Source organism: Sphingobacteriaceae bacterium (assembly GCA_016715905.1).
Lineage (GTDB): Bacteria > Bacteroidota > Bacteroidia > B-17B0 > Aurantibacillaceae > Aurantibacillus.
Genome location: JADJXI010000005.1, coordinates 461,373 through 519,043, shown reverse-complemented (window position 1 = coordinate 519,043; position 57,671 = coordinate 461,373). Strand labels below are relative to the sequence as shown.

Genomic DNA, 57,671 nt, shown 5'->3' with positions numbered 1-57,671 from the left:
GTACTTTGTCCCAGATTTACATAATTACAACCTGCACCGGCAACATTCGGATTATTAATAACTCCTAATTGCTGAGTAGAAATTCTGGCCACATAAATTTTTCCATTTGGACCTGTTTGAAAAGAAAATACCTGATTTGGTAGTCCTGTTGCTACGGTAAACGCAGAACCTATAATAGCTGCAGAAGAACCCGCACACACATTCCATTGTGTTATTGAAGTTACGCCGCCTCCGTATTTTCCACCATACAATTTTGTTCCGTCAGGTGAAAACTCAACGCCATATGCCCAAACGTAAAGACCAGTACCCAGATCAATTAAATTGGATACTACACCGGTGTTGTTATCAAAATCACAAAGATGAAATGTATCGAATGGTGCATATTGCATTCCCAAACACAATTTTCTTCCGTTGGGAGAGGCTTTCATTTGTCCGATTGTGTTTCCGGTATTCGTAGAGTGAACCGGACCTAAAGTAGTAACAACAGTACTGGTAATACCGGCTGAAGTTAATAGCAAACTTCTGAAGTTTGCCGACAACCAATCATGTGTAACCACCCAAACATCCAAACCGTTACAATGCCTTACGGCTGTAATTTTTTCAGTACTTGGCGTGAAGATTAAAGCATTTTTAACCGTAACAGAACCGTTTCCACCGGCCAAATTCATATCCACAATGGAATACCGCAAACCGTTAGCTGCACCTTGAGCTGCAACCGTGAATATGTAATATATATTTGTGTTTCCGGGTTGCTTAACAATTACGCCTGATTGCGTAGACGAACTGTTACCGAATAATCCGGTACCGTTAGCCATCACAGCATGCGTTTGATTCCACACGGTGATTCCATCCGTATAAAATAACAGGGCCCCTGCTCCATTGGCAATACTGGCACAACCTTCCCACGGACTCATCATACCATTGGTCATAATGGTTGGTGGTCCCATAAAATCTAATCCGGCCTGAGCTCCAAAATACCATCTTGCCGTTGTGTTTTGCGCAAACAAAACACTGAGCTGACAAGATAATAGAAGGATATATATTTTTAATCTCATTAATATTTCTTATTCCTATTCATTAATTGGAATTATTTTAGCCTTAAGAACACCATTTGAATTGGATAAAATTTCGAATTCATTTTTACAATTGCCGTTGCCAAAATCAAGCAATATTTTAGATGGGCCAATTGGATTCCACGTACCCCCGTTTGCTGAATTGCCGGATGTAAACCATCTCCAATATTCTATTTTGAATTGATTTTGATTATAAAAATGAATTTGAGCAAACTCAAAAGCCGGATTATCTAATCCTAATACATGTTCATACTTGAATAATTTGAAACAAATTGTATCACCAAAACTCTCATGAGGATATTCATACCATTGAAGTTGCGCATTAACAATCTCATTTATTGGATTAGGTTTATTTATTTGAGCATGAAAAGATAAACCCGTAAAAAATAAGAGAAAAATTATTAATAGAATTTGTTTAAACATTTTAAGCCCAAAATGGCCAATTAAAATTACGCAAACAATTGATGACAACTTCGCATTTATAAAAGAATCTCCAAACACACTACTTCTATTACACGAACGGTATTCTAATAGGATTTAGACTCCTGTGATTTTATAATATATACCTACTAATGTAGTTCACAAGTTCGAGTGGTTATGGTATAATCGTCTTTTGCCGACATTTCATTCGCCCTACAATTAGTAAGTGCCTCATTCGGACTTGTAGCGTAAATGTCCAGTGATGCCGTAACTGAATCTTTACCGCAATGGTCAATGGCTTCTGTTTTGGTTTTACAAAAACAAGTGTATTTACTTTCTTCTACTTGAGCACCTGTTTGATTTTGTTTTTTGCAGGCCATGATTGAAATAGCCATGATTAAATAAATGTTGATTTTCATAATACTTTAATTTTTGATAAAAGTATTATAGATGGACGGTGATAAATAAAAGGAAATTGCAAAGGAGAAGTCTGGATTTTCAAAAATCAAAAATTTATACTTCTATGTTTGGAATGAATAGCAATGTTTTATTATTTTTTCTTATATAACATTAAGTGTTTTGTAGTTTTTGCAAAAAACAAAAAGAATTATTTGCGAAAAGGCACAAAAAAAAGGGACAGATAATTCTGTCCCATTTAATTTAAAGTTCTTTTTATTATTTGTACCCAAAGATTTTGTTTTTGGTTTTCTTTTTATGTTTCCATTCTACTTTCCAACCATAAGCACAAGTATTTGGAGCTACTTCAACCGGATTTCCGCTTTGATCAACAGCGAAAGTACATTTCAATTCAAATTCCTTTTCAGCCACTTTAATTGTAACTGCACCTGCAACAGGAGCCCACCATCCACAATCGGTATTCCAAGTAATTGGCGTTGTAACCTGACTAGTAAATGAATCTCCTTCACGCGTTTTTCCGTAATTCTCTAAACTGCTTATTCCATCAGAAGAACCAATTCCTTCAGCAACGCATTGGAAACGTAATCCGCTTAACCAAGAATAAGTTATTCTTCGGTTGATATAATATGTTGCTGTTTTACCATCATCAAACGATGCAGTAATTCCTCCATCTTCAACTACTTCAGAAACTATTGAAGAGTGTGCTTGCGTGAACAATAAATCCCACCAAGTTGTTCCTGATACGTTCTTGTATTTTTGTGCTCCGTTCAATTCAATAAACTTACCATCAGAAGCACGGGTAACTTTATAGTTTAAAAACTCAATTCTGGTAACTGCACCGGCATCTTTCCATTTCACACTTGGCCATCCCAATAAAGTTAAACGCACAGAACCTGTTCTTGTTCGATTATTACATGTTGTGCCGTTAAAATTAATTTGAATTACACCGTTACCCACGTTAGCGCTGTCCAAACTTGCACCGCATACATTCCCGGTAACACCTTTAGCATCATAAGAGTTAGCGCCTTTTCCTTTTAAACTGGAAGAAGCCATCACGTCGTTGATATCAGATAACGCCGCATCATTTTCAGTTTGCATGGTTCTGTTATCTTCTGAAGATTGACCGTCTTCATTTTTAAACGCTTTTTTCTTTTTACAACTTGTAAAGCTTAATGTACCCACAAGTAAAAGAGCAGATAAAGAATAAAAAATTGATTTTGTTTTCATTTTATATGTTTTAGGTTGTTTATTGAAGTTAAGACTACAGTTAAAATAAAAGGTTTAATTGAATAACTAAAAAAATTTAATTCATTCAAATATAGACAAAATAATAAAGTCATAATGTTAAATTTCAGGTAGTTAACAAGCCTGTGGGATATACTAGACATGCATTATATTTTAAGACTTAATTAATAGTATCTTTGCATACAGCCCTATTTATATGCAGTTTAAGCCTTTACGTTTTGTAGATCCTGATAAGGATCGAAGCGAGTTCTTCTCTGTTTTAAGAAAACGAGTGGATGAATATTTCAGAACCAATAATTTATCAAAACATTATGATTATACGATGGTGATTAAAACCATTGTATTATTGGCTGCTTATTATATTCCATTTATATGTTTATTAATATTCAATCCATCTACAGGTATCAGTATGGGATTGTGGACCATCATGGGTTTTGCCATGGCCGGTATAGGTATGAGCGTGATGCATGATGCCAATCACGGCGCTTATTCATCCAGCAGCAAAGTAAACTATTGGGTTGGACATAGTTTAAATTTATTAGGCGGTTCGGTATACAATTGGAAACAACAACACAATTTTTTACATCATACTTATACCAATATTGTGCACTTAGATGATGACATTGATGATAAACTCATTATGCGCTTTTCTCCGCACACTGAGGTAAAATGGTATCATAAATTTCAACCCGTTTATGCTTTTTTCTTCTATGGAATTATTACAATTTATTGGGCATTATTAAAAGACTTTGTGCAATTTGTAAAATACGACAAAGAGGGTGTAACTAAAGTTTCTAAAAAAGAGAAAAATATGATTTTACTTAAAATTATTTTGAGTAAAATATTTTATTTCACCTATATCCTTGTTATTCCATTGTTTGTTTTAAAAATGCCTGTGCTTACTTATATCTTAGGTTTTTTACTTATGCAATTTATTGCCGGCTTTGTTTTAACAGTTATATTTCAATTGGCGCACACGGTTGAAGAAACTAGCCATCCTTTACCCGATTCAAATTACACTATTGAAAACAGTTGGGCAATTCATCAATTAAACACTACGGTTAATTTTTCACCGAACAATAAACTTATTTCTTGGTATGTGGGCGGTTTGAACTATCAGGTTGAACACCACCTGTTCCCTACTATTTGTCATATTCATTATCCGGCAATTTCTCATATCGTTAAGAAAACAGCGGAAGAATACCATGTACCTTATCTTGTAAATGACACATTTGGTAAAGCTTTAAAGTCCCATGTAGGTGCCTTAGTTAAATTCGGAAGAATGCCCTCATTAAACGATGCAATGGGTTAAAGGAATTATCTGTAAAATTCAACAACAGTTTGCACATCTGAATTAATTTTGAATTTCTTTTCGATTGTATAAATACTTCCTTTTAATGACCTAGCTCGCCAAACAGCTACATAATTACCGGGTTGTAAATAATAGGTTTGGATTCCTGCCGTTCCCAAATTAGTTACCCACTCTAATCTTTCATCCCCCCTTTGCACAAGTATAGCTCCATCCCCGGCTTCAATGCATTTTATTTGAAGCATTCCTGCATTGGGAATGTCTACAACTTTATGCGCACTTTGTAAAATTTCGTTCCCGCTAATTAAGATTCTTGGCAAAGTAAGAATTTCAATATCGTATTTACCAACTATGTATTTATCGGTACTATTTATTTGTTGAACATTTATAGTTTCCATACTACCGTTTTTTCTTACTACCACTTTTACTTTCTCGTTATAATTGTATACACCGGCAGGTCGATTTACCGAAAAATATCCCTGAGGCGCATCAACCGGAATTATGGTATGCTTACCTGATGTTAATTTAGCCTCCTCACTTTGTACGGGTGGTATGGTATGAACCACAACTTTGTATGTAGGAAAATCGTCTAAGTAAAGTGTATCGGGTAATACTTTATAATTTAAAGTGTGCATATAATTATACTTATATTTCCCCGTCTTTACGTCATAAAAAGTCATGTTCACATCGGTTTCAGTGGGTAAAGATTTTGAATCCAGTAAATTTACTTGTGCCGACGTTTTATTTAATTTTTGCTGCTGTATTATTTTAGTAATGTCTCCAAAAGTTTCATCACTATCATAGTCAAAATAAGTACCCACACATTCAAAAGTTTTGATCTGATCAATACTCAATCCAATTCCAATAATAAATGGTTTAAAAATGATTCCTTTTTCCATTAATTTTTGGCGGGCCTTACAGGGGTCTCCACCACATTCTTCAATACCATCGGTAATGATAATCACAATATTATTGGCTTTGTTATCCGGAAAATCATTGGCAGCCTGAGTTAAGGAGTGTTCAATAGGAGTTATGCCGGTTGGTTTAGCCTCTTTTACTTTTTGTTTAATTAAATTAAGATTATTGGATGAAAATGGCACAACCAATTTACTATCGCCACAATTTCCGGGCGGGTATTTTACGGTATGGCCATACATTCTTAATGCAAACTGAAAACTTTTATCCTTCGCTAATGTATCCACAAACTTGAAAAATAATTGTTTGGCTCCTTCCATTCGTGTTAAGTTCTGATGCATGTTTTTCATACTGTTACTGGCATCAAACACAAATAAAATTCGGGTTGCCTTAACCGATTTTTTTTGTGCTAATGTTATGTAAGCAGAAAAAATAAAACAAATAATAATCAGAATGCGTATCACAATCTAAATGTAGGTAAATGGCTTAATTTAAATATTTATAAGCTTGAATAGTTTTAAACGTTACATCCTTTAAAAACTAAAATATAACAAAACCTAAAATGGTAAGAGCATTAATTATAGTGATGGCCCTTAAAGAATGTAAATGCATATTCATATTATAAGAAAATAAAATCAGCGAAAAAACACCTACAAAACAAGACAGAAAAACGACTCCTCCGGATGTATAGATTCGATAATTCCTACTTCCTCCTTCAAATCCGCCTTTTAATTCTTTTTGCAAAATAAAATCTTTACCTACATAAAATTTAGAAAACTTGGGTGGCGGTTTTATTTTTTCCTTAACCACAAACTCATACGATTTTTCATTTACCGAAGTAATAAAAACATTCACCAGTAAATCGCCGTTTCCTTTTTCGGTATTTCCATACTCCGCTTTTACATTTTTAGAATAATGATTCTGATAATGACAAGGGCCAAAGAAACAGAAAACTAATTCAACATAAATAAAAAAGCTAATCACATTAAAAATATTGCACACTTTATAAAATCGTGTGCGTTTAAATGATGCAACTTTTTTATACTCCTTTAGTTTTTTATACAAGTGCAGATTAGCTACTTCTTCCGGAGATTTAGGACTGCGCGGGATTCTTGTTTTTCCCTCTTCTTTCATTCCGTGATATTTAGAACCTCATCCTTTAAATAAGCATTCCGAACAGGACTGTTTCTGAGAATTAATTCGCCTAAAAAACCGGCCAAGAACATCATGCTGCCCAACATCATACAGGTAAGCGAAATATAAAAAGAAGGGCGTTCAGTTAACAAACGAGCCGAAATATGCATATAAGAACAATACAATTTATAAACACCTAAGTAAAATGCAAAGCCAAATCCTAAAATAAAAATTAATGTGCCTACCAAACCAAAAAAGTGCATAGGTCTTTTTCCGAATTTAGATAGAAATGTTATGGTTAGTAAATCCAAAAAACCATTAATAAAACGGTTCCAACCAAATTTGGAATAACCATATTTTCTGGCCTGATGTTTAACTACTTTCTCTCCTATTCTATCGAAACCCGCTGCTTTGGCCATTACCGGAATGAAGCGATGCATTTCTCCATAAACCTCAATACTTTTTATTACTTTATTTCTATAGGCCTTTAGTCCGCAATTCATATCATGCAGCTTTATTCCACTAATTTTTCGGTTTGTCCAATTATATAATTTAGAAGGTAAATTTTTAGTAAATGCATTATCATATCGTTTCTTTTTCCATCCACTTACCAAATCATATTTTTCTTGAACAATCATGTTGTACAAACCGGGTATTTCATCCGGACTATCCTGCAAGTCGGCATCCATAGTTATTACAACATCACCCTGTGCAGCTTCAAATCCAACTTGAAGAGCAGGCGATTTGCCATAATTACGACTGAATTTTATTCCTTTAACCTGTTTATTTTTATCTGACAAATTCCGAATAACCTCCCATGATTCATCTTTACTTCCATCATCAATAAAAATAATCTCATAAGAATAAGAATTTTCATGCATTACCCTTACTATCCATTCATACAACTCCGGCAAAGATTCTTTTTCATTAAATAAGGGGATAACTATGGATAGATTCATATCGTTTTACAAATATCAGGAGTGAAGTAATGCAATTTATTTTATTTTTCCCTTAAAATTAAAATTATTGTTAATTTTGCCTCGGGTAAGTCTCTCACGACCAGCTCCTGCTGAATCCCCCAGGACGGGAACGTAGCAAGGGTAAGTGGTTGTAGCGGTGCGATGAGAGTAGCTTACCCTTTTTTTATGCCCAATAATTTGTAATTGGCTATTATTAAGTAGTTTTTGACTCATTAAACTCATCATTTCACTCAAAACAAGGCCAAAATTAACATTTCAATTTCAATACTTAAGCAAAATGGTCTATATTTGCTTAAACAATCTAAAAATCATTTTTATAGAATAGACTTTTACTAGCAATCTCCGCACTATTAATTTAAAAGCAAGTAAAAAAATATGTCTATTCAGTTATTGAATGATACAGAGTTGGTTCAACTCTACATCTCAGGAAAAGAAGAATCGTTAGCCGTTTTGTTGGAAAGACACAAAACTAAAATCTTTACATCCATTATTTGCGTGACTAAAGACCGAGAATTAGCTAATGATGTTTTTCAAGAAACTTTTTTTAAAGTAATACAAACCCTTAAAAGGGGGCAATACAATGAGGAAGGTAAATTTTTACCTTGGGTATTACGAATTGCCCGAAATTTAATTATTGACCATTATCGTGCTTTAAAGAAAATGCCACCGGCTCCGGTTTACGTGAATGAAGAAGGCGAAGAAATAACTGCTTTTCACTCCATTTCATCGGAGGAAACGGCCGACATGCTTGTACAGCAAGATGAAAAAACGAAATATAATGTAAGGGCCTTAATTCAAAAACTACCTCTTGATCAAAGGGAAGTTGTTTTAATGCGTACCTATTATGATATGAGTTTTAAAGAAATTGCAGAGTTTAGCGGCGTTTCTATTAATACAGCATTAGGCAGAATGCGATACGCATTATTAAATTTAAAAAAAATGATAGAAGAACAAAATATAGCAATCACCAGCTAAATATTTTATCTTTCTTTTATTGTAAATTTTTTCCGGCATTTTTTTATTCATACGTTATTAACTATAAGCTATTTTAGGCTAAAAAGCGTTTTATTAGCTCAATAAAATTGCTATTTTTGCATTCCTAATTTTTTAACAAATGAAGATACTTGTAGCCATCAGCAATGTGCCTGATACAACCACAAAAATTCAATTTACCGATGGTGACACTAAATTTAATAGTGCCGGTGTTACTTTTGTAATCAATCCATACGATGAATGGTATGCCTTGGTTAAAGCATTAGAATTAAAGGAAGCCAATGTGGCCGAAAAAGTTACTTTAATTCACGTTGGATTAGCAGATAGTGAAGCTACTATTCGTAAAGGTTTGGCATTAGGTGCAGATAATGCGGTAAGAATTGATGCTGAAAGTCCGGATGCCTTATTTGTAGCTCAGAATATTGCTGCTTACGCAAAATCGAATGCATATGATTTGATTTTGGTTGGTAAAGAAACCATAAATTATAATGGATCTTCTGTAGGCGGGATGATAGCCGGAGAAATGGATTTACCTTTTGTTTCATTAGCAACAAAATTAGACATGAATGGTTCTACCTGCACCTTGGAACAAGATGTAGAAGGTGGCACACAAATTGTTGAGTGTTCCACGCCATTAGTGGTTAGTTGTGCTAAAGGAATGGCCGAACAACGTATTCCAAATATGAGAGGAATTATGGCAGCACGTACTAAACCTTTGGAAGTGATTCCTGCAATTGCAAGCAACGCTACAACTAGTATAAAGTCATTTACATTAAGTCAAGGCCGTACTACTTGTAAAATGATAACTGAAGATAACATTGATGAATTAGTTCAATTATTACACACCGAGGCAAAAGTGATTTAATAAAAATTAAGCGAAGGAAATTATGATTTTAGTATTAGCAGAAATAAATAAAGGAAGAGTGAAAAAGGCGTCACTCGAGTGTATTAATTACGCCAATAAAATTGCCGTATTAACAGGCAGCAGTGTTACAGCTTTTGTAAATAATGCCGATGCTGCGCAATTGGAAGAAATTGGTAAAGCGGGTGCTTCAAAAATACTTAGTGTAAAAAATGATATTTTAAATAGCGATTCTATTGCTTTAAGTTTAGCTATTGAACAAGCCGCCAAAGCTGAAAACGCAAAGGCTTTAATATTCGCTTTTGATTTAACGGGAAAAGCTGTTGCTCCCAGATTATCTGCAAAATTAAAGGCAGGTTTAGTAGCCGGCGCTGTTGACGTGCCTGTAGTAAACGGCAACACATTTGAAGTGAAAAAAAATGTATTCTCCGGAAAGGCAGTGGCAACCTATGTAATCAATAGCGATGTGAAAATTATTTCTTTATTACCAAATAGTTTTCCGGTTACCGCAAGCGAAAATAAAGCAACCGTGAGTGAATTCACCCCTGACTTAAGTAACTACACAGCAAAAATAAAAATCAAAGAAGTTAAAGCTATTCAATCAGGAGGAATGATTCCGCTTCCGGAAGCCGAACTGGTAGTAAGCGCAGGAAGAGGATTAAAAGGACCTGAACATTGGGGAATAGTAGAAGAATTAGCGGGCGCCTTAGGTGCTACTACGGCTTGTTCGCGCCCTGTAGCCGATATGCATTGGAGACCACATCATGAACACGTGGGACAAACCGGCGTAGCAATCAGACCCAATTTATATATTGCCGTTGGTATTTCGGGTGCTATTCAGCATTTAGCCGGAGTAAATGGTAGCAAAACCATTGTAGTAATTAATAACGATAAGGAAGCACCTTTCTTTAAATCTGCCGATTATGGAATAGTTGGTGATGCTTTTAGCATTTTACCTAAACTTACTGAATCAATCAAAAAATTTAAGGCCAGCCAAAATTAATTTTATTTATTCTTATCTTTAATATTGAAAATGAAAAAGGTTAGGTTGGAAATTGTAGGGCTGTCGTATAGTCAAACGCAAAGTGGAGCCTATGCGCTCGTTTTGGGTGAGAGTGCGGGTAGCAGACGATTACCAATTATAATAGGTGGGTTTGAAGCGCAGGCTATTGCCATTGAATTAGAAAAAATGAGCCCTAGCCGACCACTAACCCACGATCTATTTAAATCATTTGCTGAAACTTTCAATATTCAGGTAACGGAGGTATTAATATACAATTTAGTGGAAGGAATATTTTATGCCAAATTGATGTGTAATGACGGAACAAAAGATGTTGAAATTGATGCAAGAACCAGTGATGCTATTGCCTTGGCTGTTCGTTTTAATTGTCCGATTTTTACACACGAGTTTATTTTAAAGAATGCCGGAATTGTGTTAGATGATGAATCTACCCCTCCATTGAGTGATGAAGAAATTAGTGAAAAAACAACTGAAGGCGAAGTTTCTTTATCAGGTACAGATTCTTACAAAGATAAAAGTACAGAAGAATTGAAAAACATGCTAAAAACAGCATTGGATGAAGAACAATATGAAATGGCTTCTAAAATTCGCGACGAATTAAATCAACGCAAAAAATCTTGATGCATACTGTTTCTCTGAATGATGTCCTTTTTCAGTATCATAAATTTCATTTTAAGCGAATTTCATCAAAGAAGAGTTATTACCATAAATTTAATTTCTTGAAATTCTATCCATGCAATTTAATTTCTTAAAGTTAATCATAATCGTATTTTACTTGGTTTTTTCAAGCCAATTCGTTTTTTGTCAAAATGAAGATTCTTTAATTAAGATATTGAAAGCTTCTTCTCAAGATAGTATCAAAATGAAATTGCTATTATTAATCTCAGATACCGATACTACATTCGTACAAGCCAAAAATAATATTTTGAGCGCCAAAAATATCGCTCTCCAATTGAAAGAAAACAATGTTTCTAGTATATCCAAAAATGCAAAAATTGGATTAGCTGCTGCTGAATACCGATTAGGCGTTTTATCTAAAAAAATGGGCGAATTGGAAAAAACCGAAAAATATTTTCAAAATACCTGCAAATTAATGTCACAGGCAGAGAATCCTGACGGATTAGCAAATACACTTCTACAGCTAGCTTATGTTGGTGAAGAAGAAGGGAAATCAGAAGAAGTTCTTCATTATTATCAAAAAGTGATACGTATAAGTAAACTTACGGGCAATAAAAAAATATTATCAACGGCTTTTGCGAATATCGGCTTTCATGAAGGTAATAAAAGTAATTATGACGCGGCAATTAAGTATTTTCAAGAAGCTTGCATTTATTCCATTGATTGCGGCGACATAAATTTTCACATTGAAAACATAATGAATCTGGCTTATCTTCAATTTCAAAAAGGTAATATACCGGAGGCATTAGCCAATTGGCATAAATGTTTGAAACATTATGAGAAAATTGAAAATAAAAACCTAATTGCAACGGTATTGAATAATATAGCGCACCTCTATCAAACCACAAATGATGAAAAAGCAATTGAGTACTTTCAAAAAGCACTAATTGTAGCTAAGGAAATAAATAGCGAACGAATAATAGCCTATATCTATAATAATATTGCGTTAGAATATGATAAAAAAGGGGATAATAATACAGCACTATATTATCACAGAAAAAGCCTCGCCTTAAAAGAAAAATTAAAGGATAATTATGGAATTGCTGGATCTTATGTTAACATAGCATCAATATTAACCGACATCGAAAATTATTCTGAATCAAATGAATTATTTAATATGGCCCTACAAAAGTATCGTAACCTTGGAGATAAGGGTCAAATTTCAAATTGCATGTCTAAATTAAGTTTGCTGTATATAAAAAAATATCTACATAATAGAAAAAACGTATTAAATATTAAGTTGGCTAAAGCTTATGCTGATAGTTCTTTGCAAATTGCTTTAAATCTTATGGCTCCTTCATTAATTGTTTCCTCCACTACAAACAAGTACAAAATTGATTCGATATTGGGCGACTTTAAATCATCAATGGAAAATTATAGATTAGGATTAACTTATAGTAGCATAATTAATAATGAAAAGAATAATAAACTTTTAATTCGGAGTCAAATTAATTACGAATTTGAAAAAAAAGAGGCTTTATTGTTGAAAGAACAAGAAAAAGAACGATTATTATCTGAAGAAAAAAATAGAGTTCAAAAAATAATAATATTCGCTATTGCCTTTGGCTTATTACTTGTTATAATTGTTTCTTTTTATATTTTCCGAACTCTAAAAGTGACAAAAAAACAAAAAGAGATAATAGAAGAAAAGCAATGTGAGATTTTAGATAGTATTCATTACGCAAAAAGAATTCAAAATTCTTTATTGCCAACACATCAGTATATTGAGAAAATTTTATCGGAAAAAAATAAAATTATACATTAATTATCCGATTACTAGTTATTACATTAACAAAAAAGCCCGAATAAAAATTCGGGCTTTTTTTATTCCTATTAAAAATTATTTCGGATTGCCTGTGGCAGCCTTATCTTCCTTAGTGGTATTTTTTGAACTGGCCGGCGTTCCTTTTTGGTTGATGGCCATTCTTGATTTTTTAGTAGTTGGCGTTGTTTCTTCTTTTTTTACTTCAGTTGCAGTTTCCGTTACTAAAGTTCCGTCAGCATTTACTGCCGGAGCAGCTGCATCTGTTGATACGGGAGCCTTTTCAGTTTTAGGTTTAGAATCTTTTTTAGTCTTACTGTCTTGGGCATTAGCAGCAATTGCAAATAACGACACAAAAGCTATGGTAAATAATGTTTTTTTCATGTTTTAAATTTTTATTTATATAAAGATAGTTTTATTTATTTTTTAGAGTATAAAAATGGTGTTAAAATTCGCAAATCGGTGCAAAAACAGGCAATTAACCGGCTATTTTGAGATATTTTGTTGTGTTCGCAGGGTCTACCGTCATGAGCACATCTCTGGCCTTTTCTTTTTCATCGGGTTGTGCGCCCTTGAAAATATTTACCAATTCATCGGTTTTTGCATTAAAAAATAATTGCATATTAAATGAGGCAGGACGAGCTTGATATACAGGCTTTAATAAATCCAATGCTTTTAAAATATTTGCTCTTCCTTCTTCTGTTTTTTCATGCATGATATCCAAACCTAAATAACAATATTGAAACATGCAATCTCGTATACCTTGAAAAACAGGTTGCAAAGTATTTTCAATTAACCAATACCGATTTTTATTTCCATCATTACTTCTCCATCCTTTTTCATTCGCTGATTGTGCATTGTTTACAATGGTTTGTGCTTTTTGCCAATAGGGTGTTCCTCCAAGGGAAGAAAAAGTATCATAATCAACTGCTAAAATCACGTAGGCATAAAAAGCCAATACCTGCGTTAAATTATTTTGAAAACTATTAATATTAAAATCAAGGGTTGTAAACTGCTGAAAACGAAATTCAAAATTTTCGTCTTCCATATTAAAAACCGGTGTACGGTATGAACTTTTAAATACCGGCCGGGTACTTTGAACCTGTATAGATGCAGAATAATCTTCGTTACTTACTTTTTGTTTTATAATAATTAAAATTGAACAATCAATTTTTTCTTGTGCGGTAAAAATATCACTAGTCCATTTAGTGTTATTCATAAATTCAAATACAGATTTTCTTAATTGTTCAAAAATTTGTTTTTCAGCCGTACCTTGAATCTGATCGGTGTTTATGGTAATGTTACAATTTAATTCCTGTGCCTGAATACAAACAGCAAATAACATTACTAGAATTATGACAATTACTTTTTTCAAATTAGATTTTTAATTAGGTAGTCTAATATATCACTGGCTACTTGCTGTTTTGACTTTAACTCAAAATTAGTGATTTTATTGTGTTTATCAATGATGCTAACCTGATTCAAATCAGACCCAAATCCTCCTTCACCACCGGCTTCATTAGCTACAATAAAATCTAGATTTTTTTCCTTTAATTTCTTCTTTGCATTAACATGCAAATTTTCGGTTTCTAATGCAAATCCAACCAAAATCTGTTTTTTGTTTTTTATATCCCCTAAGGCTTTAATAACGTCAACAGTTTGGTTAAGTTTCAATTCGATATTTTTCCCCGATTTTTTTATTTTTTTGTTTTCAATTTTTGCAGGTTTGTAATCTGAAACAGCGGCAGTGCAAATGGCGATATCGCAATTTTTAAAAGCTTTAACGCAATGTAAATGCATTTGCTCTGAATTTTCGATTTCCTGAACTTGGATGGAAGAGTTTACAGGACGATGAGGTGAAGGCCCTATTACCAAAGTAACCTGTGCACCAAGTTTCGCACATTCTTCGGCAATAGCTATACCCATTTTACCACTACTTCTGTTCCCTATAAAACGAACCGGATCAATAGCCTCATAAGTGGGACCTGCATTTATTAAAATATTTTTTTTATGCAAAGGAAGTCCCTTATTAAAAAAATATATAATTGAATTCACGATATTTTCAGGTTCTGCCATTCTCCCTTCACCACTTAATCCGCTGGCTAACGCTCCGCTTTCTGCCGGTATAATATCCACATGATAAACCGATAATTTTTTTAAGTTTTCGATTGTAGTTGGGTGTTTGTACATTTCTAAATCCATAGCCGGTGCAACCATGCATTTATTTCGACAAGATAAATAAGTAGCTAATAAAACATTATCACATTGGCCATTTGCCATTTTAGCAAGGGAATTTGCAGTTAAAGGAGCTATTAATAATAAATCAGCCCATTCTGCCAAAGCCACGTGATTGTTCCAAACATTAATAGAGCTGTAAAAATCAGATATAACTTCATGGCCACTTAAAACGGAAAGTGTTTTGGCGGTTACAAAATCAGAAGCGCTTTTAGTGATAATCACTCTAACCTCTGCATTTTGTTTTTTAAGCAATCGAACAAGGTGAGCGCATTTGTATGCGGCAATTCCACCGGTTACCCCTAATAATATTTTTTTACCCGTTAACATCTTTAAACGAAAAAGGCAGTAAAGCCAAAGCCCACTGCCCTATTCAAAGAGGATTAATTTTTATTCCGTTTCTTTAGTTGGGTTCCGATAATAAATCTTCTCTTCCAAAAACTCCTGAATTGAAATAAGTGAAGGTTTTGGCAATTTCTCATAATGCTTTGAAATTTCAATTTGTTCTCTATTTTCAAAAACCTCCTCTAAATTATCAGTATGACTGCTAAATTCCTGTAATTTTCCGGAAAGTTCTTCTTTTATTTCTGAACTAATTTGATTGGCTCTCTTGCTCATAATAGCAACCGCTTCATAAACATTCCCGGTTTGACCATCAAATCTTCTGATATCGCGAGTTGCGATACTCTGTTCTGCATTAGTTTTCTTAAAATCCATATTAATTAATTTTATCTCTCAATTTTCTGCAATCTGCATAAATTGATTCGGCGCGACTAAGATACGAACTTTTGGGGAAAAGATCTGCAAATTTCAGATAATTTTCTATAGCTCCATCCAATCTTTCTGCCTTTTTCTGAGGAATACTCTTCTGAGCCAGCAAAAAGTATGAATTTATCATCATAAAATACATTTCTTCGGTATATTTTCCGCTAGGATATTCTTTTATAAATCCCTGAGTAGAAACTATGGCCGCTTTCCATTCATCCAATTTGTAGTACTGCTTAACAATTTCATAATCTTTTCGCTCTAATTTTTCCCTCAGTTTATCAATCAAAATATTACTGGTATCTATCCGAGCACTTTCCGGGTAAGCATCAATGAATGATTGATATTCCTTAATTGCATTTTTGGTAGTTGTTTGATCGAGTTTGTAATTAGCTGAGGTTAAATAGTAACAATAGGCATTCATGTAATAACACTCCTCTGCCTTAGTGCTAGCGGGAAACTGCCGAGTGAAATTCTTAAAATGATATTGACTGATTAAATAATCGCCTAAATAATACTCGCTCCAGGTGTAATAATAATAAACTTCCTCTGCTCGCTCAGTACCTTTTACTACCGGAATTAGTTCTTCATACAATTGGGATGACTTTATATAAGAGCCCTTATCATAGTACTCTTTAGCTTTAGTTAACTTTAACTCGTAATCGGTACTTTTTAGAAGCTTGTTATACCTGTCGCAACCGGTAAAAGCAAATAGAATTAATAATATGATAATTATGTGTTTCAGAAAAGGCAAAAATAGCAAAATGCACGTGCCCGTTGTGGTTAAATTAACCTAAATTAAAAAATAAAGCGTGGGAGCTAAACCCACGCTTTACACACAAACAATTTACACTAGTACAGATATTATGGTTCAAAATATGGGCAATTCACACAATTTACCCAATGCCGTTATTCAATTTATTTAACCACTCTTCCCTTATATTAAACGTTCATAAAGAAAAGTGACTAAACAAAGGTACTCATTTACAGCATTATATGTTTAAAAGTGACAAGTTAATTAGTAAATAACATACATGAATGAGTGAAAGAAAGGTCCTAACGTTTAAAGATTTTAGCCTGTTCATAGTTTTTGCCTTTTTGATTTTTAATTTGAGCTAATTTTAAGGCTCTTTATGTCGCATTATCTGGATGAATTAAACCCTGCCCAAAGAGCTGCTGCCATGGCAAGTGACGGACCTGTAATGATTATAGCCGGAGCAGGCTCAGGTAAAACTCGAGTATTAACTTATCGAATAGCATACCTTTTGGAAAAAGGGGTTGATCCATTCAATATACTAGCTTTAACTTTTACGAATAAGGCTGCACGCGAAATGAAGAATAGAATTGCAAAAATTGTTGGTCAATCTGAAGCCAAAAATTTATGGATGGGTACCTTTCATAGCATATTTGCTAAAATGCTACGCATAGAGTCTTCAAAAATAGGCTATCCGGCAAATTTCACTATTTATGATACCGACGATTGTAAAAGTGTAATTAAGGCTATTCTAAAGCAAATGAATTTAGATGAGAAAATTTACAAACCTTCTTTGGTTTTACATCGGATAAGTGATGCTAAAAATAAATTAATATCAGCACATCAATATGCTAACAACCCAATCACTCAAGCTGAAGATGTGAGTAGCCGAAAACCCTTTTTAGGAAAAGTGTTTATTGAATACCAAAAGCGAAATTTTAAATCGGCAGCCATGGATTTTGATGATTTACTGTATCAAACCAATATTTTGTTGCGAGATTTTCCGGATGTGCTATTAAAATATCAAAATAAGTTTAGATATATTTTGTTGGATGAGTATCAGGATACGAATTTCTCACAATATGTAATTATAAAACAATTAGCTGCTCGGTTTCAAAATATTTGTGTGGTTGGCGATGACGCACAAAGTATTTATGCTTTCAGAGGAGCTAATATTCAAAATATTTTGAACTTCGAAAAAGACTATCCGGATTTAAAAACATTTAAACTCGAACAAAATTACCGCAGCACAAAAACAATAGTTGAAGCTGCTAATAAAATAATTTCGAATAATAAAGATCAATTCGAAAAAAAAGTGTTTACGGAAAATGAAGAGGGTACAAAAATTCTGGTGGTAAAAGCACAAACCGATAATGAAGAAGGACAAAAAATTGCCAGACTAATTGCGTCTACAAAAACTGAAAATAAAGCCAATAATAAAGACTTTGCCATTTTATATCGTACCAATGCCCAATCACGTTCGTTTGAAGAATCGTTGAGAAGACTCAATATTGCCTATCGGATTTATGGGGGAACCAGCTTTTATCAACGTAAAGAAATTAAAGATGTTTTAGCTTATTATAATTTAGCTTTAAATAATAAAAACGATGAAAGTTTAAGGCGAATAATTAATTATCCTGCCAGAGGAATAGGTAACTCCACATTAGATAAAGTAAGTGTTGCCGCGTCTGAAAATAATCTGAGTATGTTTGAGGTATTAACTCAAATACGTGATTTTAACTTAGGTATTAATGCCGGAATATTAGCTAAGATCGGAGATTTTGTAGCACAAATAAAATCGTACTCGCTTGCTATTCCTGTTAAAGATGCATTCGAAATTGCTAATCACATTGCCGTAAACAGTGGAATTATCAGAGAATTATATGCCGATAAAACGCCCGAAGGGACTAGTAGGTATGAAAACGTACAGGAATTATTAAATGGAATTAAGGATTTTACACAACAAGAACGAACTCCACAGGACGAAGAAGTTAAAAAAGAAACGGATTTAGAATTCCCCGAAAAGGAGGAAACCATGTTGTTTAACGATAAAAAGGTGGAATCTAACATTCGTACTTTAAATGAATTTATGCAGGAAATTAGTTTATTAACGGATGCCGATAAAAACGCTGACGATGATTCTAATACAGACCGAGTTAGTTTAATGACCGTGCATGCCGCTAAAGGTTTGGAATTTAAATTTGTTTACATTGTTGGATTGGAAGAAAATTTATTTCCTTCTCAATTATCTATTAATAACCGAGTTGACTTAGAAGAAGAGAGGCGACTTTTTTATGTAGCGCTCACACGAGCTGAGAAACAAGCAACCATCAGTTATGCCGGCACGAGATACCGCTTCGGAAATTTAATTTATTGCGAACCCAGCCGTTTCATTGAAGAAATTGATGGCGCATTTTTAGAATATGAAGAAATTGAAACACCACATTCCTTCAATAATGACCTTTTTGAATCCTTTCGCAAAAATTATCAAAAAAACGACTTAAACGATTTATCTAAAAATGAAAATTTAAACCACAATAAAATTAAATTTATCTCAGGACCTAAGAAAAATCTAAAAAAAATATCCAGTCAATCTGCTATAAAAGCTGATTCTTCTTCCAACAAACTGCTTCAGGTAAACGATTTAGTGCAGCATGAAAAATTCGGAACAGGAACAATTAAATCTTTGGAAGGTGTATGGCCGGAAACAAAAGCCATTATTCAGTTTGATCAAACCGGAATAAAAAGTCTGCTTCTTAAATTTGCCAAATTAGCTAAAGTCAACAATTAACGCAAAACATTGATTAAGTGACATTTAGACGTGTCTTATGCATTTGACTTTTAAAATACTGGTACTTTATTGAAATAATTTACCATAATACGATTATTACCAACTTATTTAGTTTGAACAACGTACTAGTGATTAAATGTTGCAACATAATGAGTAGATTGTGACTTTAATAACGCTTTTTAAATTAAATTTGCTAAAAACCAATAACCTATGAATAAATTAAATTTACTTTTAATATTCTGTCTTTTATCGCTTTTTTCAATTTCACAAAATGTTGAACCAAAATATAGCGAAGAACCTGTTTGTGGTACTAAAATTCCATCAGCTGAATACGACGCATGGTTTAATGCCGAAGTAGAAAAATTCAAAACCAAAATGTATCAGGGAAAGGCACAAATGGTGAATTACACCATCCCTGTAATTGTACACATTTTGCATGCCGGTGAAGCGGTTGGAACTTATCCGAATATTTCTCAAGCGCAAGTTGCTTCTCAAATTACCGCACTTAACAATGCTTTCAATGGTACCGGTAATACAAATGTCAATGTTACTTTTTCAAGCATTCCTGCTCCATTCCAACCTTTAGTTTCAAATACAGGTGTTCAGTTTTGTTTAGCTGTTAGCGATCCTACCGGGACTCCTTTAACAGAACCGGGCATTGAAAGAATAGACGTGAATGGCAATAGTTGGACCGATCCTGCAACATTAGGATCTTCCAATGCAATTATGAATTTTATCAATAATACTGTAAAGCCTGCTACTATTTGGGACCCTACAAAATATTTCAATATTTGGATTTCCGCTAAAGCAACTGACACGGGATTATTAGGCTACGCTACTTTTCCATCAGGAACAAGTTTAACCGGAATCCCCGGTGGATTTGTTGGTACTAATACTTCAGATGGTGTTTGGTGTTATGCTAAAATTTTCGGAAATCAAACCGGTACGCTTTGGGCAACCTATGATAAAGGAAGTGTAATGGCGCATGAAGCCGGACACTGGTTAGGTTTACGCCACATGTGGGGCGATGGAAATTGTTTAACTGATTTTTGTAATGACACACCTTGGCATAAATCACCTACAAGCAGCGGGGCTTGTAAAACTTATCCTTATTTGGTGAATGAATGTGGTGCCGGTCAAAGTCCCAATGGTAGAATGTTTATGAATTACATGGATTATTCCGATGACGATTGTATGTACATGTTTACACCTGATCAAACAGCTCGTATTCAAACAGCCATGAGTCAGGGTACACACCGTAATTTATTAGGAACTCACGGTCTGTGCACTACCGGAGGTACGGTAGCTCCAGGCCCTGCGGTAGCTCAATTTACAATCAATAAGCAACCCTGTGTAGGGTCAATATTTAGCCCAAGCAATACTTCTATAGGTGGACCTGTTCCCAATTATACTTGGACTATTTTCCCGGGAGGTTCTTTTAGCCCAAATCAAAATGCGCCAAGTCCGGCCATCACATTACCAGGTCCGGGAAATTATACTTTAACTTTAGTCGCAACAAATACTGCCGGTACTTCCAGTTACACTATGGCAATCAGTAATGTAACCACTTGTCCTAAACAGCCGGTTTGTTTAGATACTTTAGGTGGTTTAAGAAATATTGACACATTAACAACTTATGCTGCACCAAGTAGCAGTTTCGTTACTGCATGTCAGGTTCCAAACTATACCGGATTTTTAAGTGGAACAAATTGTTTTGGAGATCGTGAATTTGCTCAATTTTATCCTCAAAACACATATAGCGACACCCCTTTACCACAAGTGAATAGTTTATTGGTATTATTTGATAGTTTAGCAACAAAATCTACTCCGACAACATCTAATACACAAATATTCTTTAGAGTTTATGGAGGTACACCACAAAATGGTCCAGGTGCAATGTTAGGTCAATACAGCGATAGTTTAGGAGCCATTGCTGCATCAGCAAGTAAAACTAATCAAGTACAATATGCAGGTAATCCTAATGTTATTTATGCAAATAGCAGAATAATTCCTTGGAGCGTTAATTTTACGGCACCAGTAATTGTTCCAACCAGTGGATTTTTTGGTTCAGTGCAAACTCCTTGGACAAGTCCCGGAGATTCAATCCGTATTTTCACAAACACTAAAACCACAAGCGCAAATGACTCAAGCGCATGGGTATTATTGGCCGCGAATAACTGGAGAACGATGAGATACTATCGCAATGCCAAAGTTCAACTGGCCATTTTTGCACAAATCACCTGCCGACCTATTGTTGGAGTTAAAGAAGAATCAACCTTTGCTACTAATATAACGGCTATGCCAAATCCAACGGAAGGGAAGATGAGTTTGGTATTCACTTTACCAAAGCCTCAAAATATTAAAATTAGAGTGATGAATTATTTAGGTCAAGAGATTTCTTATGCCGCTTATAATGATGTTCTTAATCAAGTATTTGATATCGATTTAAGTACAAAATCAGATGGCGTATATTTTGTTGAAATATCGAATGGACAAAATGAAAAAATCACTAAAAAGATTATCAAATCACATTAAGTGAAAAGCTTTTAAACAAAACCCGCTTTGTTATCAAAGCGGGTTTTTTATTTTTATAAAATTTGGTTTCTTTGTAAACAATTTTTCAGAATGAAATTACACGCAGTTAATGCCGGACACTTTAAATTAGACGGAGGCGCAATGTTTGGCGTTGTACCAAAAAGTATTTGGAACAAATTAAATCCAGCCGATGAAAACAATATGTGCAGTTGGGCCACTCGTTGTTTATTAATAGAAGATGGTAAACGATTAATTTTAGTGGATAACGGTATGGGAAATAAGCAAGATGATAAATTTTTTAATTATTACTATTTGCATGGTGATGACTCCTTAGAAAAATCATTAAAGTCAAAAGGATATAGTTATGATGATGTAACAGATGTAATACTTACTCATTTACATTTTGATCACTGTGGAGGAAGTATTCAGTACAACGCCGACAGAAGTAAATTAGAATTGGCTTTTAAAAACGCTACTTATTACTCCAATGAAAAACACTGGAACTGGGCAATACATCCAAATTTAAGAGAAAAAGCAAGTTTTCTGAAGGAGAACATATTACCTATTCAAGAAAGCGGTCATCTGAAGTTTATTGATTCTACTACTGAATTAATTCCGGGATTAAAATTTATTGAAGTGAATGGTCATACAGAAGCCATGATGTTACCTTTAATTACAACTAACGGTAACTCCATGTTGTACATGGCTGATTTGATTCCTAGTGTTGGACATTTACCTTTACCTTATGTGATGGCCTATGATATGAGACCATTAGAAACATTGAAAGAAAAACAAGAAATTTTAAATACAGCAGTAAACAATAATTGGTTTTTATTTTTTGAACACGATCCAACAATAGAATGCGCATCACTTGAAAAAACTGAAAGAGGTGTACGCAAAAAAGAAACATTCACCTTAAACGAAATTTTTAAATAATATGACAGACTTTAGCAATAAAAAATTTGGCACCAAAGCTATTCATGCCGGTGCCGACCCTGACCCTTCTACCGGAGCTATCATGACACCAATTTTTCAAACAAGTACCTACGTGCAGGAATCTCCAGGAAAAAACAAAGGATATGGATACGCACGTGGAAAAAACCCTACCCGAGAAGCATTACAAAAAAATATTGCTGCCCTTGAAAACGGCAAGCACTGCATCTGCTTTAGCAGTGGCATGGGCGCTACCGACGCTGTAATGAAATTGCTGCGTCCCGGTGATGAGGTGATAACAGGCGATGATTTATACGGAGGCTCTTACCGTATGTTTACCAAAATATTTGAGAATTATGGTATAAAATTTCATTTTATCAACTTAACCGACGCAAATAATATTAATAAATACATCAATAAAAATACCAAATTAATTTGGGCGGAAACGCCAACCAATCCAACCATGCAAATTATTGATATTGCAGCCTGTGCAAAAATTGCAAAAGCCAATAACTTAATTTTAGCGGTTGATAATACTTTTGCTTCGCCATACTTGCAAAATCCGTTGGCACTAGGCGCTGATATAGTAATGCATTCCGTTACCAAATATTTAGGCGGACATAGTGATGTAGTGATGGGTGCATTAATCACCAACGATGATAAATTACACGAGCAATTGTATTTTATTTTAAACAGCTGTGGCGCTAATCCCGGACCTATGGATTGCTTCTTAGTGATGCGTGGAATTAAAACTTTACATCTTCGAATGGAAAGACATTGTTTTAATGGAAAAAAAATTGCAGAATATTTAAAATCACACCCAAAAATTGAAAAAATTTACTGGCCCGGTTTTACCGATCATCCTAATCACGATATTGCTAAAAAACAAATGAAGGATTTTGGAGGAATGATTTCTATTGTGTTAAAAAATGCAAGTTTAGAAGACACTTTTAAAATTGCTTCCTCATTCAAAGTATTTTCATTAGCAGAGAGTTTAGGTGGAGTTGAATCTTTAATCAATCATCCTGCAACCATGACACATGCTGCCATTCCAAAAGCAGAAAGAGAAAAAGCTGGAGTGGTAGATAATCTATTACGACTAAGTGTTGGTGTTGAAGACATTGAAGACCTTTTAGAAGACCTGAAGTTTGTATTAGGTTAATTAGAATCGGAATTTTAATCCAGCATTCATCTGTCTGAATCCTCCGGGCATAATGCCTGAAGATAATCGGTGGAGACGGGATGCCTTATAAACTTCATTGGTTATGTTTTTTCCTGCAATAAATAAAGTAAATCCTTTGAGATATTTATTTTTGCTTCCTTCAAACGAATAGGCCAGATTTGCGTCAATTGTTTTAAATGAATCTAAACTTCCTATGGCTCCTTCGGCTGTTTCATTATTGAAATTTAAATAATCAGTAAATTGTTTGGCAACAAAGTTCACGTTAGCTCCAATGCTGATTCCTTTAAAGCCATATGAAAAACCTACGTTAAGGATGTAAGGTGGGAGATAAGGGATTGAATTGTTCGCGATCTTTCCATCACCAAAATCAATATCAAGTCTTTTGATCTTTGAAAAATCAGATACCGAAAGAGATCCATTCACTAAACTGTCTTTACCTCCTAAACCGGCAAAATACACATGGTATCCTTCTCGCTCTGCATTTATTTTACTGATCAATTCTTCTTTTGTTTGAGATGTGTGCTTGGCCTTCAATACATCAGAATCACTCAATTTTCCGCTTAGTACCTTTCCTTGCATATAAGTACCGCTGAAACTAAGTACCAGACTGTGTTTTTCGGTATTCAATAATTTGTGTAGATTCAATAATACAGTTGATTCAATTCCTGAAATATTCACAGCACCTAAAGTTTGAAACGCTTCGTTCCTACCGGCTGAGTAAAAATTCTGAATATTGTTATTAAAATAAGTTAGCTGAGTTCCCAACAGGCTTTTGTAAATTTCACCACGTAATCCTATTTCATAATTAATACTTGTTTCAGGAGTACGATTGGCAGGTTTGTTGGCCGTTACTGCAGATACCTTTCCATCTTCTACATTTAAAAAACCAACTTCAGCCGTTGGAGCTGTGTATCCTTTATAAATACCGGTATAAAGTGACAAGTCATTCTTTTCATTTTTCATGAAATTAAACACTACAGAGGCGCCCGGGATCAAACTGCTGTAGTTGGTATATAAACTTCCGTAATTTCTATCACCATTATTTGCCGGCATCTTTGAAATAGCTAGCTTATCAAACGAACGCATTTCAACGGTTTCATATCGCAAATACGGAGTAAAATACACTCTTCCGTACGAAAATTTATCTTTAATGACACCGGAATAAGAATACAATTCAAAGTACTGATCCTTCACAATAGTACCACTTCGGGCAAAACGAGAGGAATCATTCTTGATCTCCATATTATTGAAGCCTTCAGCATGGATCTTTGCAACCACTTCCAGATTCATTTTAAATGAATTTTTTTCAATGTTGTATTTAAATGTCTCTTGTACACCACCGAATTTAAATATACGATTGCGTGCAAGCGCACTTTCCTTTCCATTGGCGATCTTACCTACACGAATATAATCGTCGGGACCAAAAGTAGCGCCATTCAGATAAGTAAAGCGATTACTAATGATATCTTCTTTCAGATAATTAGTAGCTAATGAGGCTGAGATAACCGTGTTTTCCTGCCTCCACCAATCGCGCTGAAACTGTGAAGCATATACTTTTGATGATAAAATCATGTTATCTGAGATTTGATAATTATGAATAAGATCAACGGCATATCTTTTTGTTAAAAGATCATCAGCATCAAATGGATTTTGACGAGGGTCTTTCTTATAAGAAAAAGGTGTAAGCGCACTATAACTGGCCTTTGAATTCTCCTGATGATAATTCAGTTTCACGTAAAAGGAAGACTTCTTTGAAAGCTCGGAGTAAAGCTTCAAACTGGTATTAAAGATATCGGAAGATGAATTATCCTGAAACCCGTCAATACTTTTATTCAGAACCTGTAGTTCAGCTCCTAATTTATTCCAGGTTCCACCATAGGTAAGATATTCAGAATGGTACCCATTTTCTCCGGCAGTAATATTTAAACCTAATGTTGGTTTTACCGGAGGCTTTTTTGTGATGTAATTAATTGCACCATACATAGTATTTGAGCCGTACATTAAAATATCAGCTCCCTTCAAAATTTCAATACCATCAAGTCTGTCACTTGGAGGATTATAATAAGCTTCCGGCCCTAAATAAGGCGCAGGAGCAATTGGGGTTCCGTCTTCCATTAAAAGAATATTTGCAGCTCTTCTTGGATAAGATCCGCGTATCCCAACGTTCAATCTGTTTGAAATTCCCATATCACCTGAAACATTCACACCCGATACTTTTTTTAACACTTCTTCCGTTCCTATGGGTTTAGTTAATTCAATTTCTTTGGAGCTCACCACAATATTAGAGCCTTCGAATTTTGAAGAATAACTTGTGTTGGGAATATTTACTATAACCTCAGCAATTTGAATAGAACTTGGAAGTAATTGTATTACCGGCAGGGTCACCAACTCACTGTCTGTTTGTATATTAATCTCTTGTTCAAATTTATCGTAACCTAATATCTGAAAAACAAGATTGTGTTTGCCTGCAGGTAATTTCGTGAAAGTATAATTCCCTTTCGAATCTGTGTAGATCATTTGTTTTTCATTTAATACAACAGCCACAAAAGGCATTTCCCCATTGTTCTCTTTGCTAGAAACTTTTCCCTTTAAGATAGCATTTTGGGAAATCATTGTAAGAGAAATTGAAAAAGACAAAAAGAATAAGACACGATTCATATGTAAAGACTGTAAGTTAACATTACAAAATTGAAGATATTTGTCTTTTTTATCAATACCGTAAAAAGGGGAGGTGTAAACGATCGTTTTACGCTTATTCGCAAATAGTTACACTCTTAAGTATTGAGGTTTCATCATAAGTGCCTCACTTAAAGTGAGAGTCAATCAGGAACAAATCACTAATGATTAAGGGAAACAAAAAAAAATCCCACTCTTTCAAGTGGGATTTTTTAAAACCAATCAGAAACAATTTACTCTTTTATTAATTTGAGTGTTTTCACACTATTATCTTGTTTGAGTTGAACAAAATAAATTCCATTTGCAAAATCGGATAAATCTATTTTATAACTTCCTTCTTGTAAGAAGTTTGTATAAATTACTTTACCGGTGATTTCATAAATATCAACATTAGTATTTGCAGCCAATTCTAAAACAAAACTTCCTACAGTTGGATTAGGATACAATTTAGTTTCCGCATTTTTTGCTCCAATTTGATTGATGGAAGTACATAAATTTACGGTAAGACTTAATGTGTTCGAGTTTGTGCAACCCGTAGTATTTGTTCCAATCACGGTATAAACAACAGTGGCGGTTGGGTTCACAACCACACTTGAAGAAGTTGCGCCGGTATTCCATGAATAAGTATTAGCACCGTTAGCTGTTAATGTTGAACTCTCGCCCACACAAATTGCAGTAGGACTAGCCATTGAAGTTACTGTAGGATTTGGAGCAACTGTAATTGTAATCATTGACAAATTTGATAAACAACCTACGCTATTAGTACCTGATACAGAATAAGTAGTGGTAACCGTTGGGCTAACAGCATAACTAGCTGTGGTTGGGCCAGCAACCCAAGTATAAGTAGTTACGTTACCTGAAGCCGTTAGTGTTGATGAGCCTCCACCTGTACCGCAAAACAAGGATTGACCTGATATAGCTAAAGGTAAAAATACAGGAGAATTTGATCCACTTACAACGCCGCCCGGAGAAATCCAGTTTGACACTGTTCCTGTTAAGGCTATATTCGTGAAAGTAGCCGGACTATTAAATCCTGAAGCATCTATAGTCGTAGAAAAAGTAGTATTATTTCCTCCGGAGAAACTCTCATTAAATTTATAATATCCAATTAAGTTTGTTTGAGGCATTTGAAGCTCAGCATTCATATTATTTTGAATCTCTTCAGCGCATAATGCTCTGTTCCAAATTCGAACTTCATCAATAGATCCATTAAATTCTTCATTAAATCCATTTTGTCCAAACCATACTTGTTTACCACTTGCCGCTACACTAGCGGAATTGTACGCGTTAGTTCCTACTTGAACTCCATTAACATACAACCTTAGCATTGTGCCATCATAAGTACCTGCTACATGCTGCCATGTATTTAAGGTGGCCGTTCCGGCACTTACATAACCATTTCCAACCAATCCATAAACTGCAAAGTCAAAACTTGCATTGTTAGTTCTTATCCAAAATTGAGTTGAACCACTGCCAGTAGTTCCGTGATTTCCACCAACAGCTTTCACTCCAGTTAATGAAGTAGGATAAACCCAAGCTTCAAAAGTTAATTTATTACTTGCAGCTAAAGTACTGGTAATTGCAGTGCCAGCGTTTACATAATCATTTACTCCGCCAACTGCAATAGCGTTTGCAGAAACTGATACTGTACTAATTGCAGTGTTTATACAACCACCAATATCACTATACACACCATAATTAGTTTGAACCATTGGAGAAACTGTTGCACTACCTGAACTGTATGTATAATTCACACCTCCTGTAGGATTCATGGTAAAGGTTTGTCCCGGATTGATACTTCCACTATTTACAGTTACTGTTCCATATCCTGTCGATAAACTGCCGCTTGTTACACCACCCGGTGCAACCCAATTTGATATTAATCCAGTTAATGCGAAACCCGTCAATGCTCCATTTGCAGTTGAATTAACCACATTAGTTAAGGTTGTAACACCACCATTAGTACCCCCCGCAATGCCTTGATTAAATTGATAATTAGCTAACAAATTTAATTGGGGCCCAACTAATTCATAATTCATATTGGCTGCAATTTCTGCCGGACATAAAACACGACCCCATACTCTAACTTCATCGATGTCACCAGTGAAATTTTCATTTATTGAATTATTACCTATCCAAACTTGATTTGTGGATACACCCATTGATGTATAGGATATAGTTGCAGATGCTGAAAACACACCATTAACATAAACAGATGCTACAGTTCCATCCCAAGTGCCAGCTACGTGTTGCCATGTATTAATTGTTGGTACCGCCACAGAATTAACTTGCAGAAAATTCCCTATATTTCCATTACCAATAAAGAATTGGTATTCAGTTGCCCCACCTCTTCTTATTAAGAATTGCATTCCAGTTCCACCGGTACCATAACTACCGATTACACAGCCTAAACCCGTTAAGTTTGTTGGTCTAACCCAAGCTTCAACACTTAACTTATTTGTATTCGAAATTGATGTAGTGATGGCTGTACCAAGATTAACTCGATCATCAGCTCCGTCAAAACGTAAAGCAGCACCTGCTTGAGCCTTTATTCCAACAGAATTAAACGCAAACAAAGTTAATGCTAAGCCACTTACCGTGTTTTTAATTGTTTTAAAAGTAAACTTTAGTTTCATATTTTTTATATTATAATTTAATGCAAATATCACTTTTCAATGATAATAATTAAAACAACAATTGTCACATTTTAATGTGATTATTACCTTAGTTTATTTTAAATACTTAGAGATTAGCTCGCCTTTGCTATTTATTTGGAGCTTGCGATAAATACGTGTAATGTGCGTACGCACGGTATCAATTGAAACGCTATTTCTTTCGGCTATCATTTTATAGCTTAAACCGTCTAAAATTCCTTGTACAATTTCAATTTCCTTTGGAGATAATTCTTCTTCAAATTTTTTGGAAGGATTAAAATAATTAATTACGTGCCGAGCAATTGAAGGTGACATAGGAGAACCGCCATTCATTACCGACGCTAAAGCTTCTTTTATTTTCTCAAGGCTATATCCTTTTTCAATATAACCAAGTGCTCCATTACAAATGGCTTTAAAAACATGCTCGCTATCTTGCAAAACACTATTCATTAGAACTTTGGTATCCGGCAAATACTTACGATAAATAATTATTGCTTCAAGACCGCTAATACCCGGTAATTGGATATCTTGCAATATCAATATCGGTTTATAGTTATTTAATTTAATTTCTTTAATAATATCTTCTGCACTTTCAAATAAACGGATATCAGTAAATAAAGTGTTATCAATTAACAAATAATCACGAAGTGATTTACTCATTTCGATATCATCTTCAACAATTGCTAAACTAATCACTCTACAAATCTAAAATTCTTATAACTTGTTTGTATCACATTTTCATGTGATTTATGGGCAATATTACGTCAATTACAACGCCATCCTCCGTTTCCACAATTAAATTAGCTTTAATTGCTGCTGCTCTCATTTTCATATTCCGCATTCCTTGTCCGGAGGAAATAATTTCAGATTTTAGCGGATTAGAACTTTTAACTCTTAATGCTAGTTGATTTTGCTTTCTTGAAAAAGAAATTTCCACTTTACTTCCTGCTGCATGCTTCACAATATTATTTATAGACTCCCTATAAATCATATTTAAATTTTGTCTCACTTCATGAGTTAATTCCAAATCTTCCAAATTACTGAACTTAATTTGATAGTCAAATTCATCCCCTAACATTTTCATGGCAAATTCTTTCATTCTTTCAATTAAACTTTCAGTATTATCATTTCTAGGATCCAAATTCCACAGTATGTCGCGCATACTATTTAGCGCTTCTCTACTATTGACAGAAATACGATTTAATTGCGGATCTTTCATTTGATTTTTAGAATTTACCAATTCGGCCTGTAAGGCTGTTTTATTTATTAATCCACCAACTTGATCGTGTAGTTCACTAGCTATTTTTAATCGGAGATTAGCTAATTTATTAAGGTTTTTTACTTTATTTCTATAATATAAAAATACGCCTATTAATAATATCGCGATAAATAATACTGAAAATGAGAATATAAATAAAGGGGTTTTGTAAAATATTTGTTTAGCGGAAATTACAATTTCCAAATCCTTCCCAACTTGCATATTTTTACCATCCCAAGCTCTTATAACTAAATGATATTCTCCCGGTGAAAGTGAATTAAAGGTAATAGAATTTGAATTCTCCAAGTTTATCCATCTATCATCTATGTTTTTTATCTTATAAGCAAACTTATTATTTTTATCGCAATTACTAACTGCAAAATAAATTTGAATAAATCTTTTTTGATATGGCAAATCAATACTTTTTAAATTATCTAAATCGCCATAAATAATGCTATCGGATAAAAAATTATCTCCTAACATTACAATTTTACTAATGAAATAATTGGTGTTTGAACTATCCTGATAAATTAAATTCGGGTTTATTCTTGTCACACCATTTACACCTCCCATTAAAACATCTCCATTACGCAATATTAAATTTGAGTTCGTGTTAAATTCGTTTCCAGCCAATCCATCCTCTTTATAAAAATTAAATATTTTATCAGTTTTTTTATTGAATACCGCTAATCCATTCTTGGTCCCAATTAGCAATTTATCTTTTGTGTCAACTAATGAGTATATTGTATTATCAGGCAGACCATTTTTTATATTATAGTGTTTAATAACATTAAAATCATGATTTAATTTATATAACCCTAATGAATTTGTTCCAATCCAAAAATACTTTTCGTCTTTAGTCACGCAAATTATTAATCCCTTTAATGATGGTCCAATAAATTCAGGCTTAAATCTCTTTTTAATTCTTAATAAAGAATCGAATATAATCACCTCATTCGGATTAACTACGATTAACTCTTCTTCATTATGATTGATAATACTAATCGTGTTTCGCGAATCAAAAAGTTTATTCATTTTAAAATTTTGATCAATTTCTAATAAGCGTGATTTGTAATTTAAACGAGCAATAAAGCCATATTCACCAAAATATATCCAGTCTTTAAATTTGGTAGCCGTCCGTATTAAACCGTATTTTTCAAACTCCGCTTTACTTGGATTATTAAGCTTACTCTTTAAGAATTTCCATTTACTTAACGAAAATAATTTAATTCCCACTCCTTCGCAGGCTATCCATACGCTATCATTTATTACACTCAAAGCGTACATATGTAAATTATCAGATTCTTCTTTTGAAATTAATCTACGAACCGTATTGGTAATCGGGTTGTATGTTGCAAAATAATGATAGCCACAAAGCAACACACAGGTATCATTATATTGAAACATACCTCTTGAACTTAAGTCACCGGAATTAAATTTACCAGATTCCGAAGATTCTGAAATTATTTTATTTAATCCCGAATTGGTTTTTTTAAGTTTTATTAGCCCGTTAGATGTCGCTATCCAAAAGTTATTATTATCTATTATAATTTGAAACACGTTTTTATAGTTAGATAAATCTGTTTCACTAAATTCAAATACTAAATTTGGCGTTGAGCCTACTTGATATTTATATAATTTAGATCTGTTAGCTATCACATAGAGATTGCCCGTTCTATCTTTCTGAACCAAATTAATCTCTGCGCGCAAAACAACTTTTTTTAAGTTTGTTTTATTTTTATTTATTAAACCATGATATGTACCAAAAATAAAAATTGAATCTCTGCAACTTACATATGTAACCCCTCTTAATGAATCTTCTATACAAATTTTGGTTTTCCTCAATTTGTTAAATGAGTATACTTTTAGATTCTTAGTATATACCAGAATTTCGGATTTATTACAATCACTTTTGAAAATATTTAAATAAGCATCCTTTGAATTTTCATCAATTTTAAGGAAATCTATTTTCGTTTTTCCTCCATTAATTTGTAATGAGAAAATATTACCATTTGCAATTCCAAAAAATTCGTCTCCACCTACATAAATTAGCTTTTCACAATTCTTAATTGACAAACCGTTTTTCACGCTAGAGCCCAAAGTAAAGTAAACTTTCATACTTTTAGCATCGAGCCAGGTTATACAATTTTTTGTGCCAAAAACCAGTATAGATGAATCTTTATTAGTCGCAACACATTGCACATAATTATTACTGATTAATTGCGCTTCTCCTTCATTTCGAAAACTTATTATTTGATAACCGTCATAACAATATACTCCATCATTTGTTCCACACCATATTCTGTTTTTATAATCTTTTGTAATACAGTTAATCTGTTTTTTTTTCAGAACAACTTCTTCAATCGCAATATTTAAATTAGATTGAGCTTTAATTAAAAGCGTAAATAGAAAAAGGAAATAGGAAACTATTAATCTTGATTGCACGTTTTAAAAACTACAGGAAATTTAAATAGATCTAAGTGATTTACTTAATACATCAAGTTGAGAAGCACTAAAATCCATATGCGTTACCATTCGAATAATTTGCTTTCCGAATTGAACAACTTTTATATTTTTAGAATCTAACTTTTTCACAAACTCTTCGCCAGTCATGTATTTTTCATCGATAGTGAAAATTAAAATATTAGTATATACAGGTAACACTGAAGTAATGAAGTTTATTTTTTTAAGTTCAACTTCAATTAACTTAGCATTAGCATGATCAAATTTTAGGTTGGGGATATTATTTTTCAGAGCGAATAAACCTGCAGCTGCAAGAATCCCTGCCTGCCGCATTCCTCCTCCAAAAACTTTCCGTACTCTTCTGGCATTTGAAATGAAATCTTTCGAACCGAGTAACAATGAACCTACGGGCGCTCCTAAACCTTTGGACAAGCAAATGGATATTGAATCGAAATTTTCACCAATTTGTTTGGGTTTTTCTTTTGTTTCAATTAAGGCGTTAAATATTCTGGCGCCATCCAAATGCAATTTTAATTTTTTCTCATTACATAATTTACGGATTGGTTTTATTAGCTCAAGAGTGTAATAACTACCTCCGGCTCTATTTACTGTATTCTCCAAAGAAACTAATGAAGTTCTGGTCAGCCAATCAAATCTACCATTAATAACGTTTTCAATTTGCGAAGCGTTTAATCTACCTTCCATTCCTTCCAATAATTTGGCTTGCACACCCGAATTAAAAGATATTCCACCACCTTCATAGTTATAAATATGGGAGTTTACGTCACAAATTAATTCATCACCGGGTTGCGTATGAACTTTAATGGCAATTTGGTTTGTCATGGTACCACTAGGACAAAAAAGTGCAGCTTCCTTGGAAAACAAATCAGCGCTATATTCTTCTAATTTATTTACGGTTGGATCTTCATTAAAAACATCATCGCCTAATTCAGCACTCATCATTTCTTCCATCATAGCTTGGCTAGGTTTAGTTACAGTATCACTGCGTAAATCAATTATCATATTGGGCAAATTAATAAAACTTTTAAATAAAAAAAAAGCCTTCACGATAAATCGCGAAGGCTTTTTAAAATTGGCATCGACATACTCTCCCGGGCTTTAGACCAAGTACCATCTGCGCTGGCGGGCTTAACTTCTCTGTTCGGGATGGGAAGAGGTGATCCCCGCCGCAATAGACGCCATAAAGGGATCAGAAATAAGAAACACAAGGTTTACTTAAATCTTAATTTCAATAAAATTAACATATGAAAAGACACGAGACCTTCGATTTAGGATTTCAGAATAAACTGAAACCCTAAACCAAATTTTGTTTTCGAAAGCTTACGGACAATTAGTATTACTCGACTTTGACATTACTGCCTTTACATCTGTAACCTATCAACGTGGTAGTCTTCCACGATCCTTATAAAGAAAACTTATCTTGAGGTGAGTTTCGCACTTAGATGCTTTCAGCGCTTATCTCATCCAAACATAGCTACCCTGCGGTGCAGCTGGCGCCACAACAGGTACACTAGCGGTTTGTCCGACTCGGTCCTCTCGTACTAGAGTCAGGGCCCCTCAATTTTCTAACGCCCACAACAGATAGGGACCGAACTGTCTCACGACGTTCTGAACCCAGCTCGCGTGCCACTTTAATCGGCGAACAGCCGAACCCTTGGGACCTTCTCCAGCCCCAGGATGTGACGAGCCGACATCGAGGTGCCAAACCCCCCCGTCGATATGAGCTCTTGGGAGGGATCAGCCTGTTATCCCCAGCGTACCTTTTATCCTATGAGCGATGGCCCTTCCATGCGGAACCACCGGATCACTTTATCCTACTTTCGTACCTGCTTGGCTTGTCGGCCTCACAGTCAAGCTCGCTTATGCTAATGCACTCTACGTACGGTTACCAAGCGTACTGAGCGAACCTTTGAAAGCCTCCGATACACTTTCGGAGGCGACCACCCCAGTCAAACTACCCATCAAACAATGTCCTCCTCGCGGAGTTAGACTCCAGATAAGTAAAGGGTGGTATTTCACATTTTGGCTCCACAATGGCTGGCGCCACTGCTTCAAAGCCTCCCACCTATTCTACACATCACTTACCCGAAATCAATGTTAAACTATAGTAAAGGTGCATGGGGTCTTTCCGTCCCGTTGCGGGTAATCAGTGTCTTCACTGATACCTCAATTTCACCGAGCTCGTGGCTGAGACAGAGCGGAGATCGTTACACCATTCGTGCAGGTCGGAACTTACCCGACAAGGAATTTCGCTACCTTAGGACCGTTATAGTTACGGCCGCCGTTTACTGGGGCTTCGATTCAAAGCTTCGTCTTGCGACTAACCTCTCCTCTTAACCTTCCAGCACCGGGCAGGTGTCAGGCCTTATACTTCAACTTTCGTTTTCGCAAAGCCCTGTGTTTTTGTTAAACAGTCGCCACCGCCATTTCTCTGCGTCCCTCATTGCTGAGGGAACCCCTTCTCCCGAAGTTACGGGGTCAATTTGCCTAGTTCCTTAGCCACGGATCACTCGAGCGCCTTAGTATATTCTACTTGTCTACCTGTGTCGGTTTGCGGTACGGGTAACACTCACCTGAAGCTTAGAAGTTTTTCTCGGAAACATACTTGGACGCTTATCTCATTGTCTGACGACGCTGAGTACTTTCACCTTTCAGACCTCTGGCGGATTTGCCAACCAAAGGTAACCCTACGGGCTTAAACCATCTATTCCGTAAGATGGCCGCGTTTACGTTTTTTCGTCTCTCCATCGCAGTGGTGTTAGTACTGGAATATTAACCAGTTGTCCATCGATTACGCCGTTCGGCTTCACCTTAGGACCCGACTAACCCTGAACCGATTATCGTTGTTCAGGAAACCTTAGACTATCGGCGAACAGGTTTCTCGCCTGTTTTATCGTTACTTATGCCTACATTTGCTTTTCTAACCACTCCAGTAGCGCTTACGCAACTCCTTCAACGTTGTTAGAATGCTCCCCTACCACTCATATTGCTATGAGTCCAAAGCTTCGGTACTATTCTTGATGCCCGAGTATCATCCACGCCCAATCGCTCGACCAGTGAGCTGTTACGCACTCTTTAAATGAATGGCTGCTTCCAAGCAAACATCCTGGCTGTCAATGCAATCGGACCACGTTATATCAACTTAGAATAGATTTTGGGACCTTAGCTGTTGGTCTGAGTTCTCCCTCTCTCGTCCATGGGCCTTAGCACCCATGGGCTCACTGCAGAGTATATCTTATAGCATTCGGAGTTTGTCAGGAATTGGTAGGAATCGCTTCCCCCGCATCCAATCAGTAGCTCTACCTCTATAAGACTCAACCTCTACGCTGCCCCTAAAGGCATTTCGGGGAGTACGAGCTATTTCCCAGTTTGATTAGCCTTTCACCCCTACCCACAGTTCATCCGGAAGCTTTTCAACGCTTATCAGTTCGGACCTCCATTGGCGGTTAAACCAACTTCATCCTGACCATGGGTAGATCACAAGGTTTCGCGTCTGTCTCTACTGACTATGCGCCCTATTCAGACTCGCTTTCGCTTCGGTTAACGGACCTTAAGCCCTTAACCTTGCCAGTAAAGTACAACTCGTAGGCTCATTATGCAAAAGGCACGCCGTCACCCCACTTGAGGGCTCCGACCGCTTGTAAGCACATGGTTTCAGGTTCTATTTCACTCCGCTGTTCGCGGTTCTTTTCACCTTTCCTTCACAGTACTAGTTCACTATCGGTGTCTTAGGAGTATTTAGCCTTACCAGATGGTGCTGGCAGATTCCTACAGGGCGTCTCCGACCCCGCAGTACTCAGGATACTACTAGGTATATATTTGATTTCGTGTACGGGATTATCACCCTCTATGATCGGCCTTTCCAAGCCTGTTCCACTATCAAACATAAGTCCACATTGTAGTCCTACAACCCCAACCTGACCGTAATCAGATTGGTTTGGGCTAATGCGCGTTCGCTCGCCACTACTTGCGCAATCACTAAATTGTTTTCTTCTCCTCTGGTTACTTAGATGTTTCAGTTCACCAGGTTTGCTTCCCTTTCGGGATATATAGGGTTGCCCCATTCGGAAATCACCGGGATCAAATTGTATTTGCCAATCCCCCGGGCTTATCGCAGCTTATCACGTCCTTCATCGCCTCTAAGACCCAAGGCATCCTCCATGTGCCCTTACTTACTTTCTTTTTTTTCTCCAACTTGCGTTGGAGATGAGAATACAGCTTTTGCTCCGTATTCAAGATCTTGGTTTTTTTTAAAATTGTTGTCTCAATTTTTATAGATTTAGTTTCTCAACTAAAGTCTATCTGTTGTCAATGTTTTTACATAGTAAAAACTATTGAGTCTCGTGTCTTATTCAATATGTCAAAGAACTGAATCCGAAATCGGATTTGCTGAATTTACGGACTTGAACCGATTCGATTGTATTAACAAGCGGCCCCCGCCGGGCGTAATTCAAAATTAGTAAAGAACAAATGTTCACTTTTAATAGGTGAACTTCTGTGGAGAATATCGGAGTCGAACCGATGACCCCCAGCTTGCAAAGCTGGTGCTCTAGCCAGCTGAGCTAATCCCCCATAACTTTAGATTTGTAGTCCCGCGCGGATTTGAACCGCGGACCCCCACATTATCAGTGTGGTACTCTAACCAACTGAGCTACGAGACTATATTTAGTAAGTCAAAAGTTTAAAGTGAAAAGCCGAAATCTTGTATTGATCATCTTTTGCTTTTTGGCTTTTGCCTTTTGACTTTCAAGTCCTTTTGCTTGTTGTTTAGCCATGGGTAATGTTCAGGCTAATTTTCAGTTTTAAAAACCGATAGATTAAATGATAGCAGTGTAGGTTTATTTATCATAAGACAAATAAAAATAGTAAAGAGTACCACACACCTTCTCACCCTATAGTGAGGGATGGCTCCAGAAAGGAGGTGTTCCAGCCGCACCTTCCGGTACGGCTACCTTGTTACGACTTAACACCAGTTATTAGTTTTACCCTAGGCGGCGCCTTGCGGCAACCGACTTTAGATACCCCCAACTTCCATTGTTTGACGGGCGGTGTGTACAAGGCCCGGGAACGTATTCACCGCGCCATTGCTGATGCGCGATTACTAGCGAATCCAGCTTCATGGGGTCGAGTTGCAGACCCCAATCCGAACTGAGACCACTTTTGAAGATTTGCATCCTGTTGCCAGGTAGCAGCCCTCTGTAGTGGCCATTGTAGCACGTGTGTAGCCCAGGACGTAAGGGCCGTGATGACTTGACGTCATCCCCACCTTCCTCACCGCTTGCGCGGGCAGTTCCATTAGAGTCCCCATCATAACATGCTGGCAACTAATGGTAGGGGTTGCGCTCGTTGCGGGACTTAACCCAACACCTCACGGCACGAGCTGACGACAGCCATGCAGCACCTAGTTTCAGGTCATTGCTGACTGACTTCTTTCAAAATCATTCCTTAACTTTCAAGCCCTGGTAAGGTTCCTCGCGTATCATCGAATTAAACCACATGCTCCTCCGCTTGTGCGGGCCCCCGTCAATTCCTTTGAGTTTCACCGTTGCCGGCGTACTCCCCAGGTGGATTACTTATCGCTTTCGCTAAGCCACTGAAAGTTACCTCCCAGCAGCGAGTAATCATCGTTTACAGTGCGGACTACCAGGGTATCTAATCCTGTTTGATCCCCGCACTTTCGAGCCTCAGCGTCAGTTACAGCTTCGTTAGCTGCCTTCGCAATCGGTGTTCTATGACATCTCTATGTATTTCACCACTACATGTCATATTCCGCCAACGGCAACTGTACTCAAGCTCAACAGTATCAATGGCAGTTTTCTCGTTAAGCGAGAAGATTTCACCACTGACTTATTAAGCCGCCTACGCTCCCTTTAAACCCAATGAATCCGGATAACGCTTGCATCCTTCGTCTTACCGCGGCTGCTGGCACGAAGTTAGCCGATGCTTATTCTTACAATACTATCAGCCCCTTACACGTAAGGGGGTTTTCTCTTGTACAAAAGCAGTTTACGACCCATAGGGCCTTCTTCCTGCACGCGGCATGGCTGGATCACCCTTGCGGGCATTGTCCAATATTCCTTACTGCTGCCTCCCGTAGGAGTCTGGTCCGTGTCTCAGTACCAGTGTGGGGGGTAGTCCTCTCAGATCCCCTACTGATCGTTGCCTTGGTGAGCCGTTACCTCACCAACAAGCTAATCAGCCGCATACTCATCTCTTACCGCCGGAGCTTTCAAGTCCCTACGATGCCGTAGAAACTGTTATGGGGTATTAATCCGGATTTCTCCGAGCTATTCCCCAGTAAGAGGCAGATTATATACGTGTTACGCACCCGTGCGCCGGTCGCCGGCAAGTATTGCTACTCCCGCTGCCCCTCGACTTGCATGTATTAAGCCTGCCGCTAGCGTTCATCCTGAGCCAGGATCAAACTCTCCGTTGTAAAAAAAAGTTTGATTCCTTCCATATGGAGATCGAATTCATGTACTTTGAAAACTGATCTTGCTTCCATACTGGCTGATTCTTTTCTATTTATAGAATTAATCTTATAGGAATCGTTAAATGTCTGTTAACGCATCCCTCAGGGTACTTTATAAAGTTAATTAAAACCTTAAAAGCGTGTGTGATTCTCTTTAATACTACTTTAGTTCGATATCGCATCGCTAAAGTCCTTATCACTTGCTATCATTTAATCTATCAGTATTTCAATGAACGTTTTATTTTATATTCCCTTTCGGGCATTAAAAACTCAACATTTCAACCGTTTTTCTCTCTGTAAATCCCTTCAAAATCTCAACCCTACATTCAAAACGGGGTGCAAAATTACATACTCTTTTTCTTATATCCTAATTTTATTCAAAAAATTGTTGAAAACTTTTCGTCTCCTCAGTAATTCTTTTAGCACACCTCTTCAAAAAACGGAGTGCAAAATTACTGCTTTTTTCTCCACCCACAAAAATAATTTAGTTTTACTACGCAAAAGGCTGATAATGAATGTTAATTTTTAATGAATACACCCTTTTATTTAGAAGACTTTAATCATTATTATTGTAGAAAGTATATATGGCAGGAATTAATAAGGTAATACTCTTAGGCTTTTTAGGCAAAGATCCTGAATTAAAGTATTTTGAAAACAATGTCGCCAAATCCACTTTTTCATTGGCAACTTCTGAATATTACAGGGATAAAAACGGCCAAAAAATTGAACAAACCGAATGGCACAATATTGTAATGTGGCGGACCGTTGCTGAAAACGCTTCTAAATACCTCAAAAAGGGTTCTCAAATTTATTTAGAAGGGAAAATTCAAACCAGAGTTTGGAATGATAAAGACGGTATTCGAAAAAATATTACCGAAATTGTAGCTGACTCATTTACAATTATTCAAAATAAAACTGAAGATTCTTCCGGTACCGGATCTCTTCCCTACTAGTCTATGATAGTGCCATCCAAAAAAATATCAATCCTAATTTTTGTATTAAGCCTAATTGTAAATGGCTGTAAGAATGATGATGAAATAGTCTATTCACCTAAACCAAAAGGGTATCCGCGAATTTTTTTTCCGGAAAAAAATTACCGCTCGTTTGATTCACTATGTCCATTCCGATTTGATATTCCTGATTATAGTGCAATAACAAACGACAAACACAATAATGCTGAGCCGTGCTGGTACAACTTAAATTTTCCAAACTTCAATGCAACATTGCATATCAGTTACAAAGAAATAAATAATAATGTTTTAGATTACATTGAAGACTCGCACAACTTTGCAAACAGGCATCAGATTAAAGCCACCGGGTTGGATGAAACTGTAATTATGAGAGATAGCGCCAAGGTGTATGGTTTGTTATTTGATATTGCCGGAAATACAGCTTCTTCCGTACAATTTTACGTTACCGATAGCAGTAAACATTTTTTAAGAGGAGCTCTTTATTTTAATTCAGTGCCTAATACAGATTCCTTAAAAATTGTTGTGGATTATTTAAGAAAAGATGTGCTTCAATTAATAAATACAGTAGCCTGGAAAAAATAAAGGCAGTTATTAGTTTCTAATTCTTAACACATTACCATCGAAACTTGTTGAATAACGCCTCAAGTTCCATGTTGCTGGTCCTTGAATCAAATTCCCGTCTACTATTTGCCATTGTGAACCGCTAATAGAATCCAAACAAGTAAAATTATCTGGTAGTACTTTTACTTTAGCATCGGGATTATTAGGCAATTCAGGAGAGCATCTTTCAAGTGCAGTGAATTCCTGTTCTGATTTTCTATAAATAATAATACCATATACACCGCCATTTAAATATTGCCAGCCCCCAATACCTTGTAATTTAAAATTTAACGGATCGTTGGGATATAGAACCATATCTACAGGAACAGAAGGTACAGGATGATCTACCAATTTCTGATCTTCCTTTTTATTTTTTTTACATGATGTTAATACGAACACAAATGTTATAATAAACAAAAACCCAATAATACGATGGATTAACTTGTTGTATTTAATTACATTTGCAGAATACATTTAAACAAATTTACAAAAATAAACGTGGACTCTCACTTTCAAAAGGACAATCAACCCAAATTCAATCCCTTTTTACCTTTCTATTTTGCAGTGGTATTAGCTATTGGAATTGGCGCTGGATATTATTTGACTTTTGGATCGGATTCGAATTTAATTGCCAGCAAGCACCCGGTAAAAAATGGAGGAAAAATAAATAACCTATTGGATTATATCACCATGCAGTATGTAGACACGGTAAACAAAATCCAATTGGAAAACAGTACTATCACTTCTATGCTTAAAAGTTTAGATCCGCATAGCGATTATATTCCGGCATCCGAATTTGAAGCTGTTAATGAACCCTTGGAAGGAAATTTTGACGGCATTGGAGTAGAATTTAATATTTATAACGATACTATACGTGTAATTAATCCGATTGAAGGCGGACCTTCGGAAAAACTAGGCATAAAAGCAGGCGATAAAATTATTCGTGTAAATAATAAAATTGTAGCCGGAGTAAAAATTTCCAATAAAGAAGTATTTGATAAACTACGTGGACCCAGCGGAACCGACGTGAAAGTTTCTATATTAAGAAGTGGCAGTAAAAAATTAATTGATTTTAATATTACTCGAGGCAAAATACCGCTATTCAGTTTAGATGTATCGTATATGGTTACACCGAATATTGGTTATATTAAAATCAGCAAATTTGCCAGCACCACGTATGAAGAATATTTAAAGGCATTTAATACCTTAAGTAAACGAGGAATGCAAAAACTCATTTTGGATTTGAGAGGAAACGGCGGGGGTTTTTTAAAAACCGCAGTTGAATTAGCCGATGAATTTTTAACTAACGGTTTGCAAATTGTATATACCGAGGGGAGAGCCCACCCGAAAAAAGTTTACACAGCAAGTACCCGAGGCGGATTTGAATTTAAAGAACTGGCCGTACTCATTGATGAAGGCAGTGCCAGTGCCAGTGAAATAGTTGCCGGTGCTTTGCAAGATAACGACCGAGCCACCATTATAGGCCGAAGAAGTTTTGGAAAAGGTTTGGTTCAAGATCAAATTGATTTGCCAGACGGTTCAGCTTTTCGATTAACCATTGCGCGTTATTATACCCCAACAGGCAGATGTATTCAAAAACCTTATAACAAGGGATTAAACGCTTATTTATATGAGGAATTTGATAGATATACGCATGGCGAATTATATAATATTGATAGTATTAAATTGGATAAATCACAGCAATTTAAAACGCCGGGAGGCAAAATTGTTTATGGCGGAGGTGGTATTATTCCCGATGTTTTTGTACCTCTGGACTCTTCCAAATACTCACACGTAGTGAATAAACTTTTTAATTACGGAATAATAAACGGCTATTGTTTTGAGTATACCGACAGAAACAGAAATTCATTTTTGAAAAAATACAGTTCAGCAGCAGAGTTCATTAAAAAATTCAAATGCGGAGCTTCGGAATTTGAAAGTTTGAATAACTACCTGGTTAAAAACAAAAACGATTTGCGCATTAACGGGAATGAAAAAGGATTGAACCATATTATTAAAGCCCTGATAGGAAGAAATTTATTTGATGATGAAGCTTATTATCCCATCTTAAATCAAAACGACAATTGCATTAATAAAGCGGTTGAAGTTTTGGAAAAGAAGAAATAAATCACCTTAACACCTCAACAAAGCCTTTCATTTTGTGAGTCACCTGCTGATTATCTTTCATGTTTATATACCACAGGTATTGTCCGCTTTCAATTCCTGAACCTTTAAATTTTCCATCCCACCCTATATTTATATCCTGTGTTCTGAATAAACGTACTCCCCATCGATTATATACTTCAAATAAATAATCGTTTTCCGAAAATCCGGTTCCCTGCCATTTAAATTCATCATTCAAACCATCACCGTTCGGTGTAAATGAAGAGGGTATCCAAACATTAAAAGCTTCTACCACACAAATATTTTTCATTAAGGTGTCGGCACAATTTTGATCACTCAAGGCCATTAGTTTAAATGAAACGCAACCTGTATCCAAAAATGTATATTTTATATCTTGTGTAATGCCATAATCAAGTCCACTTACTTCCCATTTAAAAGTTTTTCCACCTAAGGTGGTATTGATTATTTCTACATCTGAGCTGTTATTTAAAGTGATGATTTCCGGATTGGTTATAAACCCAACCACCGGTTTCGCAAAAACCTGAACTATATTACTGTAGGTAAAAGCGCTTTTGCAATTATTTGAATCGTTCACCGTTAATCGAACATTATAGGTGCCACTTTTCTCGTAACAATAATTGGTTGTTGCACCCATTTGTTCAAATGGCTTATCTCCATAGTTCCATATCACGTTTGAAGACTTAGGTGTTGTATTGATAAATGTGGTACAAAAGGCTCACATCCTTGTGAGGCACTAAGAGAAAAAGCCGGTGTTGTTACTGGGAAAATATTGATGGTTATAATTTTAACAGCTGGAATAGAACCACAAACATCCGTTACGGTAAGCGTATAAACAGGAACGGAAGCATTTTCAATATAAATAGATGATCCGGTAAATCCTCCGGGAACCCAATTGTATAGATAGTTTCCATCTCCTCCGGTAATTGTTGGTGAAATTTGTGCGGTTGTTCCAGGACAAATACCGGAATTGGATGAATTTAATCCAATACTTAATGGCGGGTTAACGCTAACCGTTACCAAAAAAGGAGCCAAAGTACAATTATTTGCATCAAAAACATTCAGACTGTAAATGGTAGTGGCAGTAGCAGTTTGAATAATATTTTGTCCGGATAAATTACCCGGATTCCATACATAGCTATAATTTCCGGCTCCGCCAGTAGCATTGGCACTCAAAGTAAAAGTTTTCCCAACGCAAATAGCCGGAACATTGGCCACAGAATAAGCAAAAACAGGCGGACTTGTGAAATTTAAAGTTGTGGTGGCAGGACAACCCGCAGCATCAATAACCTTAAAAGTAATTAAGCCTGCGCAAAGATTGGTAATGATATTACTTGTAGTTGATGGAGTACCCGTTGCACTAAAGGTATAAGGCGCAATACCACTCAAAACATTTAATTGAACAGAGCCGGTACATTGACTAAAGCACTGAATAGTATTAGAATTTACAATAGTTAAACTAACGGTACTCAGGTTTCCGACTATTGTTTTTATTGTATCAACACAACCCACATTGTCAGTTACAATTGTTGTATAAACACCACTACTTAAGCCGTTTAAGAAATTAGCAGAATGTGAACCTACAGAAATTGTTGAAAATGTGTATGGAGCTGCCCCGCCGGTTGGATTTAAAGTAAATGCCCCATCCATAGCGGTACAATTTTCGGGATTAGTTGAATTGCTAACAGACATGGAACTAACAGCAACTACATTTATTACACTTTTTGTAGAACAGGCGCTTGCATCTTTCACGGTAAGCGTATAAATGCCTTGCGGAATAGCATTCAACCCCGAAGTATTATTTCCGCCCGGTTGCCAAGTGTATGAATAACCCGGTGGTGCGTTACTTACATTGGAAGAAACCGCGCCGTTGGTTGAATTAGCGCAAGATGGTTGTGTTACTGAAAAAGCTATTATTGCGGAAGGAGGAGCAAAAACCTGCACTGTTTTACTTAATGTGCAACTATTAGAGCCAGCTGCAATGATTGTGTAAATTCCGGCTGACAAATTATTAATTACATTACTATTTGAACCGGTTGACCAGGTATAAGTATGAGGAGGGGTTAATCCATTTCCGGAAATAAAGGCTGTTGCACTTCCTGTGGCTGATTGAGAACAAGCCGCACTAGCAATTACAGATAAGTTGGAGGGAGAAATACCTGAAGTTACATTGAAAGAGCTTACATTAAAGGTACAACCCGGGGCTGAAGTTATGCCGTAAACGCTATAGTTTCCTACCGGCACTGGAGGTATAGTTCCGGTGTTGGTTGGCAAAACTGTGGTATATAAAGTGGCTCCGGTAATGGTATTAACTATGGTAATAGTATGAGGAGCTATACTGCCGCTAATGGTATAATCACCGACCGCTGTATTAGTTAAACAATTAAAAACTCCGCTACTGAAAAATGGAAAAGCGCATTGTGCATTGGATTTTTTATCCAACAAAAATGTAAAGATAAATACAATTATAAATGCGACTTTTTTCACCGATTAATCCATCCTAAATATACAAAATGAAGGAACTAGAAATATGCTTACTTCATAAGTGGTTTTTAGTAAGTCATAAGTGGTTGGAAAAGAATCCCGAAAATCTAAATTTGATAGGTGAAGCTGAAAATACTGGAATTTCCCGGGAAAGCCATTTTTGTAAATGAATAGGCAAAACCCATTTTTTTAATCCGGAAACCAAATCCCAAACTTAAACCATTTACTCCTCGCCTTTCCGGTAAAATCATTTCGCGTTGGCGGCGGTGATTATAAGCAATACGTACCATAAAATTTTTAGTAATTACTATTTCTGTTCCAATAGTAATATGACGTAAAAAATTATCTCCTCCGGCCGAAAATCGCTTTGAAAATTTTTGCCATTTGGATGAATCTTTAGGAACTTCTTCGCTGTTAAAAGGACTGGTTTTTCCGGCAGTATCCACCGGACTGATGTAACGTTGATTCCATTTATTCAACTGATCGTAAATTACAAACATGCGAAAAGGGGCCTTACTTAATTTGTAACTCAAGCCCAATTGAACATTTTGTGGTAGTGGCTCTTTTTTCGGTAACAAATTGGAGTAGCTCTTATAAATCCATCCAATATTTTTAGCCAACAAAGAAAGCGTTAAACCATTATCATGATGGTACGTTATTCCAAAATCAATGGCATTACCAAAAGAGCGATAAACATCGTATTGAGAAATTAAAGTTTTAAAAGCAATACCTATATTAAAAGAAGAATCTTCTAATGACTTAGCATAATTTAAACCAATATTGTAATCATTGGCCTTAAACTGGTTGGTTTTTTCTCCAAACTCATCATATCCTTGCAATTTGCCGTAATTAAAAAACTGAATTCCACCTCCTATTGTACCATATTTTTTTAAATCATGGCCGTACGCTAAATATCCAAAGTTTAAATCACCTATATAATTGGAATAATTAAAAGTAACTTGTTTAGACATGGATGGGTTTAACAAAGCAGGATTACTGTAAATTAAATTTATATCGTCGCCCCAAATACACATATTTGATCCGCCAAGAGCAGCTGCTCTTGCAGTCATTGGGATATCCAGAAAACGATAAGATTTAGTTCCGCCTACCTGCGGGAAAACAGAGATGGTTAATGCTGAAAATAAAATTATTAATGTAAGATGCCTCAACTGACCATTAACGCTAAAATAATTGTTTTATTGTAATGAATTGCGGTTTATAAACTCATCATATCCTTGAGTTTAACGGCTTGTCGGCGAGAAATTTCTACTTCCCTACCATCTTTTAACTTTACGTTTAAACCGCCATTAAACCATTGCTCAACACTTTCAATATAATTTAAGTTGATGATGTGTTTTCTACTGGCTCGGAAAAAATCCTTTTCGCTTAATCTAGAATCTAAACTATTTAAACTGCGAAGAATAAGTGGCTTGTTATTATCAAAATAAACTCTCACATAGTTTCCTTCCGACTCAAAAAGTTTGATGTCAATCATTTTCACAAACCAAGATTTATCACCGTCTTTTATAAAAACCATATCAGCCGTTGTTAGTGGCGTGTTATTTTCTGGTTTAGAAACACCTTCTTTTATTGTTAATTTTTTGATTGTTTCAGCTAAACGCTGAGGTTGAACGGGCTTTAATAAATAATCAAACGCATTCAGTTCAAAGGCTTTTAAAGCATGCTCATCATAAGCCGTTACAAAAACAACATCTACAGCGCCTGAAATTTCTTCCACCATTTCTAGTCCGGTTTTACCGGGCATTTGAATATCGCAAAATATCACATCGGGTTTTAGTTCGCTGATTTTCGCAACGGCATCGGTTGCATCCGCACATTCGGCAATTATTTCAATTTCTTTGTATTGCGCTAAAAGGCTTTTTAACTCCTGTCTAGCTAAACGCTCATCGTCAATAATGATTGCTTTCATATCAATTAAATTTATTTCAAAGGTATATTAATATCTACAACTACCAAATTGTTTAATTCACTGATGAAAATTTGGCCTTCAATGCCAAATAATAATTGTAATCTTTGAATGGAATTCTGAAATCCAACCCCTGTTAAGGGCTTTTCTGTGCTTATTTTTCCGGTATTTGAGACTTTTATTTTCAAAAACTCGCCCAATTTAAAGGCTTCAATGATAATATTGCCATTACCGGGTAATTTAGAAATACCGTGCTTGATGGCATTTTCAACCTGAGATTGAATGATAAAAGGAGGAATCAAACTATGTAGAACTTCCTTTTCAATTTTAAATTCGAAATTAAGTCTTTCTTCGTACCTGATTTTTTCCATTTTCAGATATTCCTGAACCAACTCCAACTCTTCAGAAAGCGGAATCACCTTGCTCTTATTTAATAATAGCGTATTTCTTAATATACCCGATAATTGAGTTACTGCACTTTTAGCTTTCACCGGATTTTCATCAATCAATGCACGAATGCTATTCATACTGTTAAACATAAAATGCGGATTTAACTGTGCCTTTAAGCTGCTTAACTCCGACTCCTTATTTGCAGCAGCATATCTTAAGGAATCGATTTCAACCTTTTTATAATTCTGAAAATATTTAAATCCAAAATAAATAGCACTCCACAAACAAAACACCAAAGTATAGTTAGAGGTGATTTGAAAAATATAAAAGGAAGATAAGTCGGTAAGAATAACTTTAAAGTAAATTAGTAATCCGGTGGTGTGAAAAAAGAAGGTTATTCCCATGATAAGCGAACAGATTAATACAAATACGAGTTGAGCAGGAAACTTTTTTTCCTGAATATTATAATGCAATAATAACTGCCGGTATAAATGGGTTAACCCGATTCCGATTGGTAGTTGCAATAAGTAAATAGTAAACTCTTTAAAAGTGGTAGCTTCGTTTTTTAAACCAAAGAAAATTAAATTAATAAACACGTATAATGACCAGCCCAGTAACTGACAAATCCAATATATTTTAGAAGCCGCAAACATTATTAGTTACCAAGTTACTGCAAACTATTAATAAACACAATACGGTTTTACAAATAGGCGCAACTTTTATTTATAAAAAAGCCATTTGGCTATTTCCTTCCAGCCGGTTTTTTTACCATACATTAATATGCCTGTGCGGTAAATTTTAGCAGCTAAATAGGTGGTGAAAATAAAAGAAACATAAAGTAATCCAATGGAAGTAATGATTTCCCACAAAGGTACGCCATTGGTAATCCGCGACATCATTACAATTGGTGAAGTGAAGGGAATCATAGAGCCCCAGAACACCAAGGTGGAATCGGGGTCCAAAATAGTTTTGGTGGAAATAAAATAACCGACCATAAGCGGAATCATTATGGGCGTCATAAATTGCTGGGCGTCGGATTCGGAGTCCACCGCACTTCCAATAGCCGCTAAAATTGAACTGTAAAAAAGATACCCGCCTATAAAGTATAACAGAAAACAAATAAAGACTTCGGTAAAATCAATTTTTTTTATTTTTTTCAGAATATCAAATAACTCCAGCTTGTCATCATATCGCTGCAAATCTTCCAGATTAATATTAGTGCCGTGTTTTTTCACCAATTCTTGTTGCTCAGTAAATTTTTGTAATTCCGACATGGAATCTTTCAGAAAAACAGTTGACAAAACCGTAGTTAAGGTAAAAGTTACAATGCCCATTACAATAAATTGAATGGTTCCTAATATAGCTACACCAATAATTTTACCCACCATCAACTGAAAAGGTTTAACCGATGAAACAATAACTTCTACAATACGATTTGTTTTTTCTTCCATCACACTTCTAAAAACCATCATGCCATACATAATGATAAACATAAACATGAGTGCCCCGGTAATAAATCCAAAAAATGAAAAACTACTATCCTCTGCTACTTTACCCTTATCATCTACTTTTTCCAAAATTAATTTTACGCTGGTTTTAGCGTTAGAAATAATTACCGGATCAATATTGTTGGCCTTTAGTTTATTTTCATAAACAATTTTTTCCATTTGATCTTTAATGTAGGTTTGGAAAGCAAAACCCGGCGATTTTTTATAAAAAAGTTTGGTTGCCCCTCCTCCACCGGAAATAATATTGGGCGCTATCCATAGCAAACAGGTATAACCCATATCCGAAAATTTAGTTTCCACATCATCCAAGGCTTTATCGGTATAAGTGAGTTCAATAAAATCATTACCAACCAATTTGCCTACAAATAATTTTGACTCATCTACCACCAACACTTTTTGATCGGTTTTATCGGACTGCGACATTTTAATTATGAAAGCTAAAAATCCGGTAATGAGTAAGGGACCCAAAAAAGTCATGATGATGAAAGCCTTGTTGGTTAACTTAGACTTTATCTCGCGTGCTATTATCAGTTTAATTTTACCCATATCTATTCTGTTAAACTGCTTTTTGTTCCGCTAATAATATTTTCAGAATTCACTTTCATTATAAAAATATCATTCATACTGGGCACTATTTCGTGAAACGAGTGTATTTTACAAGTTGGTAAAATAGCTTCTAAAAGTTGATTAGCCGTTGCATTATTCAATAATTTTAAGGTTACCTGATGGAATTCACCTTCTGATTCCTTATCCAAAATTTCACCGCCGGCCCAAAGGGTATTTGTGAAACCCAACAAGTTTCCTTCAAATGCAATTTTAAAAGTATTAGTTCTGAAATCTTTTCTTATTTCTTTTACGGTTCCCTCCAGAATTTTTTCAGCGCGATTAATTAAAGCAATATTATCGCACAACTCTTCCACACTTCCCATATTATGTGTTGAAAAAATAACGGTTGCCCCTTTTTTTCTCAATTCCAAAATTTCATTTTTTATCAATTGCGCGTTAATAGGATCAAAACCACTAAATGGCTCATCTAAAATTAATAGTTCAGGTTCATGCAAAATAGTTACGATAAACTGTACTTTTTGCTGCATGCCTTTACTTAACTCTTCAATTTTCTTTTTCCACCACCCCTGCATTTCAAATTTTTCAAACCAATAATCCAATCTTTTCTTGGCTTCGGCTTTGGATAATCCTTTTAAACGCGCCAGGTACATGGCTTGTTCGCCCACCGGCATTTTTTTGTACAATCCTCTCTCTTCCGGTAAATAACCTATAGACTCTACATGCTTTTGTGCTAATTTTTCCCCTTTAAAAAATATTTCTCCGCTGTCGGGTCCGGTAATTTGATTGATGATGCGAATTAAAGAAGTTTTTCCAGCTCCGTTTGGTCCCAATAAACCATACACCGAACCAGTGGGTACATTGAGTGAAACATTGTTTAGAGCCAGGTGATTGCTATACTTCTTTGAGACAGATTTTATTTCGAGGATATTTGACATTTACCGTGGCTAAATTACTAATTATTCAGGTTTAATTTAAAGGCTTACCACTTATTTATTTAAACCTGCCAGTTGTTGTATTACTCCTTTACACTTATACAAATTCATTAACCTTTGCATGATGGAGAGCGTAAAAGATAATAAAGAACAAGATTAGATTTATTAACCCTTTAATACTTAGAAATCATGAAAAATAATAAATTATTAACCGCCATGCTGATCACCTTTATTTTTACTTTATTAATTATAAGCCGGGCTATGGCCACATCAAATCCAATTATGTGTGATCATGAAGCGTGTAAAGGACTTGGCTTTCATAAAATTCATTTAAAGCAAACTAATAAGTAGGATTAAATGCTCTTTAATTATTTGGGCGCCTTAACACGCTTTCACTTCAAGCCTGTTTAAATTTAACAGTGTTTGTTGGGCTGCAAAGGCTTCCTCCGGTCGCCTTCTCGCTCCTCAAACACTAAGCTAAATTTTACACAGGGCTTTTCGTTCAATCGTTGGCGCAGTATAGAAAATGAAATTAAGATGTAAGAATAAATTCGCCCGTTTGAAAAGTCCTAATCTACATCGCTCACCCCGCCGCTCACCGTAAATTTCATTACTTCAGCAGCCTCGGCTTTTAAAGGAGTGACTTGAGAGGATGGAACAATAATTAATTTACCCGATAAAGAATAGGATAAAGGTAAATACACTGCCACTTTATTGGAAATGCCCAGTTCACTCAAATCTTCACTGGTTACAAATCCGATCTCTTCCACATTTGATTGCGGATTGGTAAGCACTAAAACAGGTTTGTTAAAGCGTTTTTTATTCCCCATAAAAGCATTGGTGAAATCTTTCAAAGGAGAATAAATATGCCGAATAAAAGGCGCATGCTCTAACTTGTCTTCAAAAAAAGAAAACAAACTTCTAAATACAAAAGAAGAGGCTAAAATTCCTAATACCGTTACAAAAGTTAAGGTAACCAGTAAACCTAAGCCTGTATTTACAATGGCATGTTGACTAATGCCAATAAAATCAAACACGCCTTGAAAAAAATCAAATAGCTTAATTAACACCGCAACTGTAATAATTAAGGGGATAAAAAGTATTAAACCCTGAATAAAATAACCTAAAAACTTTTTCATCGTGTATCAAAATTCGACATTCCGAGGAATGATGAATGACATTAAAAAAAAAGTATTGAACGATGCGTTTTTAATAAGCTACTTTACAATCTTCATTTCCTTGAGTAAATAACCTGCACCGGCATATTTATCAATCAACCAAAGGGTATAACGCACATCTAAAGTGATATTTCTGCAAAAATTAACATTATACATAATGTCACTCATCGTACCTTCCCAATTGCGATCAAAATTTGTGCCTATTAATTCGCCGTTGGCATTAATCACCGGCGAACCGCTATTCCCCTCCCGTGGTATGATTACTTCCAATAAAGGCCACTCTTAAATTTCCGCTTTTATCGGCATAGACTCCGTAATCTTTTTTCTTATGCAAATCTTTTAACCTTTGCGGAACATAAAAATCATCATGCCCGGTGTTGTTTTTATCCATTAGTCCATCTAACGTAGTGTAGTGTAAATATTTTACCCCGTCTCTCGGAAAATAATCATCCACTTTACCATAGGTAATACGCATGGTACTATTGGCATCGGGATAGAATTTTTTATCTTTCACGTTTTCCATTAGTAATTTCATGTACTCTTTTTGTAAATCATTTATTTTAAAATCTAAATGTTTTAATGCGGGAATCACCTGCTTGGCATAATAATTATTAATATCAATAGCCAATCGATAAAAAATATCACCGCGATACTTATCTGCATTGCTTTCAAAATTCGCATAAGCCTCGGCCGCTTTTTTATTATCCACAAAAACTGAATTGTTATAGAGATAATCGGTTAATTTAGCCACATCCTGATTAAAAGCTTTGAATAAAGAATCTAGTAAAAAGGGCATTTGTTTACTGCTTATTTCTTTTTGATAAACCGACAGCATAGCATAACATAATTTACGATCTGTTTGGGTATCGTAATTTTTAAAAGGAACTGCTGGTACAGCCGTTTTAAATATTTGCTCGTATTTATGTTCAACTCCTGCTTTCTTTTTATCGAGTTCGGCAAATACACCGACTAATGGGGACAGCATTCTAAAGGCATCAACACCCATCAAACATTCGGCATAATAATCATACTGTACGCTAATAGGCGCATAAGTTAAATAGGAATCTTTTAATTCGTTCATCAATTTGGCGCATTGTTCTTTCTTCTTCGAATCAGCATTTAATACGTCCATTAATTTTTTCTCAAAGTCCTGTTTTTTCTCTACGGCATTAGAACGTCTTAAGCCTTGCATTTCGCCATTCCATTTTTTATGATAATTCGCAACTCTGGCGTGGCCACCGGTATACATCAAACGAAGGGTATCATTCTTTTTCATGGTGGCTTCTATAATTTCTAATCTTTTACCGCGCAAGTTTACGCGCAACGGATCTTGTACATTCATAATAAAATCAACGGCATAAGAAGTTAAATACTCTTGTGTGCGGCCCGGAAAACCATAAACCATAGTAAAGTCTCCTTTTTCAACTCCTTTGATGGAAATCGGAAATGAATAAGCGGGTTTGTACGGCACGTTATCTGTACTAAACTCAGCAGGCTGATTATCTTTACCCGCATAAATTCTGAACATACTGAAGTCGGCGTTATGCCGAGGCCACACCCAATTATCTGTTTCTCCTCCGAATTTTCCTATACTTTCAGGAGGTGCGCCAACCAAACGAATATCTTTAAACACTTCGGCGGTAAACATATAATATTCATTTCCGTAATAAAAAGGCCGAATAAAAATAGTTTGATTATCACTTTGTTTTGAGGCTTTTTCGAGTAATACTATTTTGGAATGAATGGCGGAATCGCGCTCCACTTCGGTATAACCGGGTTTTAAATCACCTATAACTTTTAAGGTAACATCATCAATTCTTTTTATAAAGGTTACGGATAAATTTTTGCATTGTAATTCCTCGCCGGCATTCATGGCCCAATAACCGTTTTTTAAATAATCTTTTTCAACAGAACTTAATGCGGCGATGGAAGAAAATCCGCAATGATGATTGGTAAGTATTAATCCTTTATCTGAAATCACCTCACCGGTACAACCGCCGCCAAAAATAACCACAGCATCTTTCATACTGGCTTTATTGATGCTGTAAATTTGTTCAGCCGTTAACTTGAATCCGTTTTTTTTCATGTCGGCAAATTTTAAGGCCGCAATCATTTGGGGCATCCACATGCCTTCATCCGCTTTAGCAACAAAAAACAAAAGCGTTGTACATAGAATTAATAGTTTCTTCATTCTTAAATTTTTATTTGATTAAACCAGCCATTTTCATGGCATCGTATTTTATTGCGCTATCCAAGGTTATCATTCGATCCATACTATTTTGTGTACTTTTCTTTAACAAATTCGGCAATTCACGAATTTGTTTTTCGTATTGTTTAATCAGTTTTGTTCTTTCTATTCGTTCGTAATAAGCTTTTGGATTTGTGTACAACTCGTAAGCATTATCCACAAAGCCCCAACCCAAAGCCGGTAAAGCGGGGTCTGAACCCAGAATTAAAACAATTTTGCATTGCTCAATACTTTCTTTCAAATCCAACTGCCAGGCTTCTACTTTTTCGGTTTGGCTAGGATTTGGAACTACCCGATTATTGTAATACCAAAATTGACCGTTATCAAAACAATATTTAGGCACATCCATATATACTATTCCATACCAATAACTATCGGCTATGGTAAGCATTTTAACTTTTGCGTTGGTTGAATCCGATTCGAGCAGCAAATCCGGATAAGCCAATGGCATGTTTTGCGGAGGTTTGGTGTAGAGATTCATGGATTTCAATACATCATGATCGCGATGGCGTGCCGTATCGGATATTTGAAGGGTATTCCATCCGATTTCAGGCAAATCAACCTGACGTAATTGTTCCATGTAATTAATAATTTTTTTCACAGCTAAACATTCAAAATAATAAGTCCAGTGATGTGCAAAACGGGTATATAAAGGATATCGGCAAGTATCTTTTATTTGATGGAAATACGATACCAAATCGATATGATTCAATTTCATTTGCTGACTTACTTCCAGAAAATCGTCTATATTGGTTTTTCCTCTTGGTCTTTTGTATTTATCTTCAAAAAATTCAGGAGCTCCAATTCCTTTTCCGGGTGCAAAAGCTAAAACCAAACTTATTCCTTTTCTTTCCAAGGTATCCTGAATCACTTTACATTTTCTTAAAAACTCCGAAATTTTTTCTTTCCCCATATAATCTGCACCGTAGTAAGAATGTATGGTAGATTCACCAAACACATAGTTCTCTTTCCCGGTTACAAAATTATCTAGTCGCATAATATTGAAGGCATCGTAGTAAAACTGGTTATTAAGTTTAACCATCAATTCTTTATAAGCCCAACAATCATTATTATAGTCATCCATTTCAGAAGCATAAAGGCCGCTAAACCAATTTGTTTTATTCATTTCCGGCTTTTGATCGTTAATCACCATGCCAATTAAATTTGGTTTGTGATCATCCTTAGTAAAAGAAACCATCATGGGAATGGAAATAGCAATTAATGCTAATAGCAGATGAATGGAATATGTTTTTACTTTTTTAGACATTAAAACCTGAAATAAATAAACGGATTAAAATTTAGAGCGGAAATAAAACTTAAGGAAATATAAAATAAAGCTACACCGGTTACTAAGGCTAACCAACGCCCACCCGGGGTGAATTGAATACCATAAATTTTATCCTGTAAGGCTTCTGTTTTTGAAAGTACGGCAAAAAGAGAAAATAAAACAGCCAATGAACACATGAAAATAAAATCATTATTGATGGCAAATTTACTGGCTTCGAAATTAAAAGAATACATTTTTGTGATCACAACTGTAGCCTTAGTTAAATCTTCATTTCTGAATAAAACCCAACCGGTAACCACAACTATAAACGTAAAAGGTATAGCAACAAATTTTGTGCTTTTTTGAAGGAGTTTTCCCAAAAATAATCTTTCCAAAACCAAAAAAGTGCCGTGCCATGCGCCCCAGATAATAAAATTCCAACTGGCCCCATGCCAAAAACCGGAAAGCAGAAAAACAATGATTAAGTTGCGATAAAGTTTAACCGTTGTTACTTGATTACCACCTAAAGGGATGTACAAATAATTTTTCATCCATGCACCTAAAGTAATATGCCATCTTCGCCAAAATTCAGTAATGCTTGCGGATATATAAGGATTTCGGAAATTTTCGGGAAACTTGAAACCCATAATTTTCCCCAAACCAATAGCCATATCGCTATAGCCGCTAAAATCAAAATAAATTTGAAAAGTATAAGCAATGGCACCTACCCAGGCTGCGGCCGTGTTAATTTGATCGGCCTCTAATTTAAATACCGCATCGGCTTGCATTCCCAATGTATTAGCCAAGATTACTTTTTTACCTAAGCCAATGCAAAAAATTAAAAATCCGCTCAACTTCATATCCGCCGTATAATTTTTTTCGCGATTAGTTATTTGATCAGCAATATCGTGGTAACGAATAATGGGACCGGCAATTAGTTTGGGGAAAAGTAAAATATAGGTTTGATAGTGCCAGAAATTTTTAAGCGGCTTATGCACGCCGCGATATACATCTACCACATACGTTAAACTCTCGAACGTGTAAAAAGAAATACCGATAGGTAAGGCTACTTTTAACCAAACAATTTCAGTGCCTAATAAAGCATTAATATTTTCGATGAAAAAATTACAATACTTAAAGTAAAAGAGTAAACCGGTATTTAATAAAACAGATACAACCAAATAAGCCATTTTTGATTTCTTTGTTTTTTGTTCAGACATGGTTCTAACCAAAAAGAAATCCAAAAATGTGGTGCCCAAAATCACAAAAATAAATTTAGGTCCACCCCAACTGTAAAAAAAGATACTGGCTAATAAAATAATCGCATTTTTAAACTTATGCGGCACTAAATGATAAATCAGTAAAAATACCGGCAGAAAATAAATTAAAAATGTGATGCTGCTAAATGTCATTTATTGCACACAAAAATAACAAAAATGACCATAAACCTTGGCCCAAATGAGGGGAAATTTGAGGTATTATTTATCGATAATGAGTACTTCTACTCTTCTATTCATTTGTTCATCAGCGGGAGTTACTTCCGGAGATATTTTTGGTTTGGTATGTCCGAATCCCTTGTACGAGAGCCTGTCCTTATCAATTCCGTTGTGCACTAAAAAATCGTACACGGCTTTTGCTCGGGATTGTGATAAGTTTTTTATTCCGGTATCCATATCTAATCCATCTCCTTTTTCTTTTAAACAACAGATATGCCCTTGTATCTCCACCTTAAGATTGGGATTTTTTTTCATTGTGGATAATAGTTTGGTGAGAATAGGAATGGAAGATTTTACGATAAAATGCCGACCTGGAATAAAATTTAAACCTTCAATAGCCAGACTTTCGCCTTTTTCTAATTTGTTATAAATTTCTTCGTGATGTTCTTCTTCTACTACAGTATCAACAGGC

General features: G+C 35.5%; 45 protein-coding genes, 2 tRNA genes, 3 rRNA genes and 1 other RNA gene (2 of these 51 cut by a window edge). 15 read left to right on the top strand and 36 right to left on the bottom strand.

The genetic code is table 11. The features are described 5' to 3' along the window. The 4 genes from IPM51_10030 to IPM51_10015 form a co-directional block, all read right to left on the bottom strand. Positions 1–1,055, bottom strand: the 5' portion of a protein-coding gene (locus tag IPM51_10030) for a T9SS type A sorting domain-containing protein (protein ID MBK9284637.1). The gene continues 904 nt to the left of window position 1, outside the view; 1,055 of the gene's 1,959 nt are visible here — the first part of the coding sequence; it begins with the start codon at positions 1,053–1,055; its stop codon lies beyond the left edge, outside the window. A gap of 15 nt (positions 1,056–1,070) precedes the next feature. Further along, entirely contained in the window at positions 1,071–1,496 is a 426-nt protein-coding gene (locus tag IPM51_10025; GenBank protein ID MBK9284636.1) for a hypothetical protein, read from the bottom strand. Positions 1,497–1,642: 146 nt separating this feature from the next. Beyond that, positions 1,643–1,912, bottom strand: coding sequence for a hypothetical protein (locus IPM51_10020; GenBank protein ID MBK9284635.1), 270 nt, complete (start codon positions 1,910–1,912; stop codon positions 1,643–1,645). Positions 1,913–2,168: 256 nt separating this feature from the next. Beyond that, on the bottom strand, positions 2,169–3,137 hold the full coding sequence (locus IPM51_10015) for a hypothetical protein (protein MBK9284634.1): 969 nt from the start codon (positions 3,135–3,137) through the stop codon (positions 2,169–2,171). 214 nt (positions 3,138–3,351) lie between these two features. Here IPM51_10015 and IPM51_10010 point away from each other — a divergent pair, with 214 nt between their 5' ends. After that, positions 3,352–4,467 carry an acyl-CoA desaturase gene (locus tag IPM51_10010; GenBank protein ID MBK9284633.1) on the top strand — a complete coding sequence of 372 codons (1,116 nt, stop codon included), beginning with the start codon at positions 3,352–3,354 and terminating at the stop codon, positions 4,465–4,467. Positions 4,468–4,472: 5 nt separating this feature from the next. On the opposite strand, the gene IPM51_10005 is transcribed toward IPM51_10010, so the two are convergent. From IPM51_10005 to IPM51_09995, 3 genes are all read right to left on the bottom strand, one after another. Continuing rightward, positions 4,473–5,843, bottom strand: a complete 1,371-nt coding sequence (locus IPM51_10005) for a VWA domain-containing protein (protein ID MBK9284632.1) — start codon at positions 5,841–5,843, stop codon at positions 4,473–4,475. Positions 5,844–5,919: 76 nt separating this feature from the next. Beyond that, positions 5,920–6,513 (bottom strand): hypothetical protein, encoded by a 594-nt coding sequence (locus IPM51_10000; protein ID MBK9284631.1) that lies wholly within the window; start codon positions 6,511–6,513, stop codon positions 5,920–5,922. After that, positions 6,510–7,472, bottom strand: coding sequence for a glycosyltransferase family 2 protein (locus IPM51_09995; GenBank protein ID MBK9284630.1), 963 nt, complete (start codon positions 7,470–7,472; stop codon positions 6,510–6,512). The genes IPM51_10000 and IPM51_09995 overlap by 4 nt, the downstream gene beginning before the upstream one ends. 83 nt (positions 7,473–7,555) lie before the next feature. On the opposite strand from IPM51_09995, the gene ffs reads away from it, so the two are divergent. The 6 genes from ffs (at position 7,556) to IPM51_09965 (ending at position 12,812) form a co-directional block, all read left to right on the top strand. After that, positions 7,556–7,654, top strand: an RNA gene (gene ffs, locus IPM51_09990) — signal recognition particle sRNA small type. A gap of 214 nt (positions 7,655–7,868) precedes the next feature. Further along, positions 7,869–8,468 (top strand): sigma-70 family RNA polymerase sigma factor, encoded by a 600-nt coding sequence (locus IPM51_09985; protein MBK9284629.1) that lies wholly within the window; start codon positions 7,869–7,871, stop codon positions 8,466–8,468. A gap of 139 nt (positions 8,469–8,607) precedes the next feature. Then, a complete protein-coding gene (locus tag IPM51_09980) occupies positions 8,608–9,351 on the top strand; it encodes an electron transfer flavoprotein subunit beta/FixA family protein (protein ID MBK9284628.1) in 744 nt (247 codons plus the stop codon). A gap of 22 nt (positions 9,352–9,373) precedes the next feature. Further along, on the top strand, positions 9,374–10,351 hold the full coding sequence (locus tag IPM51_09975; GenBank protein MBK9284627.1) for an electron transfer flavoprotein subunit alpha/FixB family protein: 978 nt from the start codon (positions 9,374–9,376) through the stop codon (positions 10,349–10,351). Positions 10,352–10,381: 30 nt separating this feature from the next. Continuing rightward, positions 10,382–10,990: a bifunctional nuclease family protein gene (locus IPM51_09970; protein MBK9284626.1), complete on the top strand. Its 609-nt coding sequence runs from the start codon at positions 10,382–10,384 to the stop codon at positions 10,988–10,990. 241 nt (positions 10,991–11,231) lie between these two features. Beyond that, the gene (locus tag IPM51_09965) at positions 11,232–12,812 is read left to right on the top strand and encodes a tetratricopeptide repeat protein (protein MBK9284625.1); all 1,581 of its coding nucleotides are present in this window, start codon (positions 11,232–11,234) and stop codon (positions 12,810–12,812) included. Between the two features lie 75 nt (positions 12,813–12,887). On the opposite strand, the gene IPM51_09960 is transcribed toward IPM51_09965, so the two are convergent. The 5 genes from IPM51_09960 to bamD form a co-directional block, all read right to left on the bottom strand. Next, entirely contained in the window at positions 12,888–13,193 is a 306-nt protein-coding gene (locus tag IPM51_09960) for a hypothetical protein (protein MBK9284624.1), read from the bottom strand. A gap of 94 nt (positions 13,194–13,287) precedes the next feature. Next, positions 13,288–14,184 carry a DUF4835 family protein gene (locus tag IPM51_09955; protein ID MBK9284623.1) on the bottom strand — a complete coding sequence of 299 codons (897 nt, stop codon included), beginning with the start codon at positions 14,182–14,184 and terminating at the stop codon, positions 13,288–13,290. Continuing rightward, a complete protein-coding gene (gene coaBC / locus IPM51_09950; GenBank protein MBK9284622.1) occupies positions 14,181–15,374 on the bottom strand; it encodes a bifunctional phosphopantothenoylcysteine decarboxylase/phosphopantothenate--cysteine ligase CoaBC in 1,194 nt (397 codons plus the stop codon). Before coaBC ends, IPM51_09955 begins: the two co-directional genes overlap by 4 nt. A 60-nt stretch (positions 15,375–15,434) precedes the next feature. Further along, the gene (locus IPM51_09945) at positions 15,435–15,761 is read right to left on the bottom strand and encodes a DNA-directed RNA polymerase subunit omega (GenBank protein ID MBK9284621.1); all 327 of its coding nucleotides are present in this window, start codon (positions 15,759–15,761) and stop codon (positions 15,435–15,437) included. 1 nt (position 15,762) lies between these two features. Then, positions 15,763–16,563 (bottom strand): outer membrane protein assembly factor BamD, encoded by an 801-nt coding sequence (gene bamD, locus IPM51_09940; GenBank protein MBK9284620.1) that lies wholly within the window; start codon positions 16,561–16,563, stop codon positions 15,763–15,765. 379 nt (positions 16,564–16,942) lie between these two features. Between bamD and IPM51_09935 the strand changes: the two genes are divergently transcribed. The 4 genes from IPM51_09935 to IPM51_09920 all read left to right on the top strand — a co-directional run bounded on the left by IPM51_09935 (position 16,943) and on the right by IPM51_09920 (position 23,984). Further along, complete coding sequence (locus IPM51_09935; protein MBK9284619.1) at positions 16,943–19,354, top strand: UvrD-helicase domain-containing protein; 2,412 nt, start codon at positions 16,943–16,945, stop codon at positions 19,352–19,354. A gap of 210 nt (positions 19,355–19,564) precedes the next feature. Next, positions 19,565–21,889 carry a T9SS type A sorting domain-containing protein gene (locus IPM51_09930; protein MBK9284618.1) on the top strand — a complete coding sequence of 775 codons (2,325 nt, stop codon included), beginning with the start codon at positions 19,565–19,567 and terminating at the stop codon, positions 21,887–21,889. 90 nt (positions 21,890–21,979) lie between these two features. Further along, a complete protein-coding gene (locus tag IPM51_09925) occupies positions 21,980–22,825 on the top strand; it encodes an MBL fold metallo-hydrolase (protein MBK9284617.1) in 846 nt (281 codons plus the stop codon). Position 22,826: 1 nt separating this feature from the next. Further along, the gene (locus IPM51_09920; GenBank protein MBK9284616.1) at positions 22,827–23,984 is read left to right on the top strand and encodes a cystathionine gamma-synthase; all 1,158 of its coding nucleotides are present in this window, start codon (positions 22,827–22,829) and stop codon (positions 23,982–23,984) included. Here the strand turns inward: IPM51_09920 and IPM51_09915 are convergent, their stop codons facing one another. From IPM51_09915 to IPM51_09870, 10 genes are all read right to left on the bottom strand, one after another. Further along, on the bottom strand, positions 23,985–26,618 hold the full coding sequence (locus IPM51_09915; protein ID MBK9284615.1) for a TonB-dependent receptor: 2,634 nt from the start codon (positions 26,616–26,618) through the stop codon (positions 23,985–23,987). Between the two features lie 296 nt (positions 26,619–26,914). Further along, on the bottom strand, positions 26,915–29,317 hold the full coding sequence (locus tag IPM51_09910; protein MBK9284614.1) for a T9SS type A sorting domain-containing protein: 2,403 nt from the start codon (positions 29,315–29,317) through the stop codon (positions 26,915–26,917). 93 nt (positions 29,318–29,410) lie between these two features. Further along, complete coding sequence (locus tag IPM51_09905; protein ID MBK9284613.1) at positions 29,411–30,031, bottom strand: response regulator transcription factor; 621 nt, start codon at positions 30,029–30,031, stop codon at positions 29,411–29,413. 34 nt (positions 30,032–30,065) lie between these two features. Then, on the bottom strand, positions 30,066–33,038 hold the full coding sequence (locus IPM51_09900; protein ID MBK9284612.1) for a hypothetical protein: 2,973 nt from the start codon (positions 33,036–33,038) through the stop codon (positions 30,066–30,068). Positions 33,039–33,059: 21 nt separating this feature from the next. Next, entirely contained in the window at positions 33,060–34,079 is a 1,020-nt protein-coding gene (locus tag IPM51_09895) for a threonine aldolase (protein ID MBK9284611.1), read from the bottom strand. 68 nt (positions 34,080–34,147) lie between these two features. Then, positions 34,148–34,260: ribosomal RNA gene (gene rrf / locus IPM51_09890) — 5S ribosomal RNA — on the bottom strand. A gap of 127 nt (positions 34,261–34,387) precedes the next feature. Next, positions 34,388–37,259: ribosomal RNA gene (locus IPM51_09885) — 23S ribosomal RNA — on the bottom strand. 316 nt (positions 37,260–37,575) lie between these two features. Further along, positions 37,576–37,649: transfer RNA gene (locus tag IPM51_09880), tRNA-Ala, on the bottom strand. 15 nt (positions 37,650–37,664) lie between these two features. Continuing rightward, positions 37,665–37,738, bottom strand: a tRNA-Ile gene (locus IPM51_09875). Positions 37,739–37,991: 253 nt separating this feature from the next. Continuing rightward, a 16S ribosomal RNA gene (locus IPM51_09870) occupies positions 37,992–39,513 on the bottom strand. Together the 16S, 23S and 5S rRNA genes with 2 tRNA genes alongside form the textbook arrangement of a ribosomal RNA operon. A gap of 620 nt (positions 39,514–40,133) precedes the next feature. Between IPM51_09870 and ssb the strand changes: the two genes are divergently transcribed. Continuing rightward, positions 40,134–40,502: a single-stranded DNA-binding protein gene (gene ssb, locus IPM51_09865; protein MBK9284610.1), complete on the top strand. Its 369-nt coding sequence runs from the start codon at positions 40,134–40,136 to the stop codon at positions 40,500–40,502. A 9-nt stretch (positions 40,503–40,511) separates the two neighbouring features. Next, positions 40,512–41,102, top strand: a complete 591-nt coding sequence (gene gldD, locus IPM51_09860; GenBank protein ID MBK9284609.1) for a gliding motility lipoprotein GldD — start codon at positions 40,512–40,514, stop codon at positions 41,100–41,102. Between the two features lie 9 nt (positions 41,103–41,111). On the opposite strand, the gene IPM51_09855 is transcribed toward gldD, so the two are convergent. Further along, positions 41,112–41,594, bottom strand: a complete 483-nt coding sequence (locus tag IPM51_09855) for a hypothetical protein (GenBank protein ID MBK9284608.1) — start codon at positions 41,592–41,594, stop codon at positions 41,112–41,114. Between the two features lie 24 nt (positions 41,595–41,618). Between IPM51_09855 and IPM51_09850 the strand changes: the two genes are divergently transcribed. Further along, entirely contained in the window at positions 41,619–43,247 is a 1,629-nt protein-coding gene (locus IPM51_09850; GenBank protein ID MBK9284607.1) for a S41 family peptidase, read from the top strand. A gap of 1 nt (position 43,248) precedes the next feature. Here IPM51_09850 and IPM51_09845 read toward each other — a convergent pair whose 3' ends face one another. The 7 genes from IPM51_09845 to IPM51_09815 form a co-directional block, all read right to left on the bottom strand. Continuing rightward, positions 43,249–43,935, bottom strand: coding sequence for a gliding motility-associated C-terminal domain-containing protein (locus tag IPM51_09845; GenBank protein ID MBK9284606.1), 687 nt, complete (start codon positions 43,933–43,935; stop codon positions 43,249–43,251). Beyond that, on the bottom strand, positions 43,932–45,749 hold the full coding sequence (locus IPM51_09840; GenBank protein ID MBK9284605.1) for a hypothetical protein: 1,818 nt from the start codon (positions 45,747–45,749) through the stop codon (positions 43,932–43,934). The genes IPM51_09845 and IPM51_09840 overlap by 4 nt, the downstream gene beginning before the upstream one ends. Positions 45,750–45,853: 104 nt before the next feature. Beyond that, positions 45,854–46,915, bottom strand: a complete 1,062-nt coding sequence (gene porQ, locus IPM51_09835) for a type IX secretion system protein PorQ (GenBank protein ID MBK9284604.1) — start codon at positions 46,913–46,915, stop codon at positions 45,854–45,856. A 47-nt stretch (positions 46,916–46,962) separates the two neighbouring features. Further along, positions 46,963–47,676, bottom strand: coding sequence for a response regulator (locus tag IPM51_09830; GenBank protein ID MBK9284603.1), 714 nt, complete (start codon positions 47,674–47,676; stop codon positions 46,963–46,965). Positions 47,677–47,687: 11 nt separating this feature from the next. After that, the gene (locus tag IPM51_09825) at positions 47,688–48,716 is read right to left on the bottom strand and encodes a histidine kinase (GenBank protein ID MBK9284602.1); all 1,029 of its coding nucleotides are present in this window, start codon (positions 48,714–48,716) and stop codon (positions 47,688–47,690) included. Between the two features lie 66 nt (positions 48,717–48,782). Continuing rightward, a complete protein-coding gene (locus IPM51_09820; protein MBK9284601.1) occupies positions 48,783–50,117 on the bottom strand; it encodes an ABC transporter permease in 1,335 nt (444 codons plus the stop codon). Between the two features lie 2 nt (positions 50,118–50,119). Continuing rightward, positions 50,120–51,073, bottom strand: a complete 954-nt coding sequence (locus IPM51_09815) for an ATP-binding cassette domain-containing protein (protein MBK9284600.1) — start codon at positions 51,071–51,073, stop codon at positions 50,120–50,122. Between the two features lie 186 nt (positions 51,074–51,259). On the opposite strand from IPM51_09815, the gene IPM51_09810 reads away from it, so the two are divergent. Continuing rightward, positions 51,260–51,421 carry a hypothetical protein gene (locus IPM51_09810; GenBank protein ID MBK9284599.1) on the top strand — a complete coding sequence of 54 codons (162 nt, stop codon included), beginning with the start codon at positions 51,260–51,262 and terminating at the stop codon, positions 51,419–51,421. 218 nt (positions 51,422–51,639) lie between these two features. Here IPM51_09810 and IPM51_09805 read toward each other — a convergent pair whose 3' ends face one another. The 6 genes from IPM51_09805 to IPM51_09780 all read right to left on the bottom strand — a co-directional run. Next, positions 51,640–52,209 (bottom strand): DUF502 domain-containing protein, encoded by a 570-nt coding sequence (locus IPM51_09805; protein ID MBK9284598.1) that lies wholly within the window; start codon positions 52,207–52,209, stop codon positions 51,640–51,642. 78 nt (positions 52,210–52,287) lie between these two features. Beyond that, on the bottom strand, positions 52,288–52,518 hold the full coding sequence (locus IPM51_09800; GenBank protein ID MBK9284597.1) for a S46 family peptidase: 231 nt from the start codon (positions 52,516–52,518) through the stop codon (positions 52,288–52,290). Continuing rightward, the gene (locus tag IPM51_09795; GenBank protein MBK9284596.1) at positions 52,487–54,439 is read right to left on the bottom strand and encodes a S46 family peptidase; all 1,953 of its coding nucleotides are present in this window, start codon (positions 54,437–54,439) and stop codon (positions 52,487–52,489) included. The genes IPM51_09800 and IPM51_09795 overlap by 32 nt, the downstream gene beginning before the upstream one ends. 10 nt (positions 54,440–54,449) lie before the next feature. Continuing rightward, positions 54,450–55,763 carry a hypothetical protein gene (locus IPM51_09790; GenBank protein MBK9284595.1) on the bottom strand — a complete coding sequence of 438 codons (1,314 nt, stop codon included), beginning with the start codon at positions 55,761–55,763 and terminating at the stop codon, positions 54,450–54,452. Continuing rightward, positions 55,763–57,175: an MBOAT family protein gene (locus IPM51_09785; protein MBK9284594.1), complete on the bottom strand. Its 1,413-nt coding sequence runs from the start codon at positions 57,173–57,175 to the stop codon at positions 55,763–55,765. The genes IPM51_09790 and IPM51_09785 overlap by 1 nt, the downstream gene beginning before the upstream one ends. Before the next feature lie 66 nt (positions 57,176–57,241). Then, positions 57,242–57,671: the final stretch of an OmpA family protein gene (locus tag IPM51_09780; protein MBK9284593.1), read on the bottom strand. 437 nt of this gene lie beyond the right edge of the window; only the last 430 of its 867 coding nucleotides appear in the window; its start codon lies off the right edge, out of view; it ends in the stop codon at positions 57,242–57,244.

Coding starts and splice junctions, on each gene's coding strand:
- IPM51_09915 (MBK9284615.1), bottom strand. CDS start 26,618: ATGATTTCCCAAAATGCTATCTTAAAGGGAAAAGTTTCTAGCAAAGAG.
- IPM51_09790 (MBK9284595.1), bottom strand. CDS start 55,763: ATGTCTAAAAAAGTAAAAACATATTCCATTCATCTGCTATTAGCATTA.
- IPM51_10010 (MBK9284633.1), top strand. CDS start 3,352: ATGCAGTTTAAGCCTTTACGTTTTGTAGATCCTGATAAGGATCGAAGC.
- IPM51_09920 (MBK9284616.1), top strand. CDS start 22,827: ATGACAGACTTTAGCAATAAAAAATTTGGCACCAAAGCTATTCATGCC.
- IPM51_09855 (MBK9284608.1), bottom strand. CDS start 41,594: ATGTATTCTGCAAATGTAATTAAATACAACAAGTTAATCCATCGTATT.
- IPM51_10015 (MBK9284634.1), bottom strand. CDS start 3,137: ATGAAAACAAAATCAATTTTTTATTCTTTATCTGCTCTTTTACTTGTG.
- IPM51_09985 (MBK9284629.1), top strand. CDS start 7,869: ATGTCTATTCAGTTATTGAATGATACAGAGTTGGTTCAACTCTACATC.
- IPM51_09810 (MBK9284599.1), top strand. CDS start 51,260: ATGAAAAATAATAAATTATTAACCGCCATGCTGATCACCTTTATTTTT.
- IPM51_09825 (MBK9284602.1), bottom strand. CDS start 48,716: ATGTTTGCGGCTTCTAAAATATATTGGATTTGTCAGTTACTGGGCTGG.
- IPM51_09935 (MBK9284619.1), top strand. CDS start 16,943: ATGTCGCATTATCTGGATGAATTAAACCCTGCCCAAAGAGCTGCTGCC.
- ssb (MBK9284610.1), top strand. CDS start 40,134: ATGGCAGGAATTAATAAGGTAATACTCTTAGGCTTTTTAGGCAAAGAT.
- IPM51_09930 (MBK9284618.1), top strand. CDS start 19,565: ATGAATAAATTAAATTTACTTTTAATATTCTGTCTTTTATCGCTTTTT.
- IPM51_10025 (MBK9284636.1), bottom strand. CDS start 1,496: ATGTTTAAACAAATTCTATTAATAATTTTTCTCTTATTTTTTACGGGT.
- IPM51_09965 (MBK9284625.1), top strand. CDS start 11,232: ATGAAATTGCTATTATTAATCTCAGATACCGATACTACATTCGTACAA.
- IPM51_09945 (MBK9284621.1), bottom strand. CDS start 15,761: ATGGATTTTAAGAAAACTAATGCAGAACAGAGTATCGCAACTCGCGAT.
- IPM51_09820 (MBK9284601.1), bottom strand. CDS start 50,117: ATGGGTAAAATTAAACTGATAATAGCACGCGAGATAAAGTCTAAGTTA.
- IPM51_09910 (MBK9284614.1), bottom strand. CDS start 29,317: ATGAAACTAAAGTTTACTTTTAAAACAATTAAAAACACGGTAAGTGGC.
- IPM51_09830 (MBK9284603.1), bottom strand. CDS start 47,676: ATGAAAGCAATCATTATTGACGATGAGCGTTTAGCTAGACAGGAGTTA.
- IPM51_09975 (MBK9284627.1), top strand. CDS start 9,374: ATGATTTTAGTATTAGCAGAAATAAATAAAGGAAGAGTGAAAAAGGCG.
- IPM51_09925 (MBK9284617.1), top strand. CDS start 21,980: ATGAAATTACACGCAGTTAATGCCGGACACTTTAAATTAGACGGAGGC.
- IPM51_09795 (MBK9284596.1), bottom strand. CDS start 54,439: ATGAAGAAACTATTAATTCTATGTACAACGCTTTTGTTTTTTGTTGCT.
- IPM51_09995 (MBK9284630.1), bottom strand. CDS start 7,472: ATGAATCTATCCATAGTTATCCCCTTATTTAATGAAAAAGAATCTTTG.
- IPM51_10020 (MBK9284635.1), bottom strand. CDS start 1,912: ATGAAAATCAACATTTATTTAATCATGGCTATTTCAATCATGGCCTGC.
- IPM51_10000 (MBK9284631.1), bottom strand. CDS start 6,513: ATGAAAGAAGAGGGAAAAACAAGAATCCCGCGCAGTCCTAAATCTCCG.
- IPM51_09895 (MBK9284611.1), bottom strand. CDS start 34,079: ATGATAATTGATTTACGCAGTGATACTGTAACTAAACCTAGCCAAGCT.
- coaBC (MBK9284622.1), bottom strand. CDS start 15,374: ATGTTAACGGGTAAAAAAATATTATTAGGGGTAACCGGTGGAATTGCC.
- IPM51_09815 (MBK9284600.1), bottom strand. CDS start 51,073: ATGTCAAATATCCTCGAAATAAAATCTGTCTCAAAGAAGTATAGCAAT.
- IPM51_09970 (MBK9284626.1), top strand. CDS start 10,382: ATGAAAAAGGTTAGGTTGGAAATTGTAGGGCTGTCGTATAGTCAAACG.
- IPM51_09785 (MBK9284594.1), bottom strand. CDS start 57,175: ATGACATTTAGCAGCATCACATTTTTAATTTATTTTCTGCCGGTATTT.
- IPM51_09960 (MBK9284624.1), bottom strand. CDS start 13,193: ATGAAAAAAACATTATTTACCATAGCTTTTGTGTCGTTATTTGCAATT.
- IPM51_09805 (MBK9284598.1), bottom strand. CDS start 52,209: ATGAAAAAGTTTTTAGGTTATTTTATTCAGGGTTTAATACTTTTTATC.
- IPM51_09980 (MBK9284628.1), top strand. CDS start 8,608: ATGAAGATACTTGTAGCCATCAGCAATGTGCCTGATACAACCACAAAA.